The sequence below is a fragment of the Rhodococcus sp. IEGM 1241 genome (assembly GCF_033142365.1).
Classification (GTDB): domain Bacteria; phylum Actinomycetota; class Actinomycetes; order Mycobacteriales; family Mycobacteriaceae; genus Rhodococcus_F; species Rhodococcus_F erythropolis.
In genome coordinates, this window is the sequence record NZ_JAWLSE010000004.1 from 452,967 (window position 1) to 510,637 (window position 57,671).

General features: G+C 62.2%; 50 protein-coding genes, 1 tRNA gene and 1 riboswitch (2 of these 52 cut by a window edge). Of the genes, 27 read left to right on the forward strand and 24 right to left on the reverse strand.

What is annotated here, in order from left to right:
- The 3 genes from R4P70_RS20445 to R4P70_RS20455 form a co-directional block, all read left to right on the forward strand.
- Nucleotides 1–417, forward strand: partial view of a non-ribosomal peptide synthetase gene (locus tag R4P70_RS20445; protein ID WP_317831409.1) — the 3' end only. The gene continues 16,278 nt to the left of window position 1, outside the view; only the last 417 of its 16,695 coding nucleotides appear in the window; its start codon lies off the left edge, out of view; it ends in the stop codon at nt 415–417.
- Nucleotides 418–567: 150 nt separating this feature from the next.
- The gene (locus R4P70_RS20450) at nt 568–1,914 is read left to right on the forward strand and encodes a lysine N(6)-hydroxylase/L-ornithine N(5)-oxygenase family protein (RefSeq protein ID WP_019747015.1); all 1,347 of its coding nucleotides are present in this window, start codon (nt 568–570) and stop codon (nt 1,912–1,914) included.
- Nucleotides 1,911–2,159 carry an MbtH family protein gene (locus R4P70_RS20455; protein ID WP_003945538.1) on the forward strand — a complete coding sequence of 83 codons (249 nt, stop codon included), beginning with the start codon at nt 1,911–1,913 and terminating at the stop codon, nt 2,157–2,159. Before R4P70_RS20450 ends, R4P70_RS20455 begins: the two co-directional genes overlap by 4 nt.
- Before the next feature lie 83 nt (nt 2,160–2,242).
- On the opposite strand, the gene R4P70_RS20460 is transcribed toward R4P70_RS20455, so the two are convergent.
- On the reverse strand, nt 2,243–3,670 hold the full coding sequence (locus tag R4P70_RS20460) for a threonine/serine exporter ThrE family protein (RefSeq protein ID WP_019747016.1): 1,428 nt from the start codon (nt 3,668–3,670) through the stop codon (nt 2,243–2,245).
- Nucleotides 3,671–3,792: 122 nt separating this feature from the next.
- Here R4P70_RS20460 and R4P70_RS20465 point away from each other — a divergent pair.
- Nucleotides 3,793–3,864, forward strand: a tRNA-Thr gene (locus R4P70_RS20465).
- Nucleotides 3,865–3,970: 106 nt separating this feature from the next.
- Here R4P70_RS20465 and R4P70_RS20470 read toward each other — a convergent pair.
- From R4P70_RS20470 to R4P70_RS20490, 5 genes are all read right to left on the reverse strand, one after another.
- Entirely contained in the window at nt 3,971–4,768 is a 798-nt protein-coding gene (locus tag R4P70_RS20470) for a GAF and ANTAR domain-containing protein (RefSeq protein ID WP_020968516.1), read from the reverse strand.
- Between the two features lie 477 nt (nt 4,769–5,245).
- Nucleotides 5,246–6,061: a hypothetical protein gene (locus R4P70_RS20475; protein WP_019747018.1), complete on the reverse strand. Its 816-nt coding sequence runs from the start codon at nt 6,059–6,061 to the stop codon at nt 5,246–5,248.
- A gap of 47 nt (nt 6,062–6,108) precedes the next feature.
- The gene (locus tag R4P70_RS20480; RefSeq protein ID WP_020906330.1) at nt 6,109–6,423 is read right to left on the reverse strand and encodes a DMT family transporter; all 315 of its coding nucleotides are present in this window, start codon (nt 6,421–6,423) and stop codon (nt 6,109–6,111) included.
- Nucleotides 6,424–6,437: 14 nt separating this feature from the next.
- Nucleotides 6,438–6,503: riboswitch (guanidine-III (ykkC-III) riboswitch) on the reverse strand.
- 43 nt (nt 6,504–6,546) lie between these two features.
- Nucleotides 6,547–7,821: a hypothetical protein gene (locus R4P70_RS20485; protein WP_317831417.1), complete on the reverse strand. Its 1,275-nt coding sequence runs from the start codon at nt 7,819–7,821 to the stop codon at nt 6,547–6,549.
- Nucleotides 7,808–8,284 carry a hypothetical protein gene (locus R4P70_RS20490; RefSeq protein WP_080908967.1) on the reverse strand — a complete coding sequence of 159 codons (477 nt, stop codon included), beginning with the start codon at nt 8,282–8,284 and terminating at the stop codon, nt 7,808–7,810. The genes R4P70_RS20485 and R4P70_RS20490 overlap by 14 nt, the downstream gene beginning before the upstream one ends.
- 152 nt (nt 8,285–8,436) lie before the next feature.
- On the opposite strand from R4P70_RS20490, the gene R4P70_RS20495 reads away from it, so the two are divergent.
- Both R4P70_RS20495 and R4P70_RS20500 read left to right on the forward strand, forming a co-directional pair.
- Nucleotides 8,437–9,153: a response regulator transcription factor gene (locus R4P70_RS20495; protein ID WP_007734368.1), complete on the forward strand. Its 717-nt coding sequence runs from the start codon at nt 8,437–8,439 to the stop codon at nt 9,151–9,153.
- Nucleotides 9,150–10,601, forward strand: a complete 1,452-nt coding sequence (locus R4P70_RS20500) for a sensor histidine kinase (RefSeq protein WP_070796338.1) — start codon at nt 9,150–9,152, stop codon at nt 10,599–10,601. The genes R4P70_RS20495 and R4P70_RS20500 overlap by 4 nt, the downstream gene beginning before the upstream one ends.
- A gap of 24 nt (nt 10,602–10,625) precedes the next feature.
- On the opposite strand, the gene R4P70_RS20505 is transcribed toward R4P70_RS20500, so the two are convergent.
- Nucleotides 10,626–11,936, reverse strand: a complete 1,311-nt coding sequence (locus tag R4P70_RS20505; RefSeq protein WP_317831421.1) for an alanine racemase — start codon at nt 11,934–11,936, stop codon at nt 10,626–10,628.
- Between the two features lie 47 nt (nt 11,937–11,983).
- Nucleotides 11,984–13,459 carry an amidohydrolase family protein gene (locus R4P70_RS20510; RefSeq protein WP_020906335.1) on the reverse strand — a complete coding sequence of 492 codons (1,476 nt, stop codon included), beginning with the start codon at nt 13,457–13,459 and terminating at the stop codon, nt 11,984–11,986.
- Nucleotides 13,460–13,662: 203 nt separating this feature from the next.
- Here R4P70_RS20510 and R4P70_RS20515 point away from each other — a divergent pair, with 203 nt between their 5' ends.
- The 7 genes from R4P70_RS20515 (at nt 13,663) to R4P70_RS20545 (ending at nt 21,844) form a co-directional block, all read left to right on the forward strand.
- Complete coding sequence (locus tag R4P70_RS20515; RefSeq protein ID WP_019747026.1) at nt 13,663–14,508, forward strand: M55 family metallopeptidase; 846 nt, start codon at nt 13,663–13,665, stop codon at nt 14,506–14,508.
- A 208-nt stretch (nt 14,509–14,716) separates the two neighbouring features.
- Entirely contained in the window at nt 14,717–15,997 is a 1,281-nt protein-coding gene (locus tag R4P70_RS20520) for an MFS transporter (protein ID WP_097387835.1), read from the forward strand.
- Nucleotides 15,998–16,011: 14 nt separating this feature from the next.
- On the forward strand, nt 16,012–16,869 hold the full coding sequence (locus R4P70_RS20525; RefSeq protein ID WP_019747028.1) for a tryptophan 2,3-dioxygenase: 858 nt from the start codon (nt 16,012–16,014) through the stop codon (nt 16,867–16,869).
- A 160-nt stretch (nt 16,870–17,029) separates the two neighbouring features.
- Entirely contained in the window at nt 17,030–18,124 is a 1,095-nt protein-coding gene (locus R4P70_RS20530) for a M20 family metallopeptidase (protein ID WP_113682164.1), read from the forward strand.
- Nucleotides 18,125–18,126: 2 nt separating this feature from the next.
- Complete coding sequence (locus R4P70_RS20535; RefSeq protein WP_003945514.1) at nt 18,127–19,065, forward strand: GNAT family N-acetyltransferase; 939 nt, start codon at nt 18,127–18,129, stop codon at nt 19,063–19,065.
- Nucleotides 19,062–20,177, forward strand: a complete 1,116-nt coding sequence (menC, locus tag R4P70_RS20540; RefSeq protein WP_317831428.1) for an o-succinylbenzoate synthase — start codon at nt 19,062–19,064, stop codon at nt 20,175–20,177. The genes R4P70_RS20535 and menC overlap by 4 nt, the downstream gene beginning before the upstream one ends.
- A gap of 47 nt (nt 20,178–20,224) precedes the next feature.
- Nucleotides 20,225–21,844, forward strand: coding sequence for a PucR family transcriptional regulator (locus tag R4P70_RS20545; protein ID WP_020968527.1), 1,620 nt, complete (start codon nt 20,225–20,227; stop codon nt 21,842–21,844).
- Between the two features lie 71 nt (nt 21,845–21,915).
- Here the strand turns inward: R4P70_RS20545 and R4P70_RS20550 are convergent, their stop codons facing one another.
- From R4P70_RS20550 to R4P70_RS20560, 3 genes are all read right to left on the reverse strand, one after another.
- On the reverse strand, nt 21,916–22,812 hold the full coding sequence (locus R4P70_RS20550) for a serine hydrolase (protein ID WP_020906342.1): 897 nt from the start codon (nt 22,810–22,812) through the stop codon (nt 21,916–21,918).
- Nucleotides 22,813–23,002: 190 nt separating this feature from the next.
- Nucleotides 23,003–23,638, reverse strand: a complete 636-nt coding sequence (locus R4P70_RS20555; protein ID WP_317831431.1) for a ScbR family autoregulator-binding transcription factor — start codon at nt 23,636–23,638, stop codon at nt 23,003–23,005.
- 238 nt (nt 23,639–23,876) lie between these two features.
- On the reverse strand, nt 23,877–24,305 hold the full coding sequence (locus R4P70_RS20560) for an HIT family protein (protein WP_205907465.1): 429 nt from the start codon (nt 24,303–24,305) through the stop codon (nt 23,877–23,879).
- Nucleotides 24,306–24,392: 87 nt separating this feature from the next.
- On the opposite strand from R4P70_RS20560, the gene R4P70_RS20565 reads away from it, so the two are divergent.
- Entirely contained in the window at nt 24,393–25,634 is a 1,242-nt protein-coding gene (locus R4P70_RS20565; RefSeq protein WP_411742483.1) for a glycosyltransferase, read from the forward strand.
- Nucleotides 25,631–27,781: a glycosyltransferase family 39 protein gene (locus R4P70_RS20570; protein WP_019747037.1), complete on the forward strand. Its 2,151-nt coding sequence runs from the start codon at nt 25,631–25,633 to the stop codon at nt 27,779–27,781. The genes R4P70_RS20565 and R4P70_RS20570 overlap by 4 nt, the downstream gene beginning before the upstream one ends.
- 84 nt (nt 27,782–27,865) lie before the next feature.
- Here R4P70_RS20570 and R4P70_RS20575 read toward each other — a convergent pair whose 3' ends face one another.
- From R4P70_RS20575 to R4P70_RS20600, 6 genes are all read right to left on the reverse strand, one after another.
- Nucleotides 27,866–29,170 (reverse strand): HNH endonuclease signature motif containing protein, encoded by a 1,305-nt coding sequence (locus R4P70_RS20575; RefSeq protein ID WP_317831436.1) that lies wholly within the window; start codon nt 29,168–29,170, stop codon nt 27,866–27,868.
- Between the two features lie 71 nt (nt 29,171–29,241).
- A complete protein-coding gene (locus tag R4P70_RS20580) occupies nt 29,242–29,889 on the reverse strand; it encodes an ABC transporter ATP-binding protein (protein ID WP_317831438.1) in 648 nt (215 codons plus the stop codon).
- A gap of 1 nt (nt 29,890) precedes the next feature.
- On the reverse strand, nt 29,891–30,808 hold the full coding sequence (locus R4P70_RS20585) for an ABC transporter ATP-binding protein (protein WP_182261405.1): 918 nt from the start codon (nt 30,806–30,808) through the stop codon (nt 29,891–29,893).
- Nucleotides 30,805–31,626, reverse strand: coding sequence for an ABC transporter permease (locus R4P70_RS20590; RefSeq protein WP_308371981.1), 822 nt, complete (start codon nt 31,624–31,626; stop codon nt 30,805–30,807). The genes R4P70_RS20585 and R4P70_RS20590 overlap by 4 nt, the downstream gene beginning before the upstream one ends.
- Nucleotides 31,619–32,653: an ABC transporter permease gene (locus R4P70_RS20595; RefSeq protein ID WP_029254541.1), complete on the reverse strand. Its 1,035-nt coding sequence runs from the start codon at nt 32,651–32,653 to the stop codon at nt 31,619–31,621. Before R4P70_RS20595 ends, R4P70_RS20590 begins: the two co-directional genes overlap by 8 nt.
- Nucleotides 32,650–34,272, reverse strand: a complete 1,623-nt coding sequence (locus R4P70_RS20600) for an ABC transporter substrate-binding protein (RefSeq protein WP_084326897.1) — start codon at nt 34,270–34,272, stop codon at nt 32,650–32,652. Before R4P70_RS20600 ends, R4P70_RS20595 begins: the two co-directional genes overlap by 4 nt.
- A gap of 171 nt (nt 34,273–34,443) precedes the next feature.
- Here R4P70_RS20600 and purD point away from each other — a divergent pair, with 171 nt between their 5' ends.
- The 4 genes from purD to R4P70_RS20620 all read left to right on the forward strand — a co-directional run bounded on the left by purD (nt 34,444) and on the right by R4P70_RS20620 (nt 39,589).
- Nucleotides 34,444–35,700, forward strand: coding sequence for a phosphoribosylamine--glycine ligase (gene purD, locus R4P70_RS20605; RefSeq protein ID WP_021333105.1), 1,257 nt, complete (start codon nt 34,444–34,446; stop codon nt 35,698–35,700).
- Nucleotides 35,701–35,942: 242 nt separating this feature from the next.
- Complete coding sequence (locus R4P70_RS20610; RefSeq protein WP_020968539.1) at nt 35,943–37,511, forward strand: GMC oxidoreductase; 1,569 nt, start codon at nt 35,943–35,945, stop codon at nt 37,509–37,511.
- A 111-nt stretch (nt 37,512–37,622) separates the two neighbouring features.
- Nucleotides 37,623–38,477 carry a helix-turn-helix domain-containing protein gene (locus R4P70_RS20615; protein WP_031331312.1) on the forward strand — a complete coding sequence of 285 codons (855 nt, stop codon included), beginning with the start codon at nt 37,623–37,625 and terminating at the stop codon, nt 38,475–38,477.
- Between the two features lie 170 nt (nt 38,478–38,647).
- Complete coding sequence (locus tag R4P70_RS20620; RefSeq protein ID WP_317831444.1) at nt 38,648–39,589, forward strand: ABC transporter substrate-binding protein; 942 nt, start codon at nt 38,648–38,650, stop codon at nt 39,587–39,589.
- A gap of 6 nt (nt 39,590–39,595) precedes the next feature.
- Here R4P70_RS20620 and R4P70_RS20625 read toward each other — a convergent pair whose 3' ends face one another.
- Complete coding sequence (locus R4P70_RS20625; RefSeq protein WP_317831446.1) at nt 39,596–40,051, reverse strand: MarR family winged helix-turn-helix transcriptional regulator; 456 nt, start codon at nt 40,049–40,051, stop codon at nt 39,596–39,598.
- Nucleotides 40,052–40,150: 99 nt separating this feature from the next.
- Here R4P70_RS20625 and R4P70_RS20630 point away from each other — a divergent pair, with 99 nt between their 5' ends.
- Nucleotides 40,151–41,230 (forward strand): ABC transporter substrate-binding protein, encoded by a 1,080-nt coding sequence (locus R4P70_RS20630; protein WP_230091086.1) that lies wholly within the window; start codon nt 40,151–40,153, stop codon nt 41,228–41,230.
- Here R4P70_RS20630 and R4P70_RS20635 read toward each other — a convergent pair.
- Entirely contained in the window at nt 41,166–41,999 is an 834-nt protein-coding gene (locus R4P70_RS20635) for a phosphatase PAP2 family protein (RefSeq protein ID WP_153213272.1), read from the reverse strand. The two genes, R4P70_RS20630 and R4P70_RS20635, sit on opposite strands and share 65 nt — an antisense overlap.
- Before the next feature lie 117 nt (nt 42,000–42,116).
- Here R4P70_RS20635 and R4P70_RS20640 point away from each other — a divergent pair, with 117 nt between their 5' ends.
- Nucleotides 42,117–42,791 carry a response regulator transcription factor gene (locus R4P70_RS20640; protein WP_060938451.1) on the forward strand — a complete coding sequence of 225 codons (675 nt, stop codon included), beginning with the start codon at nt 42,117–42,119 and terminating at the stop codon, nt 42,789–42,791.
- A gap of 3 nt (nt 42,792–42,794) precedes the next feature.
- Here R4P70_RS20640 and R4P70_RS20645 read toward each other — a convergent pair whose 3' ends face one another.
- From R4P70_RS20645 to R4P70_RS20660, 4 genes are all read right to left on the reverse strand, one after another.
- On the reverse strand, nt 42,795–44,183 hold the full coding sequence (locus R4P70_RS20645) for a sensor histidine kinase (protein WP_060938376.1): 1,389 nt from the start codon (nt 44,181–44,183) through the stop codon (nt 42,795–42,797).
- Between the two features lie 106 nt (nt 44,184–44,289).
- Nucleotides 44,290–45,687, reverse strand: coding sequence for a serine hydrolase domain-containing protein (locus R4P70_RS20650; RefSeq protein WP_317831451.1), 1,398 nt, complete (start codon nt 45,685–45,687; stop codon nt 44,290–44,292).
- A 20-nt stretch (nt 45,688–45,707) separates the two neighbouring features.
- On the reverse strand, nt 45,708–49,076 hold the full coding sequence (locus R4P70_RS20655) for a serine hydrolase (RefSeq protein ID WP_317831453.1): 3,369 nt from the start codon (nt 49,074–49,076) through the stop codon (nt 45,708–45,710).
- 54 nt (nt 49,077–49,130) lie between these two features.
- Nucleotides 49,131–50,741, reverse strand: a complete 1,611-nt coding sequence (locus R4P70_RS20660) for an ABC transporter substrate-binding protein (RefSeq protein WP_070796326.1) — start codon at nt 50,739–50,741, stop codon at nt 49,131–49,133.
- A 162-nt stretch (nt 50,742–50,903) separates the two neighbouring features.
- Between R4P70_RS20660 and R4P70_RS20665 the strand changes: the two genes are divergently transcribed.
- The 4 genes from R4P70_RS20665 to R4P70_RS20680 all read left to right on the forward strand — a co-directional run bounded on the left by R4P70_RS20665 (nt 50,904) and on the right by R4P70_RS20680 (nt 54,707).
- Entirely contained in the window at nt 50,904–52,064 is a 1,161-nt protein-coding gene (locus R4P70_RS20665; protein ID WP_317831457.1) for a pyridoxal phosphate-dependent aminotransferase, read from the forward strand.
- A 64-nt stretch (nt 52,065–52,128) separates the two neighbouring features.
- A complete protein-coding gene (locus R4P70_RS20670) occupies nt 52,129–52,737 on the forward strand; it encodes a TetR/AcrR family transcriptional regulator (protein WP_024487531.1) in 609 nt (202 codons plus the stop codon).
- 68 nt (nt 52,738–52,805) lie between these two features.
- A complete protein-coding gene (purB, locus tag R4P70_RS20675) occupies nt 52,806–54,227 on the forward strand; it encodes an adenylosuccinate lyase (protein WP_019747059.1) in 1,422 nt (473 codons plus the stop codon).
- Nucleotides 54,228–54,293: 66 nt separating this feature from the next.
- Complete coding sequence (locus R4P70_RS20680) at nt 54,294–54,707, forward strand: HIT family protein (RefSeq protein WP_047889106.1); 414 nt, start codon at nt 54,294–54,296, stop codon at nt 54,705–54,707.
- A gap of 15 nt (nt 54,708–54,722) precedes the next feature.
- Here R4P70_RS20680 and fes read toward each other — a convergent pair whose 3' ends face one another.
- On the reverse strand, nt 54,723–55,958 hold the full coding sequence (fes, locus tag R4P70_RS20685; protein WP_214500057.1) for an enterochelin esterase: 1,236 nt from the start codon (nt 55,956–55,958) through the stop codon (nt 54,723–54,725).
- Nucleotides 55,959–56,024: 66 nt separating this feature from the next.
- Between fes and fepB the strand changes: the two genes are divergently transcribed.
- Together fepB and R4P70_RS20695 are read left to right on the forward strand one after the other, a co-directional pair.
- Nucleotides 56,025–57,020, forward strand: coding sequence for a Fe2+-enterobactin ABC transporter substrate-binding protein (gene fepB / locus R4P70_RS20690; RefSeq protein WP_317831463.1), 996 nt, complete (start codon nt 56,025–56,027; stop codon nt 57,018–57,020).
- Between the two features lie 111 nt (nt 57,021–57,131).
- On the forward strand, nt 57,132–57,671 hold the beginning of the coding sequence (locus tag R4P70_RS20695; RefSeq protein WP_317831465.1) for a sensor histidine kinase. It continues 774 nt past the right edge of the window; the window shows 540 of its 1,314 coding nt (coding positions 1–540); the start codon lies at nt 57,132–57,134; the stop codon falls past the right edge of the window.

Genomic DNA, 57,671 nt, shown 5'->3' on the forward strand with positions numbered 1-57,671 from the left:
CTGCGCACGGATACGTCCGGTAGTCCGACGTTTGCAGAATTGCTCGGTCGGGTGAGGGAAGGCAACCTGGAAGCGCTGAGCAATCAGGACGTCTCATATGTGTATGTCGAGCAGGCTCTGGGTAATCCGGCGTCCATGAGACCTCAGGTGATGGTGATCCATCACCAACAGGCGGATTTGGACGGGCTCGGCGACTTCGGTTCTCTCGTACCGATTCCGGTGGGAGTGCCCGATGCGGATTTGACGTTGAGTTTTTACGAGCCGGTGGGCGAAGGGCCTGTTTTTGCAACGCTCGGGTTCCGTGCCGACCGCGTCGATGCGGGCGCGGTCCGTGAATGGGCAGGTCAGCTGGTCGACGTGATCGAGGCTGCGGCCATCGCCGAAGGGGATGACGTGAGTGAAGGGGCGAAACTATGACATACGTCGCATCGCTCCGTGGGGTCGACCGCTATACGGGGGCTCGCAGTATTGATACCCTCACCTCATTAAGGGTAGCCTTTGCTACTTACTTCGGGACATCGATTGGCGACCTTATCAGGTCGTCCCGTCGGGGATGGACTACCTGTAATGAGTGAATCACCGAGAGACTCCAGCGCCGAACCCGCCGTGGTCGACATCGTCGGCGTCGGGTTCGGTCCGGCCAACCTCGCGTTGGCCATCGCTGTCGAAGAACACAATGCAAATTGTGCAGCCGTTGATCGGGTGAATGCGCGGTTCTTCGAAAAACAGTCTCAGTTCGCGTGGCATCCCGGGATGCTGCTCGACGGTGCCACGATGCAGATCGCGTTTCCGAAGGACCTGGTGACGTTCCGTAACCCACAGAGCGGATACAGCTTCTTCTCGTATCTGTTCGAGCAGGGGCGGCTGGTCGACTTCGTCAACCACCAGACCTTCTTTCCCACGCGCCACGAGTTCAACGACTACCTGTGCTGGGCAGCTCGACGAGTCGACGCGGATGTGCAGTTCGGTACAACCGTCGACGGGGTCGAGGGCATCAAGAACTCCGACGGCGTTGTCGATCGCTTTGCGGTTCGCACAGCCGACGGTGAAACGGTGATCGCCCGCAACATCGTCGTCGGCGCCGGATTGAAAGAGCGGATCCCGGAGTGGGCAACGCCGTCGTCCCGGTGCTTCCACAACCACCAGTTCCTCTTCCACCTCGAAGCGATGCCCGAGCCCGTGCACAACCGGTTCGTTGTTCTCGGTGCCGGTCAGAGTGCCGCGGAGATCGTCGACTACCTGCACGCGAACTACCCGAACGCCGAAGTCCACAGTGTTTTTGCCCGCTACGGCTACAGCCCGGCAGACGACAGCCCGTACGCAAATCGCATCTTCGATCCCGAAGCCGTCGATCAACTGCACGGCGCCGACGCCGCGGAACGACGTCGACTTCTCGATCTGCACCGCAGTACCAATTACTCGGTCGTCGACATCGAACTGATCAACAAGCTCTATGCCACCGAGTATCAGGAGATGGTTCGCGGGCCGCGGCGACTGTTCATGCGTCGGGCCTCGGAGATCACGAGTGCCGTGGAGACCGAATCCGGCATCGAGCTGGCCGTCCGCAGCAACCTCGACGGCTTGACCGACACGCTGTCGTGCGACGCACTCATTCTGGCCACGGGTTTCACCCCGGCACCGCTGGACAATTTGTTGGGTGAACTCGTGCCGGATTCGTCCGTTCCGCGTAACGTCAGTCGGGATTATCGACTGGCTGTAACGGAGGACGTGACAGGCGGTATCTATCTGCAGGGTGGGACAGAACAGACTCACGGATTGACGTCGTCGCTGCTGTCGAACGTGGCAGTGCGGGCGGGGGAGATTCTGGCGTCGGTGCTGAGCCACCAGAACCGAACTGGTGCGCTTGCTAGTCTGGGCGCACAAGACACGTACGTAACGAGTGAGGCGAGATGAGCACTAACCCTTTCGATGACGAAGACGGCCGCTTCTACGTGCTGGTGAACGACGAGGACCAGCACTCGCTGTGGCCCACGTTTTCCGAGGTCCCCGCCGGCTGGCGCGTGGTGTTCGGTGAAGACAGCCGCAAGGCGTGCCTCGAATACGTCGAGGCGAACTGGACCGACATGCGTCCGAAGAGCCTGCGCGAGGCAATGGAAGCCGATCAGGCTGCCGGCGGAAAGCACGCAGTCGAGAGCTGATTCTCTCACTGCTCGGAAACCCCCGAGTGAACCGAAAGAGCTGGGCACCGTCAGGTGCCCAGCTCTTTCTGCTTGAAACTCTCTTACTTCTCGGTGACGGGAACGCGGCGCTTGCGCTTGCGGACCATCGGTCGGCGTAGCGAGTCCACGCGCATCAGGATTCGTGGACGACGCAGTGTTCGCGCTCCCCATTCGCCGAGCGTCACGCCAGCAGCCAGGGCGCAGCCGATACCGAATGCCGACAGCAAAGCAGTCAGACCGATCAGTACCTGGTCGTTGAGCAGCGCGTACAGGCCTCGGTACAGCGACAGACCGGGGAGCAGGGGAGTGATGCCTGCGACCGCGACGACCAGCGGAGGCGTCAGGGCGCGGCGAGCCATCAGACCACCGGCAAGACCGACGACGGTCGCCGCGATCGCTGCGGCGATCACGGGGCCGACGTCGAGTGTTTGCACGAAGATCGACACACCGCTGCCGGCCGCGCCGCCCAGGAATGCCGCGGTGAGTGCACGCCGCTCGGCGTAGCAGGCAAGAGCGTAGAAGACCGACGCACACGCGCCGGAAAGCATGAGGATCGGCAACTGCGTGATGGTCGATACTTCCACGTTGATCGGTGGAAGCGTCGAACCCAACATCCCGGTCATTCGCAGTGAGATCGCGACACCCGCGATGATGCCGCCCGTCATCATCACCACTTCGAAGAATCGCGCTACAGCCGTGATCGGAGCGCCCATGATCGCGTCCTGGACCGAGCCCACCAGCGACAGCCCCGACAGCAAGACGACCACGCCGGCCGCGATCACCAGCGACGGCCGGATACTGATCCCCAGCTGATCCTGAAAGGTATAGAGCGTCGCGGCGGGCGCAGCCGCGATGAGACCACCGACAACCTGCTGGAAGAAGAACGGTAATCCGAACCGGTTCAGTACGCGGTTGACCCGATCGATCACCATCGTCGTCAGAAACGCGACTGTGGCAACGAGGAACCCGCCGCCGAGCAGGACGGAGACCGAAGCCGCCATCGCTGCCCAGGCCATGGTTGCGGTCCATCGGTTGTACGGGTGCGGCGCCGTCGTGATGGCTGTGAGTGCGTCGTGCGCTTGGTCCGGTGTGATCGCCTCACGGCGGATACGACGCGTCAGACGGTCGACAGCCGCCAGTCGCGTGAAGTCCATCGAGCGGTAGTGGACGATGCGCATCGTGCTCGCCGGCGGTCGCGTCGGGCCGCGATAGGCAGAGAGCACAATCGAGTTGTAAGTGACGTCGACGTCACACTGAGCAAGGCCGTAGGTGGCGGCGATGAACTGCACCTGCTCCGCCGTGTCCATGGCCGCGGTCCCGGAGGCGAGGAGGACTTCGCCGACCCGAACCGCCAGGTCCAGAACTTCTGCGACGACGGCGTCGTCGGTGAGGTCGATCGGTTGTAGCGGCGCGGGAGCCGACGTGACCGTGTCGACGGTGGCTTGGCGGTTTCCCGTCAGGCGTGTGAGTGCTTCGGTGAATTTCGCCATCAGGGGGCGGAGTGGGAGTTGCGCATGGGGCCCACGCTATCTAACGTGACCCGGGCGCGGCCACCGTGACGGCTTGGATATGATGGCTCCGCAAAGTCAGTCGCGGCAATGCGTCGGTCTTCGCCTCCTTAGCTCAGTGGTAGAGCACTCGCCTTGTAAGCGAAAGGTCGTCGGTTCAATCCCGACAGGAGGCTCCGAAAGTAGAGGCACTCACCAAGATTCTGGTGGGTGCCTCTGTGTTTGCCGACGCACTGTGTTTGCCGAAGCACTGTGTTTGCCGAGATGCAGTGTTTGCCGGGTTCAGTTGGTCTCAGGCTTGTTCGTGGCCTGGCGCGGATCGATCGCGCCGTCGATGTACTGCTGGGCGATCACTCGCAGTTTGACGTTGCTGCGCTGTGAGTCCTGGATGAGGATGCGGAAGGCGCGGTCGGCGTCGACGCGGTGGGTGCCCATGATGATGCCCTTGGCCTGTTCGATGACGCCTCTCGATTCGAGTGCACGCTCGAGGTCCATCGCGTGCTTTCTGGCGATGTCGAGGCGCTGAGAGCTGTGCAGTGCGTAGGACGAGGTGACGGCGAACAGTTGGAGCAATGCCACGTCGGCGCCGGTGAAGCCTCGGAGGTCATGGCTGTAGAGATTGAGGGTTCCCAGTGGGCGATCTCTGCCGGGCAATGGCATCGACAGGAAGCTGACGGCGCCGACTGCTTTTGCCGCGCTTGCGAATTGAGGCCACCGGCTGTGGGCTTCGCTGGCATGCGCACGTACAACCGTGCCCGTGCGTGACGACGTCACACTCGGTCCGTAGTCCAGTCGGAATTGGATCGAGTCGACGGTGCGAACAAGTTGGTGGGTGGCGGCTACGGTTCGGAATGTCGAATCCGAACCGCCGATGGTAATTCCGGCCATGTCGGCGTCGGCGATGAGATCGACGGCGTGTTTGCAGACCTGTTCGAGAAATTGCTCGGCCTGGGCATGTGGATCGAGGTGCGCGTACAGCGATTGCAGGGCGTCCGAGGCGGCGTCCAGGCTGTCCTGCGACGCAGAATTTCGGCCCCCGGTAGGGCCGCGGTGTTCTCTGGCAATGCGCGGCGCCGTCATTGTCTCAACCACCCTTCCCCATCACGTCGCAGGCATGTCCGATTCGTCTTATTGTTGCACCGGACTAACTGTTGTGCACTCTGTTTGGGTGGACAAGTGTCTGGTGGGGCAGACGGTTATGCGGGTGGGATACGTATGCCTAATCGTGATGTTTGGTTCAGTCATTTGCGGGTAGTGCGCCGAGAATGGAATTGCGTTGTCCTGCAACAGTTAACGCGGAAACTGCGACCGCGGTACAAGTTTTCTCCGCAATGGCGCGCAGGTCGCGAACTTGGCCTATTGTCAGCGCCAGCGCACAATCTTGTACGCGTAACCCGCAGACAGTGAAGGGGATACGACGATGAACGGACTGATCGCGGCTCTGAACAGTGGAATGACCGTTGGCTTGGCCAACACGATTCTGACTTTCGGCGGAATCATCATCAATCTCAACATCGTGATCAACAACTGACCACGTAATCGGCGAGTAACCGTTTGTTATGCCGATTCGATCGGAAGGTCCGGCCCTGGGCGTTCGCCCTTGCTCTTGAGCCAGCGATTGGGAAGCTTGCCGGCCAGTTCTCCGAGTGGACCGACTGCAGCACTGAGGATTCCGACTGTTTCCTGCAGTACCTCGATGCTGGCGCTCATTCTCTCGAGGTTGGGAGCGAGCGAAGTCAACGTATCGGACAGTGCAACGATCTGGTCAAGCGGGCCGCCTTCGGCGATGAGCCGTTCGAAGGCGCCGTTCTCCGCCAAGAGTGTTTCGAGGATGCCGTTCTCGGCCAGTGCGCGATCGATGACACCGTCCTTGGCAGTCAGGCGTTCGACGGCACCGTCCTGTGCGGTCAGTCGTTCCAGCGGACCGTCCTCCGCCATCATTCGGTCGAGGAGACCGTCCGGGGCGAGCAACCGTTCCAAGGCGCCGTTCTCGGCGAGCACCCGATCCAACGGTCCGCCGGGAGCAAGAAGTCTTTCGAGTGGTCCGCCGGGAGCGAGAAGTCGTTCGAGAGTGCCGTCGGGTGCGGTCAGTTTGTCGACCGGGCCGCCGGGTGAGAGAAGGCGATCGAGCGGCCCACCGGGGGCCAAGGCCTGCCCGATGGGCCGATCGTCTGCAGTAAGCGATGACAACTGCTGGATCATCTGCATGGGTCCGCGAGGGCTGGCCAGGCCTGCAGCACCCGCCGTCACGGCACCGGTATTACCGACGGCGATACGAACTGTCGTGACCGTCAGCTCGGCGATGCCCAAACTGATCTCTGCGGCTGCAATGCCCGCGCGTAGGGGAAGCGTGAGCATCTCCAGCAGTTTCATGCGTTAACTGTAACCGGTAACACACAAACACTCATCAGGATCGCCGGTCAGTGAAGGACCTTCAGACCGACCACACAACCGACGATGCCGAGGATCAGCAGAATCTTGACGACTGACGTGGACTCCGCACCGGTGATCATCGCGTATCCGACGGTCAGGGCGGCGCCGATGCCGACCCAGACCGCGTACGCAGTTCCGATGGGAAGGGTGCGCATTGCATACGCGAGGCCGGCCATACTGACGATCAGGCCGAGGATGAAGACAACGGTGGGTGACATCTTGCTGAATCCGTCGGACTTACCCAGCGCGGTAGCCCAGACAGCTTCGAAAAGTCCGGAAATGACGAGCACGATCCATGCCATGGTGAACAACTCCCAAGGCACCGTCTTTTCGCTGGCCGGGTACGGTGCGCTCGTCCGGATGTCGTCGTTGACCACCCAACCATAGCAACAGAATTCTGCGTTCCGACCCGATCAGCTGGCGATTTAGGTCACCACAGCCGTTCGAACTCTCTTCAGATGGATGGTCGTCATGGCCACCACGATCGTCGCCGTCGCAGCGAGAACAGTCAGAGGAATCGGCGTGGTCACGGCGGCCTGTCCGTGTTCCTCGAACGGAGCGGTCGACCACCCGAATTCCTGCGAGACAGGGTCCAGGAAGGTCGCTGAAACCGAGAACAAGGTAAGAGTGAAGGGAAGTACGGACCCGCTCGCGACTGCTCCGACGGCAACAGGCATGCATGACGCGACGGCCAGTCCCAGCGCAAGCGGGAGGACGAAGACGTAGGCAACCGTGGTCAGGGCGGCATCCAGCAATCCCGAGAGTGCGGTCACGGCAAGGAGTCCCAGCCCGAGTTGGGGCATCGGTCTTTTCCAGCCGACGGCGACGCCCAGCGCCAGCGCAGCACCCACCGCGGGCACCGCCCAAGTCCAGTCGGATGAAAAGGAAATCGAGCTGATCGAAACCGCGCCGATTGCGAGTCCGGCGAGTATGAAGCGGGCGTCGTGTTGCGGCAAACGCCAAACCAGTGCGACGGTAACGGCAACCGCGATCACCACCGCCGTCACCCAGGACCCAGGCGATGTCGACGTCGAGCCCAACCACGCATACAGGGCCGTGAATGCCAGGGGCAGAACAACTCCCAAAGTCACCAGGCGTGTGTCGACGTCGTCCGTCTCTTGACCTGATCGTGCGACCAAGGCGACTCCGGCTACCAGAAGAGTTGCAGCGAGCAGTATCCAGACGGGAACCGTGGACGGCACGGGGTAGGTATCGCCCGGAAGTGTGAGCGACCACCTGGCGACGCGATCGCGCCACAAGTCTGCGCCGCCGAAGTACAGGGTCGTCGCGGTCACCCCGAGTGCGAGAGCAATTTGTGCTGCGCGGTGACTCTTCGTCGGATATGCCGCCGCCGCGAGGAAAGTGCCGGCTCCCATTGCGTTCAGGGTCACCGATATCGAGGCGGAGACAGGGACGAATGCTGGTAACGCGATGACTAGGGCGCCAACGGCAGCGAAGACACTCGCGAGTCCGCCACGTCCCCAGCGATGTAGTAGCGCAACACCGACCGCTGCAACCACAGCGGCAGTTGCTCCCGCCCACTGCGGCGTGATCACCACCGAGGTGAGGCCGTCGTCGGAGAACGAGAAGTCGTCAACTCGAGACTCGGCCACTGCGTACGCGGCCACCACGCCGCCGACCAGCGCGGACGCCGCCGAACCGTAGAGCTGAGCGATTTGAACTGGGCTACGTTGCTGCATAATTCGTCGAATTTTTGCACAACTCGCCGATACGACTGATCGTCACATCGCCGTGCGGATCCATCCACACTGGTTCCCCGTCTCGAAGTCGAGGAATAAGCAGATGGCGCCCTCGGCTCGGCCACTGAACGAAGTCGTACCCGGCCAATTTGGTCTGAACGATATCGGCGACCCACACCGCAGCGTCCGCGAATGCAGTATCCATCGACAGTGCGTTGAAGTGGCTGAATCCGCCGATGTCACGTGCGCCTTGCCAGCCGATCGTGACGTTGTAGTCGCTGTTGATCGAAAATTCCCAGATCAGACGATCGACAACAACTTCAGCTCCGAATCGCAGGCAACGCAGATCTTGGGCAACAGCTGCGAGGGCTTGTGCCCAAGACTCCGGTGGCGCGAAGCCGGGATCCTCGCCGGGATCGGAGTTGTTGGTGAACAGAGGAATACGCCAGGTCAAGCATTCCATGTTCCACAGTCATTCCATGTTCCACAGTGGAGGTAGTGACATGCCGCATCCTTCCGGTTCGTGGGCCTGTACCCCAGCTTTTCACCTGCACTCAGCCGTTCACAGGAAGCTCCCAGGGAACATACAGCGAGAATCCAGTGGCAGGGGAGAAGATGGTTCTCGTGACCGACAAGACCCCCGAAGCCCGCATCCTCGTCGTCGACGACGAACCCACCATCGTGGAGTTGCTCTCCGTGAGCCTCCGATTCCAGGGTTTCGAGGTGGCGACTGCTTCGAGCGGAGCCCAAGGCCTGGACGTCGCGCGGACATTCCGTCCCGACGCGATTGTTCTCGACGTCATGATGCCCGGGATGGACGGCTTCGGTCTGCTTCGACGCCTCCGTGCCGACGGTGTGGACGCACCGGTCCTGTTTCTGACGGCGAAGGATTCGCTCGACGACAAGATCAGCGGCCTGACCCTCGGCGCGGACGACTACGTGACCAAGCCGTTCAGCCTCGAAGAGGTCGTGACGAGGTTGCGGGTCATCCTGCGCCGCGCCGGCCGCGGGGTCGCACCGGAGCAGTCGCCGCGGGTGAAGTTCGCCGACATCGAACTCGACGACGACACCCGCGAGGTCTGGAAGAAGGGCGAGTTGGTTGCACTCTCACCCACCGAGTTCACACTGCTCCGATACTTCATGGTCAACGCCGGGACGGTTCTCAGTAAGCCTCGAATTCTCGACCACGTCTGGAACTACGACTTCGGCGGGGAGGTCGGAGTTGTCGAGTCCTACGTGTCCTACCTGCGGCGCAAGGTGGATACGGGGGAGACGCCGCTGATTCACACATTGCGTGGGGTCGGCTACGTGATGCGTGAACCGCGGCAATGATCGCCGCCGCGGAAAGCGACCAACTGCAGAAGAGAGGTCGTTTCCGTCTCCATTCACTGCCGCTGCGTTTCACCCTGGTTGCGGCCTTGCTGGTGTTGGCGGCGCTGGGTCTGTTGGCGTCTGGCGTCGCGGTCACTTCGGCTCTCGAGAATTCACTGACCCAGCGAACTGACAAAACGCTGTACGAGGCGGTCGACGGCTGGGCAAAGCCGCACACCAGAGATTTGCAGCCACCCAGCGATGTCGGTCCGCAAACTCGTCCGCCCAGTCCCTTCTTCGTTCGGACGGTGACCGCGGACGGGAAGGTGTTCACTCTCAACGACAAGTCGACGACGACCGAACCCGACCTGTCGAAAGATTCCACCAACGGCCCGATCACCGTCGGATCGAGCGACGGTTCGGACGTGAACTGGCGAGTTCTCACGACGGTTCGCGAAAACACGACCACGACTATCGGTGTGCGACTGACGGATATCGAACAGACCGTCGACGACCTGGTCGGCCTGCAACTCGGCATCGGCCTGGTTGTCCTGCTGATCCTCGGCGGCGGAGCGTATTTCGTGGTTCGTCGGAGCCTTCGTCCGCTGGTCGAGGTTGAGGAAACTGCCGCTGCCATTGCCGCCGGCGACCTTCATCGACGGGTCCCGGAGCGTGACGACCGCACCGAGGTCGGCCGACTGTCGGTGGCGCTCAACGGAATGCTCGCGCAGATTCAACACGCATTTGCCGCGACCGAGGCTTCGGAGGAATCAGCACGGCGTTCCGAGGAGAAGATGCGTAGGTTTGTCGGCGACGCGAGCCACGAGTTGCGCACACCCTTGACGACTATTCGTGGGTTCGCCGAGTTGTATCGCCAAGGCGCCATGACGGATACGGAAACGCTGATGAACCGGATCGAGGGCGAGGCGTCGAGGATGGGACTTCTGGTCGAAGATCTGCTCATGCTGGCAAGACTCGACGAACAGCGTCCACTCGAGAACAAGCCGGTGGATCTGCTTGCAGTTGCGGCGGATTCGGTACAGGCGGCACGAGCGATCGCACCGGATCGAACTGTCGAACTTCAGATGACCGGCGGCCCGGGCCTGCCCGAAGTGCAGGGTGACGAGGCCAGGCTGCGTCAGGTAGTCGCCAATCTGGTGGGCAACGCGATCAAACACACTCCGCCGGATGCGCAGGTCACCGTTCGTGTCGGTACGACCGAGAACTCCGCGGTGGTCGAGGTTTCGGATACCGGTCAGGGTTTGAGTGACGAGGATGCCGCGCGGATCTTCGAGCGTTTCTACCGCGCCGACACCTCTCGCACCCGTGAGACCGGGGGCGCCGGTCTCGGCCTGTCCATCGTTTCGGCTTTGGTTGCAGCGCACGACGGAACCGTCAGCGTCGAGACCTCCCTCGGGCAGGGGACGACGTTCCGCGTCGAATTGCCGCGTGACCCGAAGGACGACTGACGCCGGATTACCGCAACCGGCCCCTCAGAAGTAGGTGTGCACCGTGCCGACGACGCGGTAATCCGAATCGACCTCGGGAATCAGTGACCACTTGTCGAACGTGGTGCAGGGATGCGAGATTCCGCAACCGAGCAGATCGCCGACCTTCACGTCGAAGTCAGCCGGAACGTCGACGTACGCGTGCTGGTCGTTGAGTGCGGTGATCGTCAGCTCTCGCGCTGATCGGTTGGATCCGTCGCGTCGGCGCCACAGGACTATGGGAAAGCCTGCGTCGGAACCGACATCGCGGCGGCCGAAGCCCAGGATCACCCGTCCGGGTTCAGGTATTGAGAGCACTACGCCCCAGACCTCTGCGGCTCCCTGCAGAGTTCGTGGTCCGTCTGCCCATGGCGAAGTCTCGGCATAGAGACCGTGATCGTGAGTGATGTAGCAACCGCTGCGCAGCACGACGCGTACACCGCTGTCGAGTGCCCACCGTCCGGCCAGCTCGCGTACAACCAGATCGTGAAACGCACTGCCGCCGAAAGTGACCAGTGGCCGGGGAGCCTTCGCGGAGTTGTTCTCGAACAGGTTCTCGGCAACACAGATTTCCGTGAAAACGCGCGCGGATTTGAGATACGAATCGACGGAGATACGGCGGGCTGCTACCGAGGCTCCGGGCATCATGCCCTCGAACCCCTCGACTCCGGTGAGAATCAACGAAGGTGCCTGCGATGCTGCGCGTGCGACGTCGAGTGCTTGCTCGACAGTGCGAGCGCCCGCGCGTCCGCTGTCGTAGCCGAGTTCGACGAGAACCCGGATACGTCTGGCCGGTGAGACTTTCGCGATCAACTGTTCCATCAGGCGGACGCTCTCGACCGAGTCCACGAGGGTGGTGACGAAGAAATCGGGGTCGGTGGCCTGGGCGTCGCAGATCCACCGAATGCCGGCGGGATCGAGAACCTGGCTGGCGATGATGATGGTGTCCACACCGAACTCACGCAGAATGCGTGCCTGCGCAACGGTTGCCGCCGTCATCGCCCAAGCCCCGGCGTCGAGTTGCCGACGAACCAGTTCGGGGCTCATCGTGGTCTTCGCGTGTGGCGCCAGATCCACATCGTGATCGGAGGAGAACTGCGCCATGAGGTCGACATTGTGCGCGATCGCTGCACGATCGAGTGTCATCACGGGTAGCAGGAGGTTGCCGTCGAGCGCAGAGATCCCCAGTGGCTCCAGGTCGGAGCCGTCGCGACCTTGGAGGTCGGTGCCGAATGCCTTGTGCTGCCAACCGATCGGGGGGTTCGCGAAATCCGTCATGGCATCGATTGTGCCGTTGATTGCAGACGATGTGTTCATGTGTGGTGACTTTCTGTCAGAACTATGCAGGTCAGAACGAGATCCGGCTATGAGCGGCGTACCGGGCGACCGGGCAACGCGTCCTGGACCACGGCACCGCCTTCGACGACGGGTACGCCGCCGACCAGCACGCGGCTGATTCCGGTGGAGGGACGGGTGCCGTCGATGTAGGTGGCGTTGTCGGTGATTCGCTCGGGGTCGAAAACGAGGATGTCCGCGTCGCTACCGGGGCTGATCCGACCTTTCGTCGCCATCGAGGGAACCGACTCCTCCAGAATCTGCGCGGGGATCAACGAGCAGCGCGCGATGATCTCCGACAGCGACAGCAGTTGACGCTCGCGGTACAGCGTACGAATCGCACGTGCATAGGTGCCGGCGCCGCGGGGATGGCCGAGTGCCTTCTCCGGCAATGGCCACTGCAACGCATCGGCAGCGGTACGGCCTGGCCAGGTCAGCGGCATCGCGTCGCTCGCGATGGCGGCACGGTCGAAGGTCATCGCGCGTTCGAGGAACTCGCGCTGCACGGTGTCGTTCTCGTCGAGGAACTCCACCAACACCAGTCCGCCGGGGTCGGTTGCCCGAAGATGTTCCAGCTGCTTGCGGTCCGCGATACGTTCACCGGTGGGCACGAAAGTCAGCGATCGTGGTGTCAGATTCATCAGATGCAGCTTGTCTGGATCGAGAAACGCAGCTCCGACGGCCGTCGAGCCTGACCCGTACGGATAGGCCTCTGTCGTGACGCGAGATCCGGCTGCCTGGACCTGAGCCACCACGGACAGTGCATGGTCGACGTGCATTCCCGAGGTGCTGTTGACGTGGCAGTAGTGCATGTGCGCGCCGGTTTCGGCTGCTGCACGGGCGATTTCGACGGCGCCGTCCACCGGGCTCGACGGATCGGCCGAGATGAGTGGGCGCGCATGGGTGTAAGTGGGAACTCCGGCTCGGGCCGCGAGATCCGCTACCTGCAGGTACTCGGCCGGATCGGATTTCGGGGCGTATCCGACCACCACGCCGATGCCGAGAGCGCCTGCAGCGAGATCGTTTTCGAGGAGTTCGAGAATGTGGGCGCGCTGGGAGGCAGTGGGTTCGCCCTGCCAGCTCGGGGAACCGACATGGTGCAGGAGAGTCCTGATGTCGCCATCGGGATCGGCGCCCGAGAGTTCGATCATGCGTGCGTGCGCCCACGACGTCGCGTAGCCGTAGTTGATCGGGCGCCCCTCGGCACCGGCACGCGCATATGCCTTCGCAACAGGAATGACGCCTGCCTCCAGTTCGAGGGCCGTCGTCACTCCGTCCAACGCTTGAAGTCGCTGCTCGGCGATTTCCTGTCCGTGGCTGTGCAGGTCGATGAATCCGGGGCAGATCACCTGACCGGTCACGTCGATCGTCTGCCGAGCCTCGATCGCGTCGTGACCCCACGCCGAGACCTTGCCGTCGGTGATCGCGATGCCCCGAACCTCGTCGGTCCCCGATGCGGGATCGACGACGCGGCCGCCGGTGAACACGATGTCGTGGACCTGCATCAGCGCTGCACTCCTGTCGTTGGTCGAACCGCCTGGCCCGGCGAATGTCCCGATGGTTTCACGGCTCGGGTATCGGATTCTGGTGTGAACGTCCCAAATGGAGGCCGACTCACCGTTCGACCGGACAAGAAACGAATGCAGTCGAGTGTGAAGGTGAAAGCGAAGTTATCAATTCAGCCGATTGAGATCGATGGAGGACAGGAATGCACGTCTATATTTCGGTGGACATGGAGGGTATCGCGGGTATCGCGACGCTCGATCAGACGATCCGCGGCGGTGGCGGCTACCACCGTGCGCAGATGCTCATGACTGCCGAGACCAATGCTGCGATCGCCGGTGCGTTCGACGCCGGTGCGACGAGCGTCCTGGTCAACGACAGCCACGGAACGATGGACAACCTGCTTCACGCCGATCTGGATCCACGGGCGCGCCTGATCTTCGGATCACCCAAGATGCAGTGCATGGCCGAAGGAATGACGTCGGATCACGACGTCGCCCTGTTTGTCGGCTATCACGCACCAGCTGGTGGACCCGGCGTCTTGGCGCACACGTTCTCGAGTTTGTTCGCCGACGTCCGCCTCGACGGCAAGTCCGTCTCCGAGACCGACGTCAACACCCTCTACGCTGCCACCCAGGGCGTTCCCGTCGGTCTCGTGACCGGTGACGACATCATCTGTGGCTTGGTGGACGCGGCCTCGCCGACAACCGAGACCGTCGAGGTCAAGAAGGCACACGGATGGTCGGCAACCAATTCGCTGCCGCCGTCGCTGGCGTGCGAGCAGATCCGAGCAGGCGCCGAGCGCGCAGTGCGCAAGGCCGACACACTGAAGCCGGTCGAGCTGCGTGACGAGTGGACCCTCGAGATCGTTCACCCCACCACTACGGGAGCTGAACTCGCCGAGGCTGTTCCCGGCTCACGACGGATTTCGGATCGTACGATTTCGCACACACTCGGCAGCGTCGACGACATTCTCGGCCTGATCACTGTCAATGCTCGGCTTGCAGCCGCAGGCGTCTCGACGATCGTGGCAGTCGCCAATCGCACGTGATGAAGTAGCGACTCCATCGCGAAATGCCGCCGACGCCGTGTGCGTCGGCGGCATTTGTCATCTACTGGGGCAGAACATGTTCCGACCGACCAAACGTTGCTTCAGGTATTGGTGAAACGGACCAATGCGGTAGACGTGTTCGCTGTCACACTTCATCAGTCTTTTCAATGTTCTAGTCCATGCGGCACAAGACAATTCGGGAGGCTTGATGAAGGCGGAACGCGTCACGGTGGAAGAATCATCGCGGGGGACCGGCGGTTCGGTTCGAAACATGGTGGACAACAAGTCGATTCGTCGCACGACCACCGTTACGGTGGGGCTGCTCAGTACTATCTGGTTGATCGACATGGTGGATCGCGTCATGATCGGGCTTGCGCTTCCGATGATCGGCGACGAATTCTCGCTCAGCAGTACGCAGTTGGGTGGTGTAGTTTCGGTCTTCGCGATCTTCTACATGCTCGGGCAGGTCCCCGGCGGAATGTTGGCCGACCGCTTCGGACCCAGGCCACTGTTGATCGTTGCTTTGATCCTGTGGTCGGTGTTCACCGCGTTGACAGGGTTCGCGTGGGGTCTCATCTCGCTGATGGTCATGCGTGCGATGTTCGGTATCAGCCAGGGGCTCTTTCCGGCGGCGTCGTTCAAGGCTTTGGCTGAGCGGACGCGTCCGAAAACCAGAGCGACCGCGATGGGTTTCATGCTCGGCGCCAACAACCTCGGCCCCGGCGTCGCACCGCTGATCATCGCGCCGGTCCTCATGGCCGTGGGGTGGCGTGACGCGTTCTGGCTGGTGGCGATCGTCGGCGCTGTGATCGGCACGGTGGTGTGGTTGGTGCTGCCGGCACCGTTGGACACGGACATCTCGGAAGATCCTGAGGCTGCGCTGCAACCTCTGGCGAGCGAGCACTCTCGCGCCGCGGTGTTCAAGTCCGCGTCGGTGTGGAAGTTCGCAATTCTGTTCTGCCTGGCCAACATGTCCGCGTACGGTCTGATGACCTGGGTGCCGAGTTATCTGCTCAACGACAAGGGACTCTCGCTGATCGACACGGGAATCTTTGCCGCGATCCCTTTCATCGTCACGGCGCTGGCAACGATTGTGGGCGGGCGGTTGGTGGACAAGTACTTCCACGACCGGGCTCGGATTCTTCTGGTTCCGTGTATGGCCACGTCGGCAGTCCTGTTGTTCCTGATGACCACCGCTGACACCGTCGCGATGTTCACGTTCTACGAGACGTTGGCTCTAGGCATCAGCGGTCTGTGTTCGATGTCGATCTTCGCGATGCCGTTGCGGGCACTTCCTTCCGAATTCCTCGGTTCCGGAATGGGTTTGATCAACGGTTGTGGTCAGTTCGCCGGTTTCATCACCCCGCTCGTGATGGGATGGATGGTGGACCAGTTCTCGTACATGGCTGCATTCGGAGTCCTGGTCGGAGCGACGAGCGCTGCCGCATTGGTGGCCATGATCGTTCCGCAGACCCCGGCGAAATTCTGAGAAGGAGACTGAAGATGTCGGCAACGGACGGCACACGAAAGATCGAAGACGACGTCGTCACCGATTTTTCCGAGAAGATGAGTTACGGGGCCTACCTCGGACTCGATACCCTCCTGGATTCGCAGCATCCGGTGAGCGAGCCGGAACACCACGACGAACTCTTGTTCATCATTCAGCACCAGACCAGCGAGTTGTGGCTCAAGCTGTTTCTCCACGAGATACGGGCGGCCAGAGCAGCGATCGCTGCCGACGACATTCGGGTCGCATTCAAGCGGATCGCACGCGTCAAACACATCCAGGCCACTCTGACCGAACAGTGGTCCGTGTTGGCGACACTGACGCCGGCGGAGTATGCGGAGTTCAGGGGCGTTCTCGGCAACTCGTCGGGGTTCCAGTCGTACCAGTACCGCGCCGTGGAATTCGTGCTCGGAAACAAGAACGCCGGCATGCTGAAGGTGTTCGAATCGGATCCGTCCGCCCATCGATTGTTGGAGACCCTGCTCGGAGAGCCGACGCTGTACGACGAGTTCTGGCGGTACCTGTCCAGGCAGGGGTACGACGTTCCGGCGTCGGCTCTCGAACGAGACGTCAGCGCGCCCTACGTGCGAAACGACGAGCTGATTCCGCTGGTCAAGGCAATCTACGAGAACGTCGAACAGCACTGGACGGCGTACGAGGCATTCGAGGAGTTGGTCGACCTCGAGGAGAGCTTTCAGCTGTGGCGGTTCCGGCATCTTCGGACCGTGCTGCGGGTGATCGGCATGAAGAAGGGGACAGGCGGTTCGAGTGGTGGTGCCGGGTTCCTGCAACGTGCGCTGGAGTTGAGCTTCTTCCCTGAGCTGTTTGCCGCCCGAACAGAGATCGGTACCTGAGACACCTGCTTGATGACACCCAGTTGCTTGTCTCACCCAGCTGTTCGTGACACACGACGAATCCGAGCCCGAAGGACAGGAGTCTTGGACAAGATCCGACAGGGTCGCTTCGGCCAAGCTTGACTGCGAAGTTGCAAGTCGGTGACAGGAGAGCGTCGGAGTGGACAAGAAATCAATGGTGGCGGACCTGGCGGCGCTGGTAACCGTCGAGTCGCCCAGTTCCGACCTCGGCGCAGTCGATGCATGTGCGGACGTGGTGGCCGACATCGGCGAACGCCATCTCGGAAGCGCCCCCGAACGTATCCGTATCGACGGACGCCAGCACTTGCGTTGGTCGTTCGGCGCGGAGCCGAAGGTGATGCTCCTGGGCCATTTCGACACCGTCTGGCCGCTCGGAACGCTCGCGGAGTTGCCCTGGTCGGTCACCGACAACATCGCCACCGGACCCGGAGTCTTCGACATGAAGGCCGGCATCGTCCAGCTCTTCCATGCGCTCGCATCGCTTCCGTCGCTCGACGGGGTGGTCGTGCTCCTCAATTCCGACGAGGAAATCGGCTCCCCGACCTCACGCGCACTGATCGAGGAGCAAGCCCGTCAGGTCGACGCTGTGCTGGTCCTCGAGGCCGCCGCCGACGGCGCGGTGAAGACCGCGCGCAAGGGTATGTCGCTGTACTGCGTCGACATCGAGGGACGCGCTGCACACGCCGGACTGGAACCGGAGCGAGGTGTGAACGCTGTAGTTGAGCTCGCACATCAGATTCAGGCCGTGGTGGAGCTCGCGGACCCGGCGGCGGGAACGTCGGTGGTGCCGTCCGTGATCAGTGGCGGAACCACGACCAATACCGTTGCAGCGCAAGCGCAACTGTGGTGTGACGTTCGCATGTGGTCCGCGAAGGAACAGGAACGCATCGACCGTTCGATCCGTGCGCTGACACCGGCGCTGGCCGAAAGCCGAATCTCGGTGTCCGGAGGACCCAACCGCGGACCACTGGAATCAGTGTCTTCGGAGAAGCTGTACTTTCTCGCTCACCAGGTCAGCAGTGAGAGCGGGTTGGGAATGCTTCGCGACTGCGCAGTCGGCGGTGCGTCGGACGGAAATTTCACTGCCGCAGTCGGAACTCCCACGTTGGACGGCCTCGGTGCCGTCGGCGGTGGTGCCCACGCAGCGACAGAACACGTAGAGATAGATCAGATGATCCCGCGCGCCACCTTGTTGGCCGGTCTGGTGACTCGAATCCTGGAGGGAGGACTGTGACGATGACGTCGCCGAACAATGTCCAACGCAAGACCGTTCAACCATTCGGAGGTGTATCGCCTTCACGGATGCGGCAAGCAATCAGCCAGGCCGAGCAAGCCGCCCTGCTTGCATGTGTGACTATCGAAACCGTCACCGGGCATGCCGAGTTGGAACAGGTATTCGGTCTGTTCGAGAAGGTATGGCAGCCGGAGAGCGGTAACCCTCCCGTCCATCGGGACATGATGAAAGCGCTCGCGCACTCCGGTAACTACGTCGCCGGCGCTTTTCGTGGCGGAGATCTGATCGGCGGCTCGGTTGCATTCTTCGAGGAACCGCAACATCGTTCGTTGCATTCACACATCACGGGGATCCTGCCGAACGTGCAGAACGGGCACATCGGCCTCGCGTTGAAACTGTTCCAGCGAGCGTGGGCACTGGAACGAGGAATTCTCCACGTGCGGTGGACTTTCGACCCGCTCGTCGCTCGCAATGCCTACTTCAACGTCTCGAAACTCGGTGCGTTCCCGATCCAGTATCTGCCGCGTTTCTACGCGCCGATGAACGACAGTCTGAACGGCGGCGCAGACAGCGACCGATTGCTGATCGACTGGGAAATCGGTAGCAGCAAGGTTTCCGACGTCGTCGCCGGTTCGGGAGAGGTCCCGACTCCCGAGTCGTTGGGAGCGAGCGAACTGTTGTCGATCTCCGAAGCCGGTCTGCCCGTGTTGAAGTCGACCAAGAATCGATTCGTCACGGTGGCTACACCGAATGACGTGTACACACTGCGTAAGTCGGACCCGGCGGCGGCGAACGACTGGCGCCTGGCAGTCCGCGAGACTCTCGGGGGTGTGCTCGCCGAGAACGGAGTGGTTCTCGCAGTCACCAGGACCGGAAAATATGTACTGGACCGTGCGCCGGGAACACAGGCAGGCAGGACAACAGCGGAGGTTACATCGTGAAGATCGACGGAGTTGAGTTACGCCGGGCAGCAATGCCGTTGAAGGCGCCGTTCCGAACCTCGTTCGGCACGGAGACCACCAAGGACGTGTTGTTCGTCAAGGTCGTCACCTCGGAGTCGGCGGGCTGGGGCGAGTGCGTTGCGATGTCCGAGCCTCGCTACTGCTCCGAATACACGGACGGCGCCGCCGAAGTCCTTCGTAAGTTCCTGATTCCGTCTCTGGTTGAACTCACCGATCCCGACGTGCACGCACTGAGCGCGACGATGGAACAGTTCGCCGGACACCCCATGGCCAAAGCGGCACTGGAAACCGCATTTCTCGACGCCGAGTTACGGGCCGCCGGGACGAGCATGTCTTCGTACCTGGGTGCAGTAGTCGATCGCGTACCTGCGGGTGTTTCGGTGGGTATCAAGAATTCGATCGACGAACTGCTCGAAGAGGTAGGCGGGTTCCTCGAGGCCGGATACCTGCGCATCAAACTGAAGATCGAACCGGGCTGGGACATCGAGCCGGTTCGCGCAGTCCGCGAGAGGTTCGGCGACGACGTACTCCTCCAGGTCGACGCGAACACGGCGTACACCCTGGCTGACGCGCGCCATCTCCAGCGGCTCGACGACTTCGATCTCCTGCTGATCGAGCAGCCGCTTCCCGAAGAGGAACTGCGTGGCCACGCCAGGCTGGCCGAGATGATGCGGACGCCGGTCTGCCTCGACGAGTCGATCACCTCCGCGAAGGTCACCGCCGACGCTCTGGCAATCGGTGCGTGCAGCGTGGTGAACATCAAACCGGGACGTGTGGGCGGTTATCTGGAATCGCGTCGTATCCACGACGTCTGCAAGGCCAACGGAATTGCCGTGTGGTGCGGCGGAATGCTCGAGACCGGAATCGGCAGGGCTGCCAACGTCGCCCTTGCCGCGCTCCCCGGATTTGTCCTACCAGGCGATACGTCGGCTTCCGACCGGTACTTCGCCGAAGACATCACCGAGCCGTTCGTACTCGACAACGGTTACGTGAAGGTTCCGGAAGGGCCGGGCATCGGCGTCGAACCGATCCCTGACCTGCTCGAAGCAATCACCACGTCGGTCGAATGGATCGGCATGGATCGGCTTTGACGAATCACTATGACACACTTCGTTCACAGGACGAAGGAGTGATAGACGTGGGCACCGTACGACCTCGCATCAGTTTGGTGCGGCTTCTCGAAGACGTGGGAACTACGGTGCTGAACCCGGTTGTCGGCGACCCGGAGGCGGTCCAGGAGATCGCCTCGGTGGTCATTCACGACCCCGACGACGACTCACCCTCGACACCGGACTCCATGGTGCTGCTCGTCGGCATCACCGGAGGCGAACGTATCGCGGAGTCCGTGGCCGGCCTGGCCGAGCGCGGAGTACGCGTGGTGGTCGCGCGAGTGACCACCGAGGTCAGCGATGCCGACCGTGAATCCATCATCTCCTCCGGCGTTGTCGTATTGACCTTGGCGCGTGGAGTTTCGTGGGTTCAGCTCACAAGCCTGCTTCATTCGGTGCTCTCGGCACGGAACGAAGTCGGGCACATCCACTCGCGCGGAGGTGGACCGGCCGGCGATCTGTTCGCTTTCGCCAACGCCGTCAGCGCACTTCTGGATGCGCCGATCACGATCGAGGACCGAAGCTCACGGGTCATCGCCTTCTCCGGACGCCAGGAAGAAGGTGACGGTCCACGTATCGCGACCGTTCTGGAGCGCCAAGTTCCTGACCAGTACATTCGAGTGCTCGAAGAAGCGGGAGTCTTCGACCGGCTCTATCGCAGCGATGATCCGGTGTGGGTTTCGGCCGAGACCCTCGGTACAAAAATGGGTCGTATCGCCGTGTCCATCAGAGCCGGCGACGAGTTCCTCGGCTCCATGTGGGTGGCAACCGGTGAGCCGATGTCCGAGGACCGGATGCGTGCACTGCGCGATTCGGCCGGGTTGATTGCACTGCAGATGTTGCGGTTGCGCGGCGGCGCCGACGCCGAGCGTCGACTGCGCGCAGACCTGATCGCAACCCTTCTCGACGGTGGATCCGGTGCGGTCGACGCGATGAATCGCCTCGGCCTCGGGACCGGTCCCGCACTCGTGATGGCATTGGGCCGCAGGTCTTTCGAAGGATCGTCGAAGCCGGACGACGCAGCCCATGTGGTGCGGCTGACCGACGCTCTGGCCATGCACCTGGGCGCGGTCCATTCGCAGTCGGCTGCTGCTCTGGTCAACGGAACCGGCTACGCGGTGCTGTCGGTGCGAGGGCATTCCCCGGCAGAAGCCGAGCTACAGGCGTTCCGTGTGGCCTCGGACTTCCTGGACCGAACCGGAGCGTCCGGCGACACGATCATCGGGATCGGCCGGGTCGTGACCAGACCGGCGCAGCTGAGCCGATCGAAGCGCGACGCCGAACATGCCCTCGAAGTGTTGTTGGCGGGACGAGCGTCGGGCAGCGTCGCCACCTTCAGTAGCGTCCACGTCGATGCCATCCTGTTGGAGATCGCGTCGGAAGCTGCAGCCGAAGGGTTCTCGGACCTCGGACCCATCGAGGCGATCGCCAGCCACGACGCAGCTCACGCGACCTCGTTCGTCGACACCCTCGATGCGTGGCTCAACGCCTTCGGTGACGTCGGTGACGCCGCGGCGTCATTGCACGTACACCCCAACACCTTTCGGTATCGTCTCAGCAAGTTGAAGGGTATGGCCGCGTTGGACCTGGACGATCCCAACGTCCGCTTCCGGTTGATGGTGCATCTTCGTCTGCGCGGTCCACGCTAGCTCGAAAGCCGAAAAATGCGGGTCGCACTGATTTCTCAGCGCGACCCGCATTCTTTGTCAGTGGGTTCAGATCAGCTGTTGTTGCGAAGTGCTTCGACAGCGATGCGGCCGACGGTTCCGATGGAGGCGTCGATCTTCGGGGCGCGGTGGGTGAGTTCGTGGGACTTGGTAAAGACACCGACGGCGTAACGCTTGCCGTCCGGGTACGCCACGACGCCGGCTTCGTTTCGTACCAATCCCAGCGTTCCGGTCTTGGCGGCGACAGTGACCTCGTCGGGGAACCCGGACGAAAGGCGGTGCGGCCAGACCTGCTTGCTCATGATGGTTCGGACTTCTTCACAGGCCGATGCGGGGCCGGCTTCGTCCCTCCAGATTGCAGCCAGCAACATTGTGATCTCACGAGGAGTGCTGGAGTTGGAGCGGGCCGGATCCATGACGGAAATTGTCCGAAGAATTTCGATGGGCGGCATTTCCAGCAAGGTGCCCTTGTCGACACCGAGGTCGTCGTAGACCGATTTGAACAGACCACGGCAGTCACGGACCAAGTTGGTCTTCTCCAAACCGAGCCCGCGCAGCGTTGCGACGATGTTGTCGAGTCCGAGGCGTTCGTACAAGAAATCCGTGGCGGCGTTGTCGCTGAAGCTCATCATGAGCAGAGCGAGATCTCGCCAGCTTGCGGTCACGTCGTCGGCGCAGCCGCCGATACCGATGCCGCCGGAGCGGAACTCGGCGGTCACCGTGGCGTGCTCGGTCGGATCAAGGGTGCCGGCCGCAACTTCACGGGCGTACTGCAGTACAACAGGAATCTTGAAAACGGAGGCGAGGATGACACCTTCGTCAGCGCCGTAGCCGAACTCTTCGCCGGAATCGATGTCGCGTGCGTGGACGAACGCATCGGTCTTCGCTTCGGCGAGAACAGCAGCGATCTCCTGCTGTGCGCTCTCAACGTACGTGGCGGTTTCGGTCATTCGAGAAGCCCTTTCGTCGGTATCCGTATATCTGGGTTATTCGTGGATCTGACGATAGTGAGTCGACGACGGGGGGTCTTGTACGAATCGACGAAGGTTGGCGCACGGTTCGGTGCTGATACGCCGAATCAACCGATTGTCAGGGTGTTCCGGGGGTCAGGGTGTTGCGGGGGTCAAGGTGTTGCCGGGGTCAGGACGCATAAGTTTCGAGGCGACGTCCGACCAGGTCGGCGACGTCGGTCCGACGCTTGTCCGAGACCACGCCTGCCAACAGGATGGTGAACAATTCGTCGATACGGTCGTTCAAATCGCTTCGTCTGGTGAGCACGTTCGAAACCAGTTGAACGCCGGTGAATGCCGAGATCGCCACGCGACCCACCGATTCCGGCTCCACGTCGTCGCGGATATCGCCTTCGAGCTTCGCGGTCTCGGCCAGTTTTCGAAGCTCGCGGATCCACACGACGTACGGGCCTTGCGAACCGTCGGCAGAGGCCAATTCGAGGGTAAGTCGGACTCCCGCACGAACAATCGGGTCCGCGACGAGTTGGCGGCCCATCTCGTGGCACACCATGACGAGCTGTTCCAGTGCCGGTGCGCCTGTGGCTGCAACTGCAGTGAAGGCAGTGATCGACATCTGGTGCTGTTCTTCGATGACCGCCTGAGCCAATTCGTCTTTGGACGAGAAGTGGAAATAGACCGCGCCCTTGGTCATCTGCGCCGCGGACACGATGTCATTCATGCTCGTGCTGCCGTACCCCGTGACTTCGAACCGATCAGCAGCGCCTTGAAGAATCTGTCGGCGACTGATCTTGGCACGTTCCTGCATTGCTCCCTTGTCCTCCGACTGTTAACACGTGAACCAGTTTTAGGGCCCTAGGTCCCGGACCAGCGCCCCACGGTAGCAGCGAATCTCGTGCTCGCGCGACAGCGCGAAACGGACTGTTCGGTGTGCAATCGCAGGTCACGGTCGGTAGGAGTGACAAATGCGACCGCCGCAACCTCCGTTGGAGGCTGCGGCGGGGAGTCCAGTTATCGGCCAGCGAAATTCGGTCGAAGGTACGCGATCAACGAGTCGAGACAGTTGTCTCGAAGCCGAGGTCGCGTAGCGCCGACTTGAGTTTGGTCTGCGCCTCGTCGAGAGATTCGGGTGACGGCGAAGTATCGGCACCACTGATGTCGAAGTTCCCCATGTCGTATGCGGGGAAGACGTGAACGTGAAGATGCGGAACTTCCAGACCTGCGATGAGGAGACCCGCCCGAGGCGCGTCGAACGCCTTCCTCACAGCCTGACCCAGGGTGCGGGCAACCGCGGTGACCTTGGCAAAGAGTTCAGGATCCACGTCCTGCCACTGATCGACCTCGGCTCGCGGTACCACGAGTACGTGGCCCTGCGTTACCGGCGCGATGGTCAGGAACGCGACAACGTCGTCGTCCTCCCACACGAAACGTCCTGGTAGATCTCCGTTGATGATGGCGCTGAAGACTGAAGGCATACCCCGAGATTAGCCCGCGTCCGGTTGCCAGGAAACTCCCAGGCTGGACGCAGGTTCGTCGGAGCCGGCCCGACAAATCTAGGACGCATGACGACAGAAGCCATGCAGACCGCGGGCAGCACGGACGCAGGGGAGCTTTCCGCGACGACTGTAATGCTGGACGTGGTCGTCCCGGTATACAACGAAGAGGCCGGCCTCGAGACGTGCGTGCGGCGCCTGCGCCGGCATTTACGCACACAGGTGCCATTCTCTGCACGAATTACCATCGCGGACAACGCCAGTGTCGACGGCACGTTGGCACTCGCACGTTCCCTCGCCGAAGAATTCGACGACGTCCGGGTCGTCCACCTGGATGCGAAGGGCCGTGGTCGAGCACTGCGGCAGGTGTGGAGCGACTCCGATGCCGACGTGGTCGCGTACATGGACGCCGACCTCTCCACCGATCTCAATGCCCTGATGCCGTTGATTGCTCCGCTGCTCTCCGGCCACTCGGACATCGCCATCGGTTCCCGGTTGGCACGTTCGTCGCGCGTGGTACGTGGCCCCAAGCGTGAGTTCATCTCACGTAGCTACAACCTCATCCTCCGAAGCGCACTGCATGCTCGCTTCTCCGACGCTCAGTGCGGATTCAAAGCCATGCGAGTCGATGTTGCGCGGCAACTACTTCCGCTGGTGGAGGACACCGGGTGGTTCTTCGATACCGAATTGCTCGTGCTGGCCGAGCGAGCGGGCATGCGGATTCACGAGGTCCCCGTCGACTGGGTGGACGATCCGGACAGTCGGGTGGACATCATTGCCACCGCAGTTGCCGACCTCAAAGGTGTGGTCCGCGTCGGGCGAGCACTGTCGACCGGTTCCCTTCCCTTGGCCGAGCTCAGGGCGAGTTTCGGACGTGAACCACTGGTTCCCGGAGTTCCGCGAGGAATGGTCGGGCAGCTCTCGCGCTTTGCCGTGGTGGGAGTCATTTCGACGCTCGCGTACGCGCTGCTCTACCTCGCACTGCACTCGGTGATGGGGGCGCAGTGGGCCAACGCCGTCGCATTGCTGGTGACCGCGGTATTCAACACCGCCGCCAATCGAGCCTTCACCTTCGGGATCCGCGGGTCGGAAGGATCCGCCCGTCACCAGATGCAGGGCCTGCTCGTGTTCGGGTTCGGTCTACTGCTCACCAGCGGATCGTTGTTCGTTCTCGACGTCATGGCGCCCGACGCGTCCAAGCACGTGGAGCTTGCCGTACTCGTCATTGCCAATCTTGTTGCCACAGTGAGCCGATTCGTCGCGCTGCGCTGGGTTTTTCGCACTGCACAATCCGTAGGAGCCAATCGATGACCGCCACTGCAGAGACACTCGCCGCGCCGCTGCCTGCGCCGGAACCGCAGCGTCAGGTGCGCTGGGAACCGTGGGCGCTCGGAGTGTTGTTGGTGGGCACCGGAGTCGCCTACATCTGGGGCCTGGGCGCGTCCGGATGGGCCAACTCGTTCTATGCTGCTGCAGTACAGGCAGGTTCGGTGTCGTGGAAGGCCTTCTTCTTCGGTTCCTCGGATGCTGCCAACTCGATCACCGTCGACAAGCCGCCGATGTCCCTGTGGTTGATGTCGCTGTCGGTTCGTATCTTCGGACTCAATTCCTGGGCGATGTTGGTGCCGCAGGCACTCCTCGGAGTCGGATCGGTTGCGCTGTTGTGGGGAACGGTTCGACGGTATTTCGGTGCGGCCGCCGGCCTCCTCGCCGGCTTGGTACTTGCGCTCACACCCGTAGCGGCGCTGATGTTCCGGTTCAACAACCCGGATGCCCTGCTGGTGCTCCTGATGATCGCAGCAGTGTGGGCGATGATGCGCGCCGTGCAGGACGGTCGCACCCGCTGGCTGGTGTTGGTCGGTATCTTCTGCGGATTCGGTTTCCTGACAAAGCAATTGCAGGTCATGTTGGTAGTTCCACCGCTGGCGCTCACCTATCTGATCGCCGGACCGCCGAAACTGGGTAAGCGCGTACTCCAACTGTTCGCGGCACTGGGCGGACTGATCGTCTCCGCCGGATGGTGGTTGGCAATCGTCGAACTGTGGCCGGCCGACTCACGTCCGTGGATCGGTGGTTCGCAGAACAATTCGATTCTCGAACTGACACTCGGCTACAACGGGCTCGGACGCTTGAGCGGCAACGAGACCGGAAGCGTCGGCGGCGGCGGAATGCGCGGTGCTGGTGATGCTGCGGCCGGTGCTGCTGCGGGAGGCTTCCCCGGAATGGGCGAGGCCGCAGGCGGTATGGCAGCGGGAGGCATGGCACCAGGTGGTGGGGCCGGTGGCGGTATGTGGGGGAGTACCGGCATTACCCGACTGTTCGAATCTGCCCAGGGCGGACAGATTGCCTGGTTGATTCCTGCCGCACTGATACTTCTGGTGGCCGGAATCGTGCTGCGAGGCAGGGCTCCCCGCGCTGACACACAGCGCGCGTCATTCATCGTCTGGGGACTGTGGCTGTTGGTGACCGGTCTGACCTTCAGTTTCATGGCGGGAATCTTCCACGCTTACTACACCGTTGCGCTGGCGCCGGCGATCGCCGCACTGATCGGCTCAGGATCCGTATTCGCTTGGCGTCATCGTGACGTCCTCTGGGTTCGCCTCGTTCTGGCAGTGTCGTTGGCGGCAACCGTCGCGATGGCGTGGGTACTGCTCGGACGCTCGCCTTCGTTCGTACCGTGGCTTCGCTGGGCGATTCTGGTCGTCGGCATCGTCACTGCCGTGGCAATGCTGATGCCGGCAGCGACGCGAGGTCGATTGGCTGTGGCAGTGATCCTCGCGGCGATCTTCACCGGTCTGGCGGGTCCGACTGCGTACGCGATCGACACGATCAACACTCCGCATACCGGTTCCATAGTTTCGGCCGGACCGAGCGTCGAAGGTGGAATGGGCGGGCCGGGCGGTGGTCGCGGAGGATTTGGCGGATTCGGCGGCACGGCTGACGGCGGGAACCGTCGGACTGACGGGGCTGGCACCGGAACGCCGGGAACGCCCCCTGCAGGAATGGGTCAGATGCCCGGTGGTGCAACAGCTCCGGGTACCACCACATCGACCACCGACGGAACGCGGGGTGCAATGGGCGGCGGCGCAGCCGGTGGTTTGCTTCAGGGCAGCACACCGGGAGCCGCGGTCGTGTCCACACTCGAAGAGAACTCCGACCAGTTCACGTGGGTAGCCGCGGCAATCGGGTCCAACAGCGCATCGGGCTATCAGCTTGCGACGCAATCACCGGTCATGGCTATCGGAGGGTTCAACGGGAGTGATCCGTCCCCGACGCTCGCGCAGTTCCAGCAGTACGTGTCAGAGGGCAAGATTCACTTCTTCATCGCCGGCGGTGGGATGGGTGGCGGTATGAACGCCGAAGGCACCGCTACCGCCATCTCGACGTGGGTGACCGAAAACTTCACCGCCACAACGGTGGACGGAGTAACCCTCTACGACTTGACGGTTGGGGGCTGACCAACATGAACGCACGCCAGGTCCGCATCGGAGGTGCTCCCCCCGATGCGGACCTGGCGTGAAGTTATATGCCTGAGGTTCTTCTCAGGTTTTGAAGGTGGTGTTCGCCGGCCGCGGGTGCTGCTGCGGGTCGATCGAGGGTGGTGGGATGAACCAGGGTTTGTTGTCGACGCCGATGCGGATTTCCCACTTCCCGACGAACCCGGATTTCCGGTGCATCAGCCGATGATGTGAACGGCACAGTAGGACAAGGTTGTTCATCACCGTCGGGCCGCCGTTGGCCCAGTGCCAAATATGGTGCGCATCGGTCCAGGCGGGCACGCATGTGCAGCCGGGGAAGGAGCAGCCTTTGTCTCGGGCGATCAGCGCCACTCGCTGCTCCGCGGTGACCAACCGTTTCCCGGGTTTCGCATCCAAGGGCGCGCCGTGATCGTCGAGCAGCACCGTGGACAGGAAACAATCGCACCCGAGGAGTCTGGTCTGCGATACGGACAGTGGTCCGAGCCAGGGCATGTGCCCGACATCGAGATCCGATACGGCCATTCCGTCATCAGTCTTGGAGGGTGTTGCGGCGCAGTCCCGATGCTCCGCCAAATCACGCGCGTTGATGTGCACGTTCACGTGCGGCCGCTGACCGCCGTCGGTGCCGGTTTTGGCGCAATCCAGATACCGCCGAATCAGTTCGGTGAACCCGTCCGCAGTCCGCTTCGCCGCCGACCGGGCATCGGGGGTTCCATCGGGTGCCGGGGTGGGCATCGTCAGATTCGACAACGCCGACAACAACATTTCGCCGGTGAGAGCGTCGAAATCCCCGCGCACCACCACCCGACCGTTCAACGTCGACGCGATCCGCAAGTCGTTCCGATCCACATCCTCGGCGGGCGGAATCTCATCGGACTCGAAGATTCGCTCCAAGGTCGCGATAACACTCCGCACCTTCGTGGTCGTCGCCTCCACTCCGGAAGCGGCAGCCAACAACAAATCGATGCACTTCGGTAGCGCTTCGTCAGACATGCCCTTTGGTGGTGATTCGCAGAACGCCACGATCAACACGGCATGATCGAAGGAGCAGTCCCCGTCATCGAATCGGGCCGCCACTGCCGGAAACGGGCGTAGCGCTGCACCGAGGGCGGCGATCTTCTTCCCGTCCCGGATTTGCAGCATCGTGTTTGCCGCCAACCAGCAACCCACCCCGCGGCTGGCAATCACCTGATCATCCGGTCGCATCGAGAGTTCGTCCACCACCGCCACACGAACGGCCTCGAGACGAAGAATCTCCGCACTCGCCTCGATAGCAACGGCCCGCAGCTCCGCCGTGGTCAGCTGCCACAGGCGTCCGCGCAACCCCACCGCAGAACCCGAAACCACGTCCGACAGATAGACACTCATTGAATCCCCCGATCCCCTCCCCAAATCATACTCGAACATCCGTTCGAGTCAAGGGTGGATTTTCGCAGGGGCTAAGCGCTAATACTGTCGAGGTCGTGGACCACGTCGCAGCAGGCGCCGAGCAATTCGCGATCATGGCTGATCAGTAATACGCCGACGCCGGTTTCGGTGGCGCGACTCTCGATCAACCGAATGAGCGCGGCCGTCGTGGCGGCGTCGAGCATCGCCGTCGCCTCGTCACAGATGAGGTATTTCGGTTGTTGCGCCAGCGATCTCGCTAGACAGGCGCGCTGCAGTTGGCCGTCGCTCACCTGGTGGGGTCTACGGGACAAGAGATCGGGAGTGAGGCCCACTTCTGCTGCCAGTGCGACCACATCGATTGTCCTACCGGCAATATCGCCGGGTTGACCGATGACCGAGGCGAGCGTCTGCCGAGGGTCGGTTGATGCGCGAGGTGACTGAAACAGCATGGACACCGTCCCGCGCAGTGCCGCGGATACCGAGAATTTGGTACCCACGACGGGTGATCCGTCGATTCGCACCTCGCCTGACCACGGTGCATCCAACGAGGCGAGAATCCTTGCAAGTGTTGATTTTCCGGTGCCAGAAGGCCCGGTCAGGCCGATCAGCCTTCCCGGCGGAATTTCGAGCGAGACGTTCTCGAGCACCGGTCGGTTCCGGTGGTAACCGCTGGTAATTCCCAGAGCTTGCAAACTCATGTCAGCCCACCTTCCGCAGTGTTCGGTACGTGCGGTCACCGAGTGTGACCAGTTCGGTCGGGCCACCGGATTGTTTCGACTCCGGGCGTCGTAGGTGATAGACGCAGTCGTCGGGGAGGTCGGTGAGTTGCGGTGGTGATCCGGGCATAGGAGTCAAGCCTCGGGATGGCAAGGCGCCGAGCAGGTCTCGGGTGTAGTCGTGAAGCGGATCTTGGAACACCAGAGCCGCCGGACCGGTTTCCATGATGCGTGATGCGTACATGACGGCAAGTCGATCCGCGACATCGCTGCGGGTGAGTGATGCAAGGTCATGGGTGATGAGCAGGACAGCCGCCCCGGAGTCAGCGCACTCTCGAAGTAATCCCATGACGTGGTCGGTGAGTTCGCGGTCGAGGTTGGCGGTGGGTTCGTCTGCGACGATCACCGATGGATTCCCGGCCAGCGCACCGGCAATGGCAACGCGTTGCGCCATGCCGCCCGACAGTTCGTGCGGGTAACAGTCCAGGGCCGACGGTTCGAGTCCGACGCGAAGTGCCAAGGCGTCGCAAGTGTGATCGCTGCCGAGTGCGTCGATCGTCTCCTGTAGTTGCGATCGCGCAGTCCGGACGGGGGTGAGATGTGTTGCGGCGGATTGTGGAACGAGAGCCACGTGACGTCCACGGAACGCGGTGCCGGAGAAGACGTCGATCTCGAGGTCCGCTGTACCGACGGTGACCGTTCCGGTTCGAGAAGCATTCGGCGGCAACATGTTCATGACCGAGGTGGCGATGATCGACTTGCCACACCCGGATTCCCCGACAAGTGCGGTCACCGTGCCGGCTGGAACGTCGAGGTCGATGTCGCTCGCAGCGTGGACTACGGATCCTCCGGGCAAAGGGATCCTGACGGTGAGGGATTTGATGCGTAGGCCGCGTTTCACAGTCGTAGCTCCGAAGGTCGAGGGGGCGTGAGCATCGACCGCAGGGCCGAACCGGCAACTGCAACAGCGACGGTGGCGATCACGAGGACTGCGGCGGGGAATGCAAGCGTCCACCAACCGCCGAGGAGTAGAGAACTGCGTGCCTCTTCAAGGAGCGTCCCGAGACTGGGTTTGTGCGGGGGAAGACCGAAACCCAGGAAGGACAATGTTGATTCGTGCCAGACGGCATGGGGCAGCAGGAGAACGACTGCGATCAAGGCCTGTGGCGCGGTCGCCGGCACGAGGTGGCGCATGATTACGTGACGTCGACTTGCTCCCGCGAGAATGGCGGCGTCGATGTAGGGACGCTCGCGCAGACTCAAGATCTCTGAGCGGATGATCCGGGCCACTTGGGTCCAGTGGGTCAGTGCGATCGAAAGCACGATGGCGGCAATGCTTCCACGGAACATCGCGACGATGACGATGCCGAGCAACAGGTGGGGGAGTGCGTTGACGGCATCGGTGCCGCGCATGACGAACCTGTCCACCCAGCCGCCGACCAGTCCGGCCGTACTACCGACGGCGACGCCGATCACCGTGGCGAGCAGCGCGCAGGCGAGTGCGATCAGAAGTGAGGTTCTGATGCCTGCAGCTATGCGCACGAATAGATCTCGGCCCGCCGAGTCAGTTCCGAACGGGTGATCGAACGACGGAGCCAGGCGAGCCGCCGAGAAGTCTGTGATTCGGTCGTCGACGTCGGCCAACCAAGGGACCAACGCCGCGTACAGCGCAACGAGGATCAGCACGCCGACGGCGATCTTGAAGCGTCGTTCAGCCATCGGTACTCACTCTCGGGTCGAGGACTGCAACGAGGACGTCGGCAAGCAGTGAGCCGAGCATGACCGTCAATGTCGTACCGACGGTGAGGAACGCGAGCAGTGCCATGTCTAGGTCTCGCGCAGACGACACGATGGCGCCGGCGATCCCCGGCCAACTGAACACCTCTTCCACCAGCACTGCCCCGACTATCAGCTCGGGCAACCGCACGCCGACGATGTTGACGAAAGGTGCCAGTGATGTGGGCAGTATGTGGCGCTTCGTGATGGTCGGCGTCGGGATACCGCGTGCTACCGCGCCGGCGACAAATCCCTCACTTTTCGAACCCACGACGGACTCTCGGACGGCAAGTAGGAGCCACGGCATTTGCGAAATGGCGAGCACCGTCACCGGTAGGACCAAGTGCCGGATCACCTGTCCCGGTGTGGGATCGGCGCCCCCGTCGGTCAGTCCGGCGACCGGGAGCCAGCCGAGAGTCAACGCGAAGAGCGCGATGGCACCCAGCGACAAGACAAACGGCGGAAGTCCTTGGACCACGACGCTCAGCCCGGACACGGTCTTGTCCAGGAATCCTCCACTGCGGATTCCGGCGAGAACACCGAGTGTCAGCGAGGCGAGAATCGCGATGAGGAGTGAGATCCCGACCAGCAGCAAGGTCCATGGCAGACGTTCGAAGATGACTTGGGAAACAGGCTGATTGAACGATCTGGAGATCCCGAGATCGCCGGTGAACACACCCTGGAGCCAATTCCAGTACGTGCTGTACCAGGGGTTGTCGAAACCCATCTGATCGGCGATCAACGCTTTGTCTGCGTCGCTTGTCGTCATGTATCGCGTGCCGAGGTAGCCGACCAGTGGATCGAACGGTGAGATCGCGGCGGCGGCAAAGAGTCCCGCGGACACCACGGCGATGACCGGCACGATGAACAACACCCGCCGACCGACCATCGTGAGGATGGCCTTTCGGCGGGAGTTGTCACGGTGACCCCGTGTCGGCCCCGCGTCTGGCCGAACGTCGACCGCTGTCATTGCCCTCGGGCCCACGTCTGCAGTGACCACCATGGACCCCAGGTCACACCGTGTGAGTGTGGTTCGAGTACCGGTCCGGACATCTGCCAGTCGGAATCCTTCGACACGTACGTATGGTCGAGGAACACGAGGATGACAAACCCGGGATCTTCGACGTACGCCTGCTGTACGTCGCGATACGCGGCATCACGCGTTGCCTGATCCAGGCTGCGGCGTCCTACTTCCAAGCCTGCGTCGACTGCTGGATTGGAGTAGTCACTGGCGTTGTCGTAGATGCTGCCGACCCCGGGCGCGATGTACTTCGAGTTCAGCGCGTCGTACGCCTGTGTGTCGGGGTCGAAAGGTTCGTCGCCGCCACCGAGAAGCGTCGAATCCTGGTTGATTCGAGGGTCTATGCGGTCCCAGGAGAGTGCTTCGAGGTCCACCTCGATGCCGACAGCGAGAGCGTCGGAGGCAAATGCCTGAGCGAGATCGCGTCGAACGGTGTCGACGGAGTTGTACATGATCGTGAACTGCGCCCGCTGACCGTCTTTCGAACGGATTCCGTCGGCACCTTCGATCCAGCCCGCTTCGGTGAGTATTCGCTCGGCCTGGGTCGGGTCGTAGGCGAAGGTTGCGTTCGGGTTGTACGAATCGCCGTAGACCTCGGGGATCGGAGTGGCGGCGACGCGGCCGTGTCCGCCCAGGACGTTGTCGATCATCGACTGGCGATCGGCGGCGAGGTTGAGCGCCATCCGCACGGCTTTGTCGCCTGCCACGGGATTGTTCGTCGGGAGTGAGAGCCCGCGCCAGTCTGCTGACTGATGAGCCGTCACGGACATGTTGTCCTTGCCTGAGAACGTATTGGCAAGCAGTGGAGGGAGATTGGTTCCGTCGATCTCGCCGGACACCATACGTTGGGCGCGGGTGTTGTCGTCAGGAACGTAGAGGAGAGTCAGCTTCTTGATCTCCGGCGCACCGTCCCAGTAGTTCTCGTTCGCCTCGAAGACCGCTCGATCCGGTGAGAGGTCGACGAGTGTGTACGGACCCGTACCAACCGGTGCGGTGTTCAACGGCGATTCGGCGGCAAGCCCGGGTGTCACGAGGGATTCCGACGGAACCATGCCGATCAGCATCTTCGTCAGCAGCGGGGCATACGAGTAGGCGAGGCGGAACTCGACTGTGCTGTCGTCGACGGCCACGACGTCGCTGATCATGTCGTACGACGACCGCGCTTCGGAGGCGGAAGCGGGATCGAGGATCGCCTTGTACGTGGCAACCACGTCGGCGGCGTCGAAGGTCGACCCGTCGGAGAAGGTGACCCCGTCGCGGAGTTTGACCGTCCAGACTGTCGCGTCGGCGTTGGCCGTGGGCATCTCCGCGGCCAGAGACGGCTCGAATCCCGGCATACCGGTGCCTCCGGTGAGCCGGACGAGACCGTCGTACATCTTGGCCTCACCGGCAGCGCCGAACCCTGCGACCGGGTTGTAGCCGCCCAGTTCGTAGCCGTCGGCCAAGACCAGGCCGTCGTTGTTGCCCGAGGAGTCGGTGCCAGTCGGGCTACTGCACGACGTGATCAGAAGTGCGCCGATTGCGGCGGTTGCGGTGAGCGTCAGAACGCCTGGTTTATGGAGTTTCACGGGTGTCCTTTCCTTGGTGGACAGGTGTCCGAAAACATCTGTTCACCTATTCAGGTATTCATATGATCTCATCTCGAAACGGATATTTCGCACAAAGGTCGAACGCTGGGACCTTGGCCCCGTCAGTGGCACTCCGAGAGCGCTGTTATCGCAGGCCGTAGTCTGTTCCCCGTGCGCGTACTAGTAATCGGCTCCGGAGCCCGTGAACATGCCCTCCTTCTCTCTCTTGCTCGCGATCCAGGTGTCACGGCCCTGATCTGCGCGCCTGGCAATGCCGGGATCGCAAAAATCGCCGAGCAGCACCCCGTCGACGTCGCCTCTGGTGACGCGGTTACCGCGCTGGCCCAGAAGGTCGAAGCCGACCTCGTCGTCATCGGACCCGAGGTTCCGCTGGTCCTCGGCGTCGCAGACGCGGTGCGCGCAGCAGGTATCGCCTGCTTCGGGCCTTCGGCCGACGCCGCCCGCATCGAGGGATCGAAGGCTTTCGCCAAGGACGTGATGGCTGTCGCCGGCGTCAAGACCGCTCACAGCGAGATCGTCGACAATCCGGCCAAGCTCGACGAAGCACTCGACCGCTTCGGTCCCAACTGGGTGGTCAAGGATGACGGGCTGGCCGCGGGCAAGGGCGTAGTCGTCACGACGGATCGTCTCGCCGCGCGCGATCATGCCGCTGAACTGCTCGAGACCGGGCACCCGGTTCTTCTCGAATCCTTCCTCGACGGTCCCGAAGTTTCGCTCTTCTGCCTCGTCGACGGTGAAACTGTGATCCCACTGCTCCCGGCTCAGGACCACAAGCGCGTCGGCGACGGAGACTCCGGACCCAACACCGGCGGCATGGGCGCGTACACACCCTTGCCGTGGCTGCCCGACGAGATGGTCACGCAGATCGTCGACGACGTCGTCAAGCCCGTCGCTGCCGAGTTGGTCGCACGCGGTAGCAGTTTCTCCGGCCTTCTCTACGCCGGTCTCGCGATCGGTGTCGACGGCCCGGCCGTCGTCGAATTCAACTGCCGATTCGGTGACCCCGAAACTCAGGCCGTGCTTGCTCTCCTCGAAACGCCGCTGGGCGGTCTACTCAATGCGGCATCGACTGGAACACTCGATTCGGTCGGTCCGTTGCAGTGGCGCGACGGTTCCGCTGTCACGGTCGTGATTGCTGCCGAGAACTACCCGGCGACCCCCCGCACCGGCGACGTGATCACCGGAGCCGACGCCGACGGAGTCCTGCATGCCGGTACCAAAAAGCGTGAAGACGGAGCCGTCGTCTCGGCCGGCGGGCGTGTGCTGAGTGTTGTCGGAGTGGGCAAGGATCTGACCGAAGCGCGTGACGACGCCTACGCAAAGATCGCCGACGTCAAGCTTCCCGGTGGTCATTTCCGCACGGACATCGGACTCGGCGCCGTCGAAGGTCGCATCTCTCTTCCCTGACCCGTTCTTTCGGAGGGCCGGTGAACTTTCTGTTCATCGGCCCTTTTCATGGAAAATCAACGGTTCCTCGAAGTTACCCACGAGTATGGACTTCTCGTTCGGTTTCTCCCGGTATATCTCAGCGCGGGGGTCACGGAAAGAGAAGGGCACACTTGAGCATTCGCGCTGGATCCAACGAACGGCACGCACGTACCAATTCCACGCTCTCGCGTAGAAACTTCTTGGCAGCAACAGGATTAGCTGTGGGCGCCGCTGCGCTCTCGTCCTCGTGGACTACGGCCGCCGCTGCGCCCAGGCGAGCATTGAGCGACGGAGACCGTGTCCCTGCGCTCGTGATCGGCAGCGGGTACGGCGGAGCCGTTGCGGCACTTCGGCTGACGCAGGCCGGCATCGACACACACATGGTCGAGATGGGGAAGTCGTGGACCACACCGGGGTCCGACGGCAAGGTCTTCTGCCCGATGCTCTCACCTGACGGACGTTCCTTCTGGCTCAGAGACCGTACAGTTCAACCGGTTTCGCACTTCTCCGGCGGCTCGGTGGACAAGAACATCAGCCGCTACGTCGGCGTTCTCGACGCCGAGGACTTCGGCGGGATCAAGGTCTACCAAGGCCGAGGGGTCGGCGGCGGGTCGCTGGTCAACGGCGGCATGGCCGTCACACCCAAGCGCAACTACTTCGAAGAGATCCTGCCCGGGGTCGATTCCAACGAGATGTACTCGACGTACTTCCCGCGGGCCAACGCTGCGCTCGGGGTCAACAACATCGACCCGGCCTGGTTCGAGTCGACCGAGTACTACAAGTTCGCACGAACCGGGCGAAAGACCGCTGAGAGATCCGGTTACACAACAACATTCGTGCCGAATGTTTACGACTTCAACTACATGAAGCAGGAAGCTGCTGGTCAGGTCACCAAGTCTGCCCTGGTGAGTGAGGTCATCTACGGCAACAACGCGGGAAAGAAGTCTCTGGACAAGACGTACCTCGCTGCGGCATCCGCCACCGGCAAGCTCACGATCTCGGCGCTGCACGTCGTGACCTCGGTTGCGCCGGCCGCGACCGGTGGTGGATATCAAGTGGTGATGAACCAGATCAACGAGCAGGGCAACACCGTCGGCACCAAGACGGTGACCGCGGACAAGGTCTTCTTCGCGGCCGGCAGTATCGGTACCAGTAAGCTCCTGGTCGCGATGAAAGCACAAGGGCAGCTGGCGAATTTGCCGGGTGCGGTTGGGCAGGAATGGGGGCACAACGGCAACGTGATGGTGGGTCGCGCCAATCACATGTGGGACGCCACCGGCGCGAAGCAGTCGGCGATCCCCGTGATGGGTATCGACAACTGGGCTGACACATCCGCTCCTGTGTTCGCGGAAATCGCGCCCTTCCCAGCCGGTACCGAACTGTGGGTCAGCCTGTACTTGGCGATTGCCAAGAATCCGCAACGTGCTCAGTTCCAATTCAATTCGGCAACAGGCAAAGTCGGTTTGAATTGGCAGCGCTCGCAGAACCAGCCGTCGATCGACATGGCGAAGAAACTCTTCGACAAGATCAACAAGAAGGAAGGCACGATCTACCGGACCGACCTCTTCGGTCCGGTGCAGACGTGGGGCGACCAGTTGACGTACCACCCCCTCGGCGGTTGTGTGCTTGGCAAGGCGACCGACGGCTACGGTCGTCTGCCGGAGTACCCGGGACTTTATGTCATGGACGGATCCCTCGTTCCGGGCAATGTCGGAGTCAATCCGTTTGTCACCATCACCGCTCTGGCCGAACGGAATATCGAGAACATCATTGCGAACGACATGAACTAGAGCGCCGACTCGGGGTCAGGTGCGGTGGGATCAACTTCCTGCCGCACCTGCTCTGCGTGGGCAGCGGTTACAGTCACCTGGACAGACGACGGTCGATCCAGGGATGTAGACGTGAGGCGGACAAAATCCGAGGTCGACGGTGATTGGCTCCGGTGGGGCGTGCCGTCGAGCGACGAGCTGGTGGTATCCGAACACGAATTAGACGACGAGCCCGAAGATTTGGTTCTGTGGGGTGGTGCGTCGAGTGCTGATCAACCGGTGACATGGGAAACCCACGCGCACCGATCGAACGAGATTCTGTTCCCGCGTTCCGGCATTGTGGTTGTTCGCTCGGGCGCCCAGATGTGGACGTTGTTGCCGGGACGAGGGCTGTGGATACCGGCACTGCATCGACACTCGGTGCGCGTTGCCGCGGGTGCGCAGTTCCTGACGGTGTATTGCGCTGTAGGGCAGGGGCCTTCGCTCGGTGATCACCCGGTTGCGGTACACGGCACGCCGCTACTCTACGAGTTGTTTCTGCATCTGAGTGCTCGAGAGATGTCGGACGACGCGAGGCGCCGCGCCGAGCGAGTGTTCTTCGACCTCGTTGTTCCCGGCGACGAGCGCGGAGCGATGAAGATCCCCGATTCGGGCCCGGTCGGGCGGATTGCACGCGACTTGTTGTCTCATCCGGAGGACCCACGCAGTTTCGGAGACTGGGCGAACGAGATCGGCGTCAGCACCAGCACTTTGGCTCGTCGATTCAAGGTGGACACCGGCGTGAGTTTCGGTCAGTGGCGAGTACTGCTTCGGATGAACGTCGCGATGTCCCTACTCGGCCAAGGTGTTGCGGTCGCCGACGTGGCCGAGCAGATCGGATACTCGACGCCCAGTAGTTTCGTCGCCGCTTTCAAACAGTCCACCGGTGTCACGCCGATGGCATTTCGAAAGAACGCGGATCGTTGTTCCGATTTCGACATTCTTTGACAAAACTTCGCGATTGCGTCATCCCCTGATCCGCTCTACCGTTAGCCATGTAGGCGAGGCTTACTTTACTTTCCGGGTTCGGGGTTCGCCCGAAACTCGCTCGACAGCATGGGGCAGAAGTGATCGATTTTGTTGCGCCGCGTTCGAAACGCGGTAGCAGGGCCATCTTCATGGCTGTGGCAGTGGCACTTTCGACGGTGCTGGCAGCATGTGGCACCTCGACGACCGACGCGAAGTCCGACGGTGATGCGTGGACGTATGTCGATGCGCGTGGTCAGCAGATTTCACTCGACAAGATCCCTGAACGCATTGTGGCGACGGCGGACACCGCGCCGGTGCTACTCGAATACGGGGTCGTTCCAGTCGGTATCATCGGCTTTTCCAGGCTCGACGAATCCACGTTGAATGCATTCGACTTCAGTGGAATTGCCCATGTCAGCGAGACCGACACAGATATCAGTGCCGAGAAACTCCTGGCAGTGGACCCGGATCTGGTCATCGACATCTGGAGTTCGTACAACGGCGGAAACTTCGGCAGCATCTGGGGCGACGATATCGCTCGCGTCGAAGAGGTTGCTCCCATTGCAGGTGTCGAGATCACCGACGGGGCGCAAGCGGCGTTGGACAACTTCAGTTCGTTGGTCCAGAGTATCGGCGGCACCGACACCTCGCCGGTCTACGCGGCAAAACGGGAAGAGTTGAGTGCGCTCGGTGACCGGGTGCGTGAATTGGCCACATCGCGAACGAATATCTCTGTTGCATACGTGATTCCGTTGGAGTCGAGCCTTGACTACGCGGTGCCGGGATGGACTCCGCTCGGAAGTATTCTCGAAACGATGGGCGTCGAATTCGCGAAGCTGGACAGCGAGGACGGTTTCTGGGCATCAGCGAGTTGGGAAGAGCCGGGTGTCTTTCCGGCCGATCTCCTCCTGATTCCGCCGACGTGGTCTGACGCACCGGAGCTCAATTCGCCGACGTTCACCAGGCTTCCGGCTGTGGTTTCGGGCCAGGTTGCCTCGGTAGAACTGCGTACGGGGTACAGCCTGACGGGCATCACGGAGCAGATGAGGCGTTTTGCCGACGTCTACGAGAAGAGTGCGAAAGTCACCTGAGTGGCATCATCGCGGTGCGTGAACTCGCAGTGATCGATTGACTCGGTCGAGGATGCCGATGGCAGTGGTCAATGTGTCGAGGTCACCTTCGTCGAGGGCTGTCAGTTCTTGGGCCAGGACGCCGATGCGTAGTTCGGACCGACGGTCCCGACGCGCGCTTCGCTCGTCCTTCACGAAAAGCGTGCTCACCCGGCCGTCTGTGGGATCGGGTCGCCGCTCGATCAGGTCCTTGTCGGAGAGGATGCGCACCAGCGTGCTGACGGTGTTCGGGCGTCTGGAGAGGCGATCGGCCACGGCCCCGATGCGAGTGCCGGGATGGTGCGCGACATCGTGAAGTACCTCGGATTGTGCCTCTGGCAAAGTCGCGTCGGTACCCGACGTATCCATGTATTCACGCAGCGCTCGACGCAATTCGAACGCCGCAGCGATGAGTGATCTCGATGCTTCTTCCGGAGTGGGCACGCGATCAGAGTAGCGATCGACCTCGTGTGATCCACGCCCCAAAACTGTATCCGACACAGATATAGTTTACAGTTCCTCAAAGGGTAGGGTCACCTAACCATGACGGTAGATGAAGCTGTCATGCTTCACGACGTACGGGACACGATCATGAATTTTGGACAGAAGTCACGCAGTGTAATGCTGATCGGCGCACTGACATTGGTGGCAGCTCTCAGTGGCTGCTCGAGCGACGCCTCGCCCACAGACACTGACATCAGTGCGTCGACTCCGGCGGACTCTGCGTTTGTCGCTCCGCGAGAAGTCCCGGCTGGAATGGGGAGCGGAAAGTCGGACGGCGAATTCCCTCGTACCGTTTCACACTTCAAAGGTGACACCACGATCGAATCGCAGCCCGAAAAGGTTGTCGTCATTTCGACCGGGCAAGCAGATGCGCTTTTATCTCTCGGCGTCGTTCCTGCGGCTTCGACTCGTGGTGACGGTGCGGACCTGGTGCCGCCGTACCTGTTGGCCGCATACCCCGAATTCCGCGCCCAGCTAGGTGATGTCGTCGACGCAGGTGGGCGCTTCACACCGAACTTCGAAGCGATCGTCAAGCTCGATCCTGACCTGATCTTGATGAATGTTGCAGGGAAGGATGCCGATTCGCTGTACGACCAGCTTTCGGCAATTGCGCCCACCGTGGCAACGCAGGGGACCGGCGTCAACTGGAAGCAGGACTTCCTGCTGGTTGCCGACGGGGTAGGTAAGACGCAGCAGGCGACGGCACTGCTGGATACGTTCAACGCCGACGCCGCGGCCTTGGGTTCGTCCCTTTCGTCGCCGACGACAGTGTCGTTCACCCGCCAGAACGGAAATCGCTTGCGCATCTTCGGTATTCCTTCGTTCACCGGAAGTATCGCCCAGGATGCCGGCCTGACGCGTCCGGAGTCGCAGCAATTCGACGACACCTCCCGAGACATCAGTGAGGAAGAGTTGAACGTGGCGGACGCTGATTGGATCTTCTACGGAGTGCAAGGCGGGGACCCGGCGACGTTGACCAACGCGCCGTTGTGGGCGCAGTTACGTGGAGTGATTGCCAACCATGCCGTTGCTGTCGACGACGACGTCTTCTACCTCAATACCGGGCCGACTGCGGCTCGTGAAGTGCTGAAGGTTCTGCAGAGCGCACTGCAGCAGTAGTTGATTCGGACTGGTTGTGCGTGCCGACGAACCGGAAGACTGCTCCACCCGCAGTGACGGCAAGCGTCGCGAGGACAGCTCCGGCAACGACGTCGGTGAGCCAGTGAGCTCCCAAGTAGAGGCGAGTGAGCGCGACGACAACGGTGACCGTCACGGCGAGCAGCATCAGAAGTCGTTTGACGGCCGGTGTTCGGTCGACGCTCACAACGAGAACCGCAATGCCGAACAGCGCTGCTGTGCCCGTGACGTGACCGGACGGGAACGAGTGGCCGGTCTCGAGAAGAACTTGGATGTTGGTCGGCGGACGTTCGCGACCGACGAGCGCTTTGATTACCGTGCTGGCGACTGCCGCACCGCCAACGGTTCCGATCACGATCAAACCTGGAACAACCGAACGCGCTCGCCACGATATGAGCACTCCGCAGGTGATCCCGAGCAGCGCGGTGGCGACCGGGCTACCGAGATCTGTGACGGCGACCGCGATCTGGTTGAGGGCGCCGCTCCGATGATCGACCATCCAGTCGGTCACCGGCCCGTCGAAGCTCGTCAACCACCCGTTTCGATATACCTGGATCGAGAGCGTCACCAGGGCGAGGGCGAGCCCGGACGCGCGTAGCGCTGTTGACCGAACGCTGGAGGCCCGGTAGATCGAACCGAATGCGAACAGCGCGGCTGCCACCACGATTGCGGCAACCGCAATTTCTGCGGTGGTGCTCTCGGTCAAGACTTCGGTGACCACGTTTCGCACGGTCGACACAGTTGCTGGCATGAATGCAGTGTGACGATCAGAAGCTGAAGAAACGCTGAACGTAACTCGGTCATGGGCCCACCGTCTGCTCTACTGGGTGCATCCGAACAACTGCGTGTCGACGAAACGGGGCCGGTGGTGCGAGTACTGGTTGTCGAAGACGAAGTACGCCTGGCCGAGACGATCCGGCGGGGATTGGTAGCCGAGGGATTCGTGACCGCCGTGGAACTCAACGGGGACGACGGATTCGCGATTGCCTGCAGCGACGAATTCGACGTGATCGTTCTCGACATCATGTTGCCGGGCAAACACGGTTACGACATCGTGCGGGACCTACGCGCCCGGGAGGTGTGGACGCCGATCCTCATGCTTTCGGCGAAGGACGGCGAATACGACCTCGCTGATGCTTTCGATCTCGGTGCCGACGACTACCTGGTCAAGCCCTTCTCGTTTGTTGTATTCCTGGCGCGGCTTCGTGCACTGGTGCGGCGTGGCGCTCCCCAGCGTCCATCGATACTCACCGTGGGAGACCTGTCCCTCGACCCCGCCAAACATCAGGTGCTCAGAGCGGGAATCGAATTGACGCTGACGCCACGTGAATACAGCGTTCTCGAGTTCCTGATGCGCAACAACGGAGTTGTGGTCACGAAGACCGAGATCGTTCGCTCGGTCTGGGACACCAACTACGAAGGTGACGAGAACATCGTCGAGGTCTACATCGGTTACCTACGTAAGAAGGTCGACCTCCCGTTCGGAACCCACAGCATCGAAACCATTCGAGGCATCGGGTACCGCTTTGTCGGCACTGCCTGATCTTCAGTCGGTCGGTAGCGGAATTGTCACCTCGAATCGACTTCCACCGCCTACCCTCTCGCTGACGGAAATGGTTCCGTGATGCGCCGCAACGATTTCCGACGCGATGGCGAGTCCGAGTCCGGAGCCACCTCCCTGCCTCGACCGCGGCTGGTCTAGGCGGACGAAGCGTCCGAAGATTCGTTCGCGTTCTGCTGCAGGGATTCCGGGCCCGTCGTCCTCGATCACGATATGGGCTTCGTGGCCGGCTTCGGAACACTCGAGATGCACGAGGGTCTCGGAGTGCCGCACTGCGTTGTCGACCAGGTTTCGCACCATGCGCGCCAACGCCCTCGGGTCTCCGGACACGCGAACCGGAGCAACGGTGGCGGTGACCGCGATCTCGGAGATACCGTCGATCCGCTTCTGCTCGGCGAACAGAATGTCGTCGAGGTCGACGTCGACGACGGTACCGATGGATTCGAGTTCGCTTTCGTCCGAGCGCGCGAGAATCAACAGATCCTCGATCAACTGCCGCATCCGTCGCGCCTCGGGAAGTAGCGCGTCTTCGATCAGTGCGTCGTCGAGGAGATCCGGGCGTCGGTGTGCCAGTTCGAGAGCCGTAGTGATCGTGGACAGTGGACTACGTAATTCGTGGGAGGCATCGCTGACGAATCGTTGTTGAGCAAGTGCGCCTTCGTCGAGGCGCGCCAGCATGTCGTTCATTGTTGTTGCCAGTCGGGCTATCTCGTCGTTCCCGGACGGGACGGGGACTCGTTCACCTTGACGGCCACTCGAAATCGAGGCAACCCGAGCGCGGATGCGTTCCACGGGAGCGAGAGCCGAACCCACCAGGCGGTAAGTGGCAAACGCGGCCAGTCCAAGAACCAGGGGCCCGGCGATGGCGAGCAGAACGGCAACGGTGGTCACCACGGTTTCAACCGGTTCACGGTCGGCGCCGACGAAAACGGTGACCGGTCCGGCCGGCGTCTGAGCGCCTTGTCCGATCAGCCAGTAGTCCTCGTTGTCGGACTTCTTGACCCTTCCATAGGTGTCCGATTCGTCAGGGCCGAGAATGCGTTCGGACAGTAGGTCGCTGTCAGTTCCAGGCGATTGGGCGACTATTCGGTGATCGGCGTCGACGATCTGCACGATTCCGATCTGGCTGTCGGTGGACAGAAGCGAAGGGTCGAGATCGGCTGGGCCCTTCCCGGTGAGTTGCTGGACCAACTGTGCGGCACGGGCCTCGGAGCTGTTCAGTGCGGACAGGTGCAGGGAGTTCGCCAGTACGAAAACCAGTGCAAGCCCGGCGATCACCAAGCAGAAGGCGATCACGAGGGTCGATGCCACGGTCGTCCGGGCGCGCACGCTCCACCGGGACGGGTGCAGAATCGACTCGCCGATGACGTTCATGGCGTCCAGTCTGTACCTTCGCGGCTGTGCATATATACAAAGGCTGTGCATATACAAAGACGGGTGACGCGGCCTCGTAATCGGACCGCGTCACCCGTCTAGAGGATCAAGCCACTCGCTTGGCGGTTCGGCCGCCGAATTCGAGCATCACGGCGCGTCCGGTGTCATCGGTGACGAAGCGCCCCAGCGTCCGCGTGGTGTCGGCGCGAGCAGCGAAGTCGAGATCGTTGACGAAGGCGATCGGGATCGCCGGCGGCCAGACGATGTCCTCGTATTCGCCGAGGTCCTGCGCGCTGCCCATGCGGACGCCGATTCCCTCGTCACCGGGGGCGACGGTCATGGTCAGGTTGCCGGCCTGGTACTTGCCCAGGACGGCGTCGACGGCAGAGGGTTCGGGCTCGACCACGTCGAGAGATGCCGGCGCGGGCAACTCTGCGAGGTTGGCCATGCACCAGTCGACGATCTTCTTGCCGATTCCGCCGCCGAGTGCGTTGGTCAGCACGGTGACGGCGAAGTTCTTCTCAGGCACGGTCAAGAACTCGGAGACCTGGAGGTTGCTGACGTTTCCGCCGTGCCGCACTACCTGGGTGGTTCCGTATCGAGTCAGCAGCCAGCCGATGCCGACTTCCTCGAACATCATCGCGGCGGGACGCTGCGGCTTCTGCATCAGCAACCGGGTGGACTCGTCGAGCGGCTGTCCCTCACCCGGGTGTTCGCCCGACAGTGCGTAGCGTGCCCAGACGAGCTGATCGCGCACCGAGGACCACATTCCACCGCAGGGCGTCATACCGCGGTCCAGTCCGGTCTCGTTGGACACGAACGGCTCACCCTCGCGGATGTAGTGGCCGAGTGCAAACCGGTGGGTCATCACGTCCCAGGGCAGGAACGCCGAGTTCTTCATCTCGAGTGGGTCCAGAACGCGCTGCTTGACCAGCTCTTCGAAGGTCAGTCCACTGATCTTGGCTACGACGTATCCGGCGAGGACGAATCCGGAGTTGCTGTAGGAGAAGACCTCTCCGACGGGAAATTCCTGTCGTAGTTCCTTCAGCCGTGAAATCGATCGACCCAGGGCGTCTTCACCCCAGCCAGCCGAGAGGCTGACGTCGCCGGTGAACCCGCCGGTGTGCGTCAGAAGATGACGCATCGTGACTGTGCGGGTGGCTTCGTCGTCGGCGAGGATCAGTTCGGGGACGTACTCGACCAGTGGGGTGTCGAGATCGAGTAGGCCGTCCTCGACGAGTGCCATCGCGGCTGTTGCAGCAAAAACCTTTGTGGTGGAACCGATCATGAACATCGTCTTGTCGGTGACCGGGAGCTGGGTTTCGACGCTCTCGATGCCACTGGTGACGACGATGTCCTTGTCGCCGTGCACGATACCGACCGAGACGCCGGGGATGTTTGCCTCGACCCTCCACTGGTCGACGAGTTCCTGAAGCTGTTCTTGCATCTTTGATTCCTCGAGTTCGCTGGCGTTCTGTGTTTCGGCGTTCGGTGTTTCCGTCATCGTATGTGTATCGGTCGTCGTCACGCGTTAACCCGTGGTAGGAAGCGGAATCCGACGTACACGCCGTCGCGGTGCGGCCGTACCGTCGTCCAACCGGCAGCCCCGGGTTGACGGGTGGTCCAGGTCCCCGGGATCTGCGACGGTACGAGAGTGGCTACCGCTGCAGGCTTCTTCGGAGCTGTTTCGTCTTCCTCGGGATTCGGGATGACGTCGCCGATGACGGTGATCACAGCCTCGTCAGCGGACTCTCCACGACGGAACTCGATTGCTATTCCGCCCGAGCTGTACTTACCCAGAACCGAATCCGGAATCGACTCCACACTCGCGGGGTTCGGGGCGAGGGCTTGCGGAGGTTCGAGTCCGACCAATGCGGCCGCGGCTTCGGTGAAGAGATCACGATAGAGGCCGTCTGCTTTGCCGCCGCTGGTCAGCAGCGCGATCGCGACATTGTGGCGGGGGAAGATGCGCAGATATGCGTGCTGCCCGATGGTGCTGCCGTCGTGGCCGAAAATTTCTTCGCCCGACCAGGTTTCGTGGAACCAACCCAGACCCCAGCCCGACTTGTCCGGGAACAGTTCGCTGATATCGATTTCGGGTGTACGCATCGCGGCGGCTGATTTTTCCGACACGATCCGCACACCGTCGACGCTCTGACCTTCGAGAAGGCCGAGTTCCGCGAACGTGAGCAGATCTCCGATGCTGGCAGTGATGCAGCCGGCCGGCCCCATCGAGCGCGTGATCGGCCAGACGGGCATCACGACGGAGTTCCCTGTATGGCCCGCTGCCACAGAGTATCTCGGAGTATCTCCGGTCAACGTGAGTGTGTGCGCGAGGCCGAGTGGATCGATGATCCGCTCCTTGAGGATGTCGTCCCAGATACCGCCGCGAAGAACCTCGACGATACGAGCTGCAAGGACGTACGCGGAATTCGAGTACGCGAAGCCGTCCTCGAGTGGATGAACCTGACGGAAGTCACGCAGGCCCTCGACGTAGCGTTCGACGACGTCGTCTCCGCGACCCTTGTCGATGAAGAGGTCACCGTCGATTCCGTTGCGATGGTTCAGAAGTGCGCGAACCGTGATGCGGGCGGCTGTTTCCTCGTCCTGCAGTGCGAAGTCGGGCAGGATCGACCGGACGGTCGCGTCCAGGTCGAGCAAGCCTTCGTCGACCAGCTGCATGACCAGCATCGCGGTCCATACCTTGGTGATGGATCCGATCTGGAACAGGGAGTCGGTGGATACCTCGACCCCGGTGTCTGCATTGATCACGCCGGAAGCCACCGTCGTACGGGTGATTTCCTTGCCGCTGGAATCGAGTGTGAGAATACCGAATTGAGCACCGGTGACGCCGTAACGCTCACACAGTACGTCCAGTGAGCGCTTCCACGCGTCGGCGCCGGCAGATGCATTGGCCAGGCCGGTCTTGGGCAGCTTCGCGGAGGTGTATCGCTTCACCCACTCGATGAGCCGCGTGCTGTAGTCGATTCGGTGCGAGATCGAGCCGTTGACGAGGAACCCGTGGCTTGCACCGGGATACGCCACCAGTCGGGTGGGTACATGCTGCTGGCGAAGTGCGGCGAACCAGGCCTCGGCCTGACCCAGCGGGCACCGCTCGTCCGACTTTCCGTGCAGGATCAGCGTCGGAGTCACCACGTTCTTCACGGCGGCGAGCGGTGAGGCTGCCAGCAGCCCCGCGGAGTTCTCGGGAACAGTGGTGCCCGTGGCGAGCGACGCGAGGTGCGGACCGAAATCGCAGACTCCGGCCATGGCGTTGAAATCGCAGATCAGCCCACCGGCCACCGCCGCGGCAAAGCGATCGGTCTGCGAGGTGAGGTGGCAGGTGCTGTATCCGCCGTAGCTGTACCCGGTGATCGCCAGGCGGTCCCCGTCGACAAGTCCCTCGGCGACAAGTGCGTCGATCGGCTCGAGGAAGTCGGCTTGGTCCGAGGTACCCCAGGCGCCGTTGACGGCGTACATGAAGTCTGCACCGTACCCGTCCGATCCACGTGGATTGAGGGTCAGGATGCGCCAGCCCTGCGCTGCGAGAACCTGGTGGGCGGGGTGATAGGTATCGGCAACGCCGGTCCACGCGTTGTGTGGTCCGCCGTGAATGTCGAGCAGAAGGGGTGCAGCGCCATCAGTTTCGGGAGCGGACAGCAACCAACCATGCACGGTGCGGCCGTCGGAGATAGTGAATTCGCGCTCCTCGGCGGCAAACAGGGTCACCTCGGGGAGTGCTTCTGCGGTGAATTTTGTCAGCGTGGTGACAGCGCCGCTGTCGAGATCGACGAGTGCGACCTCGCCGAAGGACTGCTGTGTGGTGACGATGACGGAGGCGACGCGGGCGTCACGGGCAACGGAGAGCGCCGAGACGACCTCGTTGGGATTGGCGACGAGGGAGCGAGAGGTGCCGGTTTCGATATCGGCTGCATACAGATGCGTCCATCCGCGATCGCGGAGGCAGAACACGATTTCGTCGCGAGTATTCGACAGTGCCGGTGTGCCACCGGGGTAACCGGGTGCACCGGGCATCACGTTGCGATCGAGATGAGCTGTGAGGGTGACGTCGACCGGTGTCTCAGTTGGTCCGGGGACGGACAGACGGATCAGGTCGGCGGTTCCGACACGGACCTCGGGAGTTCCGATGGCGACAACCGAATCTCCTTGCGGATGCCACAGTGTGGAGCCCTGCACCCCGGTGGCGTGACCGAGTCGCTGCGGCGGAACTGACAGATCGTCGACGAGGATTCGGTAAGCGCTGAACGTGAGGTTCAGATCGCTGTCCGGTTCGAGATTCGCGGTGAAGGCAAGAGCCGTGCCGTCGGGCGACCAGGACGGTACGTCCGCATTCCAATCACCGTCGGTGAGGCGTCGTACTGCCTTCGTCTCCAGACCGACGGTGTGCAGGTGGCGACGGAAGGTGCCGAGCCAACCGGCGCCGTCCACCTTGTATCCGAGTCGGTCGGTGACGATGGGCGCATTCGGATCGGTGGAGTCCGAACGTGAGATCACAGCGGCGAATGCAATGGCATTTCCGTCCGGGCTCCAGACCGGTGCGCCGGCACCGAGGGGGAGTGATGCTGCTGTGGTGAGGGTTTCGGCCTCGCCGCCGGCGAGCGGGATCAGGTGCAGCTGCGCGGAGTCGCCGACCTTGCGGAGGAAGGCAATCGAGGTTCCGTCCGGAGAGAACCGAGGTGCCGAATCGGCGGGCCCCGCAGTGAGGCGGCGAGCCTGGGAATCGCGGGACACTGCCCAGAGCGATGTAGTTGCCTTTCCGGCAACAATTTCCGAGCGAACGAAGACGACCACGGTGCCGTCGGGCGAGATTGCGGTTTCAGTGGGTGTGACCACGCGGTGGAGGTCGTCGAGAACAAATGGACGGTCAGTCATGTAGATCCTTCGAATCGGAGAAATAGATGCAGACGTAAAGCTTTGTCTTCCGGCTTATTTCAGAACTCGGATGCCTGGGCCCGCCAGGGTTCCACCAATCGGCGCGTACAGGGACGTCGCACCGTTGAAGAACATGAAGTTCGGCGATGTGGATACCGGAACGACGTCAGAAGAGGTGAATAGCGCCTGTTCCGCTTCCTTCCACACCGAGCAGGATTCCTGCCCGGGCAGAACCGAGGCCTTCGCAGCCAGTTCGGTGTATTCGGGATTGTCGATCGATGCGAAGTTGACGCCCGCCGGAGGGGTCGGGCCGGAGAAGTACGGAACGAAGATGCTGGGAGTGTCACTCTGGACGGTCAGACCGATCGAGATCGACCAGGATGTCAGGTCCTTTGCCGCGAACGTATTGGAGATGATGAAATTGTTGTCACCACCGCGAAGCTCTACCTTCGCGCCGAGTTCCTGCCACTGCTTCATCGCGTATTCTGCTGCTGCAGAAGTGGTATCGCGATAGTTGGCAAAGATGACCGTCAATTGCAGCGATTGACCGTCCTTGGTCAGAACGCCGTCGGATCCGGGCTTCCAGCCGGCGTCGGCGAGGGTCTTCTTCGCCGCGGCCATGTCGAACTTCGGAACTACACCGGTGACACTGTCGTAGTCACATGCCCGCGGATCGACAACGGCCAATGCCGTAGCGCGCGAACCCTTGCCACCGGTGTTGATGTCCGTGTAGTCGTCGAGATCGATTGCCTGCACGAGCGCGCTGCGCACCGCTTCGTCCTTGGTGGGAAGAGCAGAATTGTGGTTGAAGATGAACTGCCCGCTCAAGGTGTTCGACGTCATCGATTCCAGGCCGGACGCTTCCACACGTTCGATATCCGCACCGGCCACCGGTGCTGCGTTCACCGTTCCGGTGAGGACCAGGTTCGCCGTCGTCGCCGCGTCGGTCACGATCTTGATCGTGACGGCCTTGGGCACTCCGAGGGTGTCCGATGTGGTTTCGCCGTTCGGTCCCCAGTTGTATCCGTCGCGGCGTTCGAGCGTCACGTGATCGTTTGCCACTACTTCGGTGATCTTGAACAGGCCGGTTCCGTTGCTGCTGCTGCGAACACTGGCGGGGTCGTCGAGTGCTGCCTGGCATGCCAGTTTGAGAGCACCGATGCGCTCGAGCAGGAAGGGCGCAGGTTCCGCCGTCTTGATCGTGAGCTCGTCGCCATCGGCGGTTGCTACCGCAGTTTCGGGTACCGACGCTCCCAGCCACGGCGAGCCGTTCGTCTTGTCGACGACCCAGTTGATGTTGTTCGCGGCTGTCTGGGCAGTGAACGTCGTGCCGTCTTCACACGTGATCCCCTTTTTGAGGGTGAAGTTCAGCGAAGTTCCGTTCTCGCTCCATTTTTCGGCCAGATACGAGCCCGCTGCACGGGTTTTGGGGTCGATGGCCAACAACGAGTCGTTGGTATAGCTGTTGATTGCCTGCGTGGCAGTCAGGTTGGTGATCAGGGGATGAAGGTTGCCGGGGTCGGTGTTCACGATCGTCGTGAAACTCCCGTCCTTGGCGTAGTCCCCGGAGGTCCCGCCGCCAGGATCAGAGGTGCTTCCGCACGAGGCAACCGTGAGAACGCCGATCGTGACCAGAGCCGCGGTGGGCACTGAGCGAGCTTTCATCTGATGCACCTTTTGATCGAAGGATGTCGTCGATCAATGCTGCGCGAGGGACGTGGCCCAGGTCTCGTTGAATCGACTCATGCTGAGCACCTGAATCTGTCGGATCGTCACAATGGATGGTCGTCGTTTCTCACGGAAGTGTGGTTCGGCTACCGTCGGGGTGTGCGCTCAGAATCTCGTCGATCAGATATCCAGACCTTCCATGTCATGGATGTATGGAAGGCCGCGACCGAACGTCAGCGGACGCACGGTGACGTTCTGACGTTGGCTGCCGGTCAACCGTCGACCCCCGCGCCGGCACCGGTGCTACGTGCGACGCGCGAGATCCTCGGCACCGAACTACTCGGGTATACCGAGACTTTCGGGATCCTGCCGCTACGCGAAGCTATTGCGCGCTGCCACAGCGAGCGATCGGGAATAGCCGTCGACGCCGAAGACGTGGTGGTGACGACAGGTTCGTCCGGGGCGTTCACCTTGCTTTTCCTGGCCGCGTTCGACGAGGGCGACACCGTGGTGGTCGCTCGCCCCGGATATCCCGCCTACCGCAACACCCTTGCCGCTCTCGGCTGCAACGTCGTCGAACTCGACTGCGGGCCGGCAACCCGATATCAGCCGACGGTGGACATGCTCGAGGCCTTGCCGTCGCCGCCTGCCGGTCTGATCGTCGCCAGCCCGGCAAATCCGACGGGCACGGTGATCTCGCCCGAGGAGCTCGCTGCGTTGGCGACGTGGTGCGAGCAGCACGGCACCCTTCTGATCTCGGACGAGATCTACCACGGCATCGGATACGGCGATCAGCACACGTCGAGCGCCTGGGAGACCTCACGCGAATCCGTTGTGATCGGCTCGGTGTCCAAGTACTTCTCGATGACGGGTTGGCGGCTCGGGTGGATGTTGGTGCCGACGTACCTGCGGCGCCCGCTGCAGAGACTCGCGTCGAACATGACGGTGTGTCCGCCCGCGATCTCTCAGTACGCCGCCATCGAGGCGTTCTCGGACGAGGCGAAGGTCGAGTTGGACGGGCACGTTCAGCGGTACGCCGTCAATCGTGAACTGCTGTTGACCGGGTTGCCGAAACTGGGCATCACCGAGCTGGCTCCCGCCGACGGTGCGTTCTACGTCTACGCGGATATCGGCCATCTGTGTGGCGACGAGGGCGCCACCGCGTGGTGTGCCCGGTTGCTGACAGATACCGGGGTCGCGTTGGCACCCGGAATCGATTTCGACACCGTCCACGGAAACCGGATGGTCAGACTTTCGTTCGCGGGCGCGACAGCCGACATCCAGGAGGCGCTGACCCGCCTCGAAAAGTGGCTCGGGTAACAAACAGCAGGGTCTTCGAGCTGTTTCGCCATGCGGAGGTGCCCTCTGCTGGCACGATGTCGTGGTGTCTTCTGCAGCTACGCCCAAGGGTGAACGACGTCGCCAAGCTCTGGTGGCGTCCGCTGCTGAACTTTTGCTGGAGGGCGGGTTCGACGCCGTTCGTCACCGAGCGGTGGCAACCAGGGCCGACCTTCCTCTGGCTTCGACGACCTATTACTTCGACTCACTCGACGATCTGATCGCGTGTGCCGTCGAGCTCAACGGCAACGCCGACATGGAAGCGATGCGCGCCAGAGTGGCTGCGGTGACCCAACGTCGGCGGGGCGCGGAATCAACCGTCGAACTTTTGGTCGAGCTGCTGCTCGGAGACGAAGAGAAGCGGCCGGAGAGCCGCGAACGATTGATCTCGCGCTACGAACGATTTGTGGCATGTGCCCGTCATCCCGCGCTTCGTGACGTGCAGTTGCGCCTACGCGCCCAGCTCGACGACCTGTTGACCGATGCGCTTCGACGCTCGGGCCGAACGGCTCCCGAGGGGCAATTGCGCCGTCTTGTCGCGATGGTCGACGGCGCGATGATCACGGCGCTCGGGGAGTACGACCCGGATCCACGCGGGTTGGCCAGAGGAATGCTCTTGGAATCGATCGACGTGATGGCGCCGCCGGTCGTCTAGCTCGGGGGTGACAGCTGCTCTAGCTCGGGGGTAACAGCACTGCTCGGCCACCGTTAGACTGAGGCCTCGTGAGCCGCATCCCGAATGTCCTTGCCAACCGATACGCCAGCCCGGAGCTTGTTGCTCTGTGGTCTCCCGAGTACAAGATCGTGCTCGAGCGTCAATTGTGGGTGGCGGTGTTGCGTGCGCAGGCAGAGCTGGGCATCGACATTCCGGCCGACGCCATCGACGACTACGAGCGCGTCATCGACAACGTCGACCTGGCGTCCATCGCGGACCGCGAGCGGGTCACCCGCCACGACGTGAAGGCACGCATCGAGGAATTCAATGCACTCGCCGGACACGAGCAGGTCCACAAGGGCATGACCAGCCGTGACCTCACCGAGAACGTCGAGCAGCTGCAGATCGTGCGTTCTCTCGAACACGTCTACAACCACGGTATCGCCGTCGCCGCCCGTCTGGGTGAGCGCGCTGCCGAGTACTCGTCCATCGTGATGGCCGGCCGCTCGCACAACGTCGCAGCTCAGGCCACCACCTTGGGCAAGCGTTTCGCTTCCGCGGCCGACGAGCTTCTCGTTGCACTGACACGTCTGCGTCAGCTGATCGACCGCTACCCGCTGCGTGGGATCAAGGGCCCGATGGGTACCGCTCAGGACATGCTCGACCTCCTCGACGGCGATGCGGCCAAGCTCGAGCAGCTCGAAGCGAAGGTCGCGGAGCACCTCGGATTCGCCCACGTACTGACCAGCGTCGGCCAGGTGTACCCGCGTTCCCTCGACCACGACGTCATCTCCGCGCTCGTCCAGGTCGGCGCGGGCCCGTCGTCGTTTGCACACACGATCCGCCTGATGGCCGGCCATGAGCTGGTCACCGAAGGCTTCCAGCCCGGCCAGGTCGGCAGCTCGGCGATGCCGCACAAGATGAACACCCGCTCGTGCGAGCGAGTCAACGGACTTCAGGTGATCCTGCGCGGCTACGGCTCCATGGCAGCCGAGCTTGCGGGTGCACAGTGGAACGAAGGCGACGTCTTCTGCTCCGTCGTGCGTCGCGTCGCTCTGCCGGACGCGTTCTTCGCGATCGACGGCATGTTCGAGACCTTCCTGACCGTGCTGATCGAGATGGGCGCGTACCCGGCCGTCATCGAGAAGGAACTGACGCGCTACCTGCCGTTCCTCGCCACGACCCGCGTTCTCATGGCAGCGGTGCGCGCGGGCGTCGGACGCGAGACCGCCCACGAGGCGATCAAGGAGAACGCCGTCGCAGTTGCGCTGGCGATGCGTGAGGAAGGCAAGGAGCCCGACCTGCTCGATCGCCTTGCCGCCGACGACCGTTTGCCGCTCGACCGCGCCGCCCTCGACGAGGCTCTGGCCGACAAGGCGGCCTTTGTCGGCGCCGCGTCTGCTCAGGTCGACGCCGTTGTCGCCGAGGTGCAGAAGCTTGTCGACGCCAACCCCGAAGCTGCGGCGTATGCGCCGTCGCCGATTCTGTAAGGGCTACGCCCCCGTGCGCCTTTTCGGTAGTCACCACCACCGAAAAGGCGCACAGGGTCGAAGAGCATGAACTGCATCTTCTGTTCCATCATCGCCGGTGAGGCCGAGGCCAGCGTCGTCTACGACGACGCGAATGTCCTTGCCTTCATGGATATTCGGCCGTTCACATCCGGCCATCTCCTGGTCGTGCCGAAGCGCCACGCCAGTGGATTGTCCACGCTCGATTCCGACGACGGTGCCAGGATCTTTGCTGTCGCACAGAAGATCGCCGCAGCGATGCGTACCGGACCTCTCCCGGTCGACGGAGTGAATCTGCATCTCTCCGACGGAGCTGTTGCGGGGCAGGAAGTCTTCCATGTTCATCTGCACGTCATTCCGCGAAATCGCGGCGACGGCTTCGGCCTGCGTGCACTACCTCGCACGCCCAATCGGGCAGTTCTCGACAGCACGGCTGCCGTCATTCGCGGTGCACTGAACTAGCGGTACCGGCCAGTTTCAGGGGCTGCCGATCAGTTCGACAACGGAGTCCAGAAGGACACTGCGCCAGCACAACCAGTCGTGGCCGCCGTCGAAGATCCGATACGACACTTGCGCTCCGGCAGCTTCCAACGCCTGTGCGACCGCTGCGCTGTGCCCGACCATGTCGGACTCGTGCCTACCTACTTCGAGGACAACGCGTAAACCGTCCGGCACGCCATCGCGCTCGATGCGTGCGGCGATGTCTCCACCCGGCGGACCGTCCTCGCCGCGCTTCAAGCCTGTCGGCCACCAGAATGAACCGGACCCGCTGGCGACCAGCGCGAAGTGTTCGGGGAATTCGAGTGCTGCGAACATCGAGGCCAGGCCGCCGAAACTCTGCCCTGACACCACCGTTCGCGTTCGATCAGACGAGAAGGGTGCGACGGCGCGCACCTGTGGAAGTAGTTCGTCGACGACTGCACTCCAGTAGTCGCGGTTGCACGGCAATTCCTTCGAACGACGTTGATTGTCAACGGAATCAATGGCCAGCAGAACGCAGGACTTCAGTTTGCCGGTCTGGACTGCACGATCGAATGCGGCACCTGCTGGCATGACCTCGGCCCAGTGGCGCCCGTCGAGAAGTATCACGAGCGGCCGTTCTTCGAGCGGTGTCAATCCGTCGTCCACGGTCTCGTAGATCCACACCGGCCGCTCGACGTCCAACGTCGAACTGGCCCAGGTGAGCTGTATCGACTTCCTGAAAACTGGAGCATCCCAACCGAACTGGACCGGCGCCGAGGGCATCTCGGCGACGGAACGCCTTGTGTTCACGCCTGCGGAGAGCGGATTGAGTGGGTCGGCAATTCGGTGTTCGAGCAACCCCAACCAGCGGGTGCGGCGGGTCGAGTCTTCCTTGCCTGCTCCCGGATAGTCGAATTCGTCGACTACGGACTTCGGCACCGGGATGATGCTGTAACTGCTACGCCAGGTGTTCGAGACTTCGGCGGCGTAGAACCACACCGGACTCTCGCCGACCCGTTGCATCACGCTGAGTTGTTCCGCGTGATGGTCGGTCAACGAATTTGCGTCGAGGTAGACGCGCTCGACTTCCGTCTCCTCGGGCTGTCGCCAGAGGAAAGTTACTCGAACAGTCTGTGTATCAACACTTTCGATGATCGGTGTGCCTTGTTGCACTATCCGGTTCCAGAAGGTGTCGATGTCGGGCGAGGCCGCGAGGGAAGCGGACAATTCTGTCACCGCCTGAGTTAGCATGAGCGCAGCCTAACCTAATTTCATGGGCTTTTGAATTCGAGGAGTGGTCCGCCAGTGGGCGTCACAATGAAAAAATCGCGCGCCTTGAAGGTGCTCTCCGCAGTCTTGGTGGCAGGGTTCGCTCTCGCCGGATGTAGTTCTGCGGATGCCGATTCCGGTGCTGATTCGGCTGCATCGCAGGGTAATTGGCCCCGCACGGTGGAAACGCCGAAGGGGCCGGTGGAGATCACGTCGAAGCCGGAGAGGATCGTCTCGACCAGTGTGACGCTGACGGGCACGCTGTTGTCGATCGACGCTCCGGTGGTGGCTACCGCATCGACGGGACCGAACACCGACGTATCGGATGCGCAGGGGTTGTTCACACAGTGGGGCGACATAGCTCGAGAACGTGGACTCGCAGTGCTGCCGATGGGCGGAGCGAACGCAGAATCCGTTCTGGCCCAGAACCCGGACCTCATCGTCGTCTCGGCGACTGGAGGTGACTCCGTCGTCGATCTGTACGAACAGTTCACGGCCATCGCTCCGACAATCGTGGTGGACTACGGCGGAAGTAGTTGGCAGGAAGTGGCCGCCGTGCTGGGTGAAGCGACAGGTCTCGAAGACAACGCAGCGGCCACGGTCGCGAAATTCGACAGCGCAGTAGAGGCAGCGAAGGCCGAGATCACACTTCCCCCGCAGCCGACCACCGCGCTCGTCTACTACGAGGACGGCAGCGGCGCCAATATCTGGACGCACGAGTCCGGGCAGGCGAAGTTGCTCACGGCGATGGGTTTCACGGTCGCCGACATTCCCGAGTCTGCGAAGAGCAGTGAATCCATGGGTAAGCGCAAGGACATCATTCAGGTCTCGGCCGAGAACCTCTACGACGGTATCGCGGGCAACACCCTGATCTTGGTCAGCGCCGACGACGGTGCGGTGAAAGCGGTCGAGGCACTTCCCCTGTTGGCGCAGCATCCGGCAATTCGTGATCACCATGTCTATGCCGTGGGGCTCGATACCTTCCGTCTCGACTACTACAGCGCAACCAACATGGTGAACCGGTTGGTCGAGCAGTTCAGCTGATCCATAAGTACTAGTGCTTTCACCCCGAACTAGTCCTTTGGTTGTAGCCGAGAATCGAACATTCCCTTCACGTTCGTCGAATGTGGGACCAAGTGGTGCGCGCATGCCACCATGAACGTCAATCATCGGATGCGGAATGGGGAGTGGATGTTCGACTCGGCTGGTCAGAATGTCTCGGGGCAAGCCCTGGCATCGCGAGGGTGGGGACGTTTCAACCTGAACAACCCGGCCACGGCGGCCGTGATCGTCGGCGTGCTGAGTGTGCCGTGGGTGTTCGGTCTCGCCAGTCTCAAGACTGAACCCGAGACGAGCAATCGAGTGCTGAGCGATCCGGGAACCGTCGTCGGCATCATGGGTTTCCTGACGGTGTTGACCGTGGTGGCGTGTGCGCGCCGGCGGTACCCGATCGCGTACTACCTCCTGACGTTGGCAGGATCCGGCGGATTGATGCTCTTCCTCGGGAGTCGATCGCTGGGGGCCACGCCGCTTTTCTGGTTCGCGATCATGGCAGTGTCCATCCGGGTGAGCGGCATGCGCCTGGTCGGACTGCTGGTCCTCGGAATGGCGATGGACGTGATCTTGGCGATGTATCTCACCGAGCGGGACGGGCTGACGGTCGCAGAGGTTCAGGTGGGGGAGTTGCCCCACCTG

Bases quoted from the DNA above. Each gene is read 5' to 3' on its own strand.
- R4P70_RS20450 (WP_019747015.1), top strand. From the start codon at position 568: ATGAGTGAATCACCGAGAGACTCCAGCGCCGAACCCGCCGTGGTCGAC.
- R4P70_RS20455 (WP_003945538.1), top strand. From the start codon at position 1,911: ATGAGCACTAACCCTTTCGATGACGAAGACGGCCGCTTCTACGTGCTG.
- R4P70_RS20460 (WP_019747016.1), bottom strand. From the start codon at position 3,670: ATGGCGAAATTCACCGAAGCACTCACACGCCTGACGGGAAACCGCCAA.
- R4P70_RS20470 (WP_020968516.1), bottom strand. From the start codon at position 4,768: ATGACGGCGCCGCGCATTGCCAGAGAACACCGCGGCCCTACCGGGGGC.
- R4P70_RS20475 (WP_019747018.1), bottom strand. From the start codon at position 6,061: ATGAAACTGCTGGAGATGCTCACGCTTCCCCTACGCGCGGGCATTGCA.
- R4P70_RS20480 (WP_020906330.1), bottom strand. From the start codon at position 6,423: ATGGCATGGATCGTGCTCGTCATTTCCGGACTTTTCGAAGCTGTCTGG.
- R4P70_RS20485 (WP_317831417.1), bottom strand. From the start codon at position 7,821: ATGCAGCAACGTAGCCCAGTTCAAATCGCTCAGCTCTACGGTTCGGCG.
- R4P70_RS20490 (WP_080908967.1), bottom strand. From the start codon at position 8,284: ATGGAATGCTTGACCTGGCGTATTCCTCTGTTCACCAACAACTCCGAT.
- R4P70_RS20495 (WP_007734368.1), top strand. From the start codon at position 8,437: ATGGTTCTCGTGACCGACAAGACCCCCGAAGCCCGCATCCTCGTCGTC.
- R4P70_RS20500 (WP_070796338.1), top strand. From the start codon at position 9,150: ATGATCGCCGCCGCGGAAAGCGACCAACTGCAGAAGAGAGGTCGTTTC.
- R4P70_RS20505 (WP_317831421.1), bottom strand. From the start codon at position 11,936: ATGAACACATCGTCTGCAATCAACGGCACAATCGATGCCATGACGGAT.
- R4P70_RS20510 (WP_020906335.1), bottom strand. From the start codon at position 13,459: ATGCAGGTCCACGACATCGTGTTCACCGGCGGCCGCGTCGTCGATCCC.
- R4P70_RS20515 (WP_019747026.1), top strand. From the start codon at position 13,663: ATGCACGTCTATATTTCGGTGGACATGGAGGGTATCGCGGGTATCGCG.
- R4P70_RS20520 (WP_097387835.1), top strand. From the start codon at position 14,717: ATGAAGGCGGAACGCGTCACGGTGGAAGAATCATCGCGGGGGACCGGC.
- R4P70_RS20525 (WP_019747028.1), top strand. From the start codon at position 16,012: ATGTCGGCAACGGACGGCACACGAAAGATCGAAGACGACGTCGTCACC.
- R4P70_RS20535 (WP_003945514.1), top strand. From the start codon at position 18,127: ATGACGTCGCCGAACAATGTCCAACGCAAGACCGTTCAACCATTCGGA.
- R4P70_RS20550 (WP_020906342.1), bottom strand. From the start codon at position 22,812: ATGACCGAAACCGCCACGTACGTTGAGAGCGCACAGCAGGAGATCGCT.
- R4P70_RS20555 (WP_317831431.1), bottom strand. From the start codon at position 23,638: ATGCAGGAACGTGCCAAGATCAGTCGCCGACAGATTCTTCAAGGCGCT.
- R4P70_RS20560 (WP_205907465.1), bottom strand. From the start codon at position 24,305: ATGCCTTCAGTCTTCAGCGCCATCATCAACGGAGATCTACCAGGACGT.
- R4P70_RS20565 (WP_411742483.1), top strand. From the start codon at position 24,393: ATGACGACAGAAGCCATGCAGACCGCGGGCAGCACGGACGCAGGGGAG.
- R4P70_RS20570 (WP_019747037.1), top strand. From the start codon at position 25,631: ATGACCGCCACTGCAGAGACACTCGCCGCGCCGCTGCCTGCGCCGGAA.
- R4P70_RS20575 (WP_317831436.1), bottom strand. From the start codon at position 29,170: ATGAGTGTCTATCTGTCGGACGTGGTTTCGGGTTCTGCGGTGGGGTTG.
- R4P70_RS20580 (WP_317831438.1), bottom strand. From the start codon at position 29,889: ATGAGTTTGCAAGCTCTGGGAATTACCAGCGGTTACCACCGGAACCGA.
- R4P70_RS20590 (WP_308371981.1), bottom strand. From the start codon at position 31,626: ATGGCTGAACGACGCTTCAAGATCGCCGTCGGCGTGCTGATCCTCGTT.
- R4P70_RS20595 (WP_029254541.1), bottom strand. From the start codon at position 32,653: ATGACAGCGGTCGACGTTCGGCCAGACGCGGGGCCGACACGGGGTCAC.
- R4P70_RS20620 (WP_317831444.1), top strand. From the start codon at position 38,648: ATGGCTGTGGCAGTGGCACTTTCGACGGTGCTGGCAGCATGTGGCACC.
- R4P70_RS20630 (WP_230091086.1), top strand. From the start codon at position 40,151: ATGACGGTAGATGAAGCTGTCATGCTTCACGACGTACGGGACACGATC.
- R4P70_RS20635 (WP_153213272.1), bottom strand. From the start codon at position 41,999: ATGCCAGCAACTGTGTCGACCGTGCGAAACGTGGTCACCGAAGTCTTG.
- R4P70_RS20645 (WP_060938376.1), bottom strand. From the start codon at position 44,183: ATGAACGTCATCGGCGAGTCGATTCTGCACCCGTCCCGGTGGAGCGTG.
- R4P70_RS20650 (WP_317831451.1), bottom strand. From the start codon at position 45,687: ATGACGGAAACACCGAACGCCGAAACACAGAACGCCAGCGAACTCGAG.
- R4P70_RS20655 (WP_317831453.1), bottom strand. From the start codon at position 49,076: ATGACTGACCGTCCATTTGTTCTCGACGACCTCCACCGCGTGGTCACA.
- R4P70_RS20660 (WP_070796326.1), bottom strand. From the start codon at position 50,741: ATGAAAGCTCGCTCAGTGCCCACCGCGGCTCTGGTCACGATCGGCGTT.
- R4P70_RS20680 (WP_047889106.1), top strand. From the start codon at position 54,294: ATGAACTGCATCTTCTGTTCCATCATCGCCGGTGAGGCCGAGGCCAGC.
- fes (WP_214500057.1), bottom strand. From the start codon at position 55,958: ATGCTAACTCAGGCGGTGACAGAATTGTCCGCTTCCCTCGCGGCCTCG.
- fepB (WP_317831463.1), top strand. From the start codon at position 56,025: ATGAAAAAATCGCGCGCCTTGAAGGTGCTCTCCGCAGTCTTGGTGGCA.